This window comes from Streptococcus sanguinis SK1 = NCTC 7863 (assembly GCF_000194945.1).
Taxonomy (GTDB): domain Bacteria; phylum Bacillota; class Bacilli; order Lactobacillales; family Streptococcaceae; genus Streptococcus; species Streptococcus sanguinis.
Genome location: NZ_GL878507.1, coordinates 928,649 through 986,319 on the forward strand (window position 1 = coordinate 928,649; position 57,671 = coordinate 986,319).

Annotated in this window: 43 protein-coding genes, 1 tRNA gene, 1 other RNA gene and 5 pseudogenes (2 of these 50 running past the window's edge); 7 read left to right on the forward strand and 43 right to left on the reverse strand. The window is 45.7% G+C overall.

Translation table 11 applies throughout. The annotated features are described in order from the left end of the window. The 5 genes and pseudogenes from HMPREF9378_RS0110895 to pcrA all read right to left on the reverse strand — a co-directional run. Positions 1-1,389 (reverse strand): annotated as a pseudogene (locus HMPREF9378_RS0110895) (glucosyltransferase domain-containing protein); it reaches 95 nt to the left of the window's first position. Then, positions 1,386-2,312, reverse strand: coding sequence for a glycosyltransferase family 2 protein (locus HMPREF9378_RS06470; RefSeq protein ID WP_002900654.1), 927 nt, complete (start codon positions 2,310-2,312; stop codon positions 1,386-1,388). Before HMPREF9378_RS06470 ends, HMPREF9378_RS0110895 begins: the two are co-directional and overlap by 4 nt. A gap of 161 nt (positions 2,313-2,473) precedes the next feature. After that, positions 2,474-3,754 (reverse strand): O-acetylhomoserine aminocarboxypropyltransferase/cysteine synthase family protein, encoded by a 1,281-nt coding sequence (locus tag HMPREF9378_RS06465; RefSeq protein ID WP_002900655.1) that lies wholly within the window; start codon positions 3,752-3,754, stop codon positions 2,474-2,476. Between the two features lie 98 nt (positions 3,755-3,852). Continuing rightward, positions 3,853-4,251, reverse strand: coding sequence for an NUDIX hydrolase (locus tag HMPREF9378_RS06460; protein WP_002900656.1), 399 nt, complete (start codon positions 4,249-4,251; stop codon positions 3,853-3,855). Further along, on the reverse strand, positions 4,248-6,536 hold the full coding sequence (gene pcrA, locus HMPREF9378_RS06455; RefSeq protein ID WP_002900657.1) for a DNA helicase PcrA: 2,289 nt from the start codon (positions 6,534-6,536) through the stop codon (positions 4,248-4,250). The genes HMPREF9378_RS06460 and pcrA overlap by 4 nt, the downstream gene beginning before the upstream one ends. Before the next feature lie 258 nt (positions 6,537-6,794). On the opposite strand from pcrA, the gene HMPREF9378_RS06450 reads away from it, so the two are divergent. Continuing rightward, positions 6,795-7,991, forward strand: a complete 1,197-nt coding sequence (locus HMPREF9378_RS06450; protein WP_002900658.1) for a cation diffusion facilitator family transporter — start codon at positions 6,795-6,797, stop codon at positions 7,989-7,991. Positions 7,992-8,023: 32 nt separating this feature from the next. On the opposite strand, the gene HMPREF9378_RS06445 is transcribed toward HMPREF9378_RS06450, so the two are convergent. The 5 genes from HMPREF9378_RS06445 to HMPREF9378_RS06425 all read right to left on the reverse strand — a co-directional run bounded on the left by HMPREF9378_RS06445 (position 8,024) and on the right by HMPREF9378_RS06425 (position 15,409). After that, complete coding sequence (locus HMPREF9378_RS06445) at positions 8,024-8,761, reverse strand: hypothetical protein (protein ID WP_002900660.1); 738 nt, start codon at positions 8,759-8,761, stop codon at positions 8,024-8,026. Between the two features lie 140 nt (positions 8,762-8,901). Further along, the gene (gene lepB / locus HMPREF9378_RS06440; RefSeq protein WP_002900661.1) at positions 8,902-9,459 is read right to left on the reverse strand and encodes a signal peptidase I; all 558 of its coding nucleotides are present in this window, start codon (positions 9,457-9,459) and stop codon (positions 8,902-8,904) included. 182 nt (positions 9,460-9,641) lie between these two features. Beyond that, positions 9,642-11,147 carry a pyruvate kinase gene (gene pyk, locus HMPREF9378_RS06435; protein WP_002897851.1) on the reverse strand — a complete coding sequence of 502 codons (1,506 nt, stop codon included), beginning with the start codon at positions 11,145-11,147 and terminating at the stop codon, positions 9,642-9,644. A 56-nt stretch (positions 11,148-11,203) separates the two neighbouring features. Beyond that, positions 11,204-12,214 (reverse strand): 6-phosphofructokinase, encoded by a 1,011-nt coding sequence (pfkA, locus tag HMPREF9378_RS06430; protein WP_002895919.1) that lies wholly within the window; start codon positions 12,212-12,214, stop codon positions 11,204-11,206. A gap of 84 nt (positions 12,215-12,298) precedes the next feature. Further along, positions 12,299-15,409: a DNA polymerase III subunit alpha gene (locus HMPREF9378_RS06425; protein ID WP_032910445.1), complete on the reverse strand. Its 3,111-nt coding sequence runs from the start codon at positions 15,407-15,409 to the stop codon at positions 12,299-12,301. 180 nt (positions 15,410-15,589) lie between these two features. On the opposite strand from HMPREF9378_RS06425, the gene HMPREF9378_RS06420 reads away from it, so the two are divergent. Continuing rightward, positions 15,590-16,297: an ABC transporter ATP-binding protein gene (locus tag HMPREF9378_RS06420; RefSeq protein WP_002913696.1), complete on the forward strand. Its 708-nt coding sequence runs from the start codon at positions 15,590-15,592 to the stop codon at positions 16,295-16,297. A gap of 14 nt (positions 16,298-16,311) precedes the next feature. Next, positions 16,312-17,145, forward strand: a complete 834-nt coding sequence (locus tag HMPREF9378_RS06415; protein WP_002913697.1) for a hypothetical protein — start codon at positions 16,312-16,314, stop codon at positions 17,143-17,145. Between the two features lie 42 nt (positions 17,146-17,187). On the opposite strand, the gene HMPREF9378_RS06410 is transcribed toward HMPREF9378_RS06415, so the two are convergent. The 16 genes and pseudogenes from HMPREF9378_RS06410 to HMPREF9378_RS11870 all read right to left on the reverse strand — a co-directional run. Continuing rightward, positions 17,188-17,883, reverse strand: coding sequence for an LrgB family protein (locus HMPREF9378_RS06410; protein ID WP_002897855.1), 696 nt, complete (start codon positions 17,881-17,883; stop codon positions 17,188-17,190). Further along, on the reverse strand, positions 17,876-18,256 hold the full coding sequence (locus HMPREF9378_RS06405; RefSeq protein ID WP_002895927.1) for a CidA/LrgA family protein: 381 nt from the start codon (positions 18,254-18,256) through the stop codon (positions 17,876-17,878). Before HMPREF9378_RS06405 ends, HMPREF9378_RS06410 begins: the two co-directional genes overlap by 8 nt. Before the next feature lie 173 nt (positions 18,257-18,429). Next, the gene (gene asp5, locus HMPREF9378_RS06400; protein WP_002913698.1) at positions 18,430-18,651 is read right to left on the reverse strand and encodes an accessory Sec system protein Asp5; all 222 of its coding nucleotides are present in this window, start codon (positions 18,649-18,651) and stop codon (positions 18,430-18,432) included. 1 nt (position 18,652) lies between these two features. Then, on the reverse strand, positions 18,653-18,835 hold the full coding sequence (asp4, locus tag HMPREF9378_RS06395) for an accessory Sec system protein Asp4 (RefSeq protein ID WP_002913699.1): 183 nt from the start codon (positions 18,833-18,835) through the stop codon (positions 18,653-18,655). Continuing rightward, on the reverse strand, positions 18,828-20,180 hold the full coding sequence (gtfB, locus tag HMPREF9378_RS06390) for an accessory Sec system glycosylation chaperone GtfB (protein ID WP_002913700.1): 1,353 nt from the start codon (positions 20,178-20,180) through the stop codon (positions 18,828-18,830). The genes asp4 and gtfB overlap by 8 nt, the downstream gene beginning before the upstream one ends. Next, positions 20,164-21,684, reverse strand: a complete 1,521-nt coding sequence (gtfA, locus tag HMPREF9378_RS06385; RefSeq protein WP_002913701.1) for an accessory Sec system glycosyltransferase GtfA — start codon at positions 21,682-21,684, stop codon at positions 20,164-20,166. The genes gtfB and gtfA overlap by 17 nt, the downstream gene beginning before the upstream one ends. 12 nt (positions 21,685-21,696) lie before the next feature. Then, the gene (gene secA2 / locus HMPREF9378_RS06380) at positions 21,697-24,078 is read right to left on the reverse strand and encodes an accessory Sec system translocase SecA2 (protein ID WP_002913702.1); all 2,382 of its coding nucleotides are present in this window, start codon (positions 24,076-24,078) and stop codon (positions 21,697-21,699) included. Further along, positions 24,071-24,550 carry an accessory Sec system protein Asp3 gene (gene asp3, locus HMPREF9378_RS06375; RefSeq protein WP_002900677.1) on the reverse strand — a complete coding sequence of 160 codons (480 nt, stop codon included), beginning with the start codon at positions 24,548-24,550 and terminating at the stop codon, positions 24,071-24,073. Before asp3 ends, secA2 begins: the two co-directional genes overlap by 8 nt. Continuing rightward, positions 24,547-26,076 (reverse strand): accessory Sec system protein Asp2, encoded by a 1,530-nt coding sequence (gene asp2 / locus HMPREF9378_RS06370; protein ID WP_002900679.1) that lies wholly within the window; start codon positions 26,074-26,076, stop codon positions 24,547-24,549. The genes asp3 and asp2 overlap by 4 nt, the downstream gene beginning before the upstream one ends. Next, positions 26,066-27,646, reverse strand: a complete 1,581-nt coding sequence (asp1, locus tag HMPREF9378_RS06365; protein ID WP_002900682.1) for an accessory Sec system protein Asp1 — start codon at positions 27,644-27,646, stop codon at positions 26,066-26,068. The genes asp2 and asp1 overlap by 11 nt, the downstream gene beginning before the upstream one ends. Positions 27,647-27,654: 8 nt before the next feature. Further along, on the reverse strand, positions 27,655-28,878 hold the full coding sequence (secY2, locus tag HMPREF9378_RS06360) for an accessory Sec system protein translocase subunit SecY2 (protein ID WP_002913703.1): 1,224 nt from the start codon (positions 28,876-28,878) through the stop codon (positions 27,655-27,657). Between the two features lie 32 nt (positions 28,879-28,910). Beyond that, positions 28,911-29,915 (reverse strand): sugar transferase, encoded by a 1,005-nt coding sequence (locus HMPREF9378_RS06355; protein ID WP_002913704.1) that lies wholly within the window; start codon positions 29,913-29,915, stop codon positions 28,911-28,913. 16 nt (positions 29,916-29,931) lie between these two features. Then, a complete protein-coding gene (locus HMPREF9378_RS06350) occupies positions 29,932-33,156 on the reverse strand; it encodes an SP_1767 family glycosyltransferase (RefSeq protein ID WP_002913706.1) in 3,225 nt (1,074 codons plus the stop codon). Between the two features lie 343 nt (positions 33,157-33,499). Next, positions 33,500-37,867 carry an LPXTG cell wall anchor domain-containing protein gene (locus HMPREF9378_RS11865; RefSeq protein ID WP_459561809.1) on the reverse strand — a complete coding sequence of 1,456 codons (4,368 nt, stop codon included), beginning with the start codon at positions 37,865-37,867 and terminating at the stop codon, positions 33,500-33,502. Between the two features lie 663 nt (positions 37,868-38,530). Further along, positions 38,531-39,796, reverse strand: a pseudogene (locus tag HMPREF9378_RS11910) (hypothetical protein); the annotation flags it as partial. Between the two features lie 225 nt (positions 39,797-40,021). After that, positions 40,022-41,434 (reverse strand): annotated as a pseudogene (locus tag HMPREF9378_RS11870) (sialoglycan-binding domain-containing protein); the annotation flags it as partial. Here HMPREF9378_RS11870 and HMPREF9378_RS11875 point away from each other — a divergent pair. Next, the gene (locus tag HMPREF9378_RS11875) at positions 41,397-41,642 is read left to right on the forward strand and encodes a hypothetical protein (protein WP_032911167.1); all 246 of its coding nucleotides are present in this window, start codon (positions 41,397-41,399) and stop codon (positions 41,640-41,642) included. The pseudogene HMPREF9378_RS11870 and the gene HMPREF9378_RS11875 sit on opposite strands and share 38 nt — an antisense overlap. Before the next feature lie 41 nt (positions 41,643-41,683). Here the strand turns inward: HMPREF9378_RS11875 and HMPREF9378_RS11880 are convergent. The 7 genes and pseudogenes from HMPREF9378_RS11880 to dnaG all read right to left on the reverse strand — a co-directional run. Beyond that, positions 41,684-41,923: pseudogene (locus HMPREF9378_RS11880) on the reverse strand (accessory Sec-dependent serine-rich glycoprotein adhesin); the annotation flags it as partial. Between the two features lie 209 nt (positions 41,924-42,132). Further along, positions 42,133-42,220, reverse strand: a tRNA-Ser gene (locus HMPREF9378_RS06345). A 38-nt stretch (positions 42,221-42,258) separates the two neighbouring features. After that, positions 42,259-43,104 (reverse strand): DUF695 domain-containing protein, encoded by an 846-nt coding sequence (locus tag HMPREF9378_RS06340; protein WP_002913708.1) that lies wholly within the window; start codon positions 43,102-43,104, stop codon positions 42,259-42,261. A gap of 166 nt (positions 43,105-43,270) precedes the next feature. Further along, positions 43,271-43,619, reverse strand: a transfer-messenger RNA (tmRNA) gene (gene ssrA / locus HMPREF9378_RS11175). Between the two features lie 81 nt (positions 43,620-43,700). Further along, complete coding sequence (locus HMPREF9378_RS06335) at positions 43,701-44,039, reverse strand: metal-sulfur cluster assembly factor (RefSeq protein ID WP_002897870.1); 339 nt, start codon at positions 44,037-44,039, stop codon at positions 43,701-43,703. Positions 44,040-44,165: 126 nt separating this feature from the next. Further along, positions 44,166-45,278: an RNA polymerase sigma factor RpoD gene (gene rpoD / locus HMPREF9378_RS06330; RefSeq protein WP_002897871.1), complete on the reverse strand. Its 1,113-nt coding sequence runs from the start codon at positions 45,276-45,278 to the stop codon at positions 44,166-44,168. A 2-nt stretch (positions 45,279-45,280) separates the two neighbouring features. Beyond that, positions 45,281-47,065, reverse strand: a complete 1,785-nt coding sequence (gene dnaG / locus HMPREF9378_RS06325; RefSeq protein ID WP_279347084.1) for a DNA primase — start codon at positions 47,063-47,065, stop codon at positions 45,281-45,283. Between the two features lie 154 nt (positions 47,066-47,219). Between dnaG and mscL the strand changes: the two genes are divergently transcribed. Next, complete coding sequence (gene mscL, locus HMPREF9378_RS06320; protein ID WP_002913711.1) at positions 47,220-47,603, forward strand: large conductance mechanosensitive channel protein MscL; 384 nt, start codon at positions 47,220-47,222, stop codon at positions 47,601-47,603. Between the two features lie 113 nt (positions 47,604-47,716). On the opposite strand, the gene rpsU is transcribed toward mscL, so the two are convergent. From rpsU to HMPREF9378_RS06295, 6 genes and pseudogenes are all read right to left on the reverse strand, one after another. Continuing rightward, on the reverse strand, positions 47,717-47,893 hold the full coding sequence (gene rpsU / locus HMPREF9378_RS06315; protein ID WP_000048054.1) for a 30S ribosomal protein S21: 177 nt from the start codon (positions 47,891-47,893) through the stop codon (positions 47,717-47,719). Between the two features lie 147 nt (positions 47,894-48,040). Further along, positions 48,041-48,724 (reverse strand): DUF4956 domain-containing protein, encoded by a 684-nt coding sequence (locus HMPREF9378_RS06310; RefSeq protein ID WP_002895949.1) that lies wholly within the window; start codon positions 48,722-48,724, stop codon positions 48,041-48,043. 11 nt (positions 48,725-48,735) lie between these two features. Then, positions 48,736-49,467, reverse strand: coding sequence for a polyphosphate polymerase domain-containing protein (locus HMPREF9378_RS06305; RefSeq protein ID WP_002897873.1), 732 nt, complete (start codon positions 49,465-49,467; stop codon positions 48,736-48,738). Between the two features lie 377 nt (positions 49,468-49,844). Continuing rightward, positions 49,845-51,302, reverse strand: coding sequence for a M56 family metallopeptidase (locus HMPREF9378_RS06300; RefSeq protein ID WP_002900697.1), 1,458 nt, complete (start codon positions 51,300-51,302; stop codon positions 49,845-49,847). Between the two features lie 15 nt (positions 51,303-51,317). Next, positions 51,318-51,697, reverse strand: a pseudogene (locus tag HMPREF9378_RS0110915) (BlaI/MecI/CopY family transcriptional regulator). Between the two features lie 114 nt (positions 51,698-51,811). Next, a complete protein-coding gene (locus HMPREF9378_RS06295; RefSeq protein ID WP_002913717.1) occupies positions 51,812-52,168 on the reverse strand; it encodes a DUF1304 domain-containing protein in 357 nt (118 codons plus the stop codon). A 189-nt stretch (positions 52,169-52,357) separates the two neighbouring features. Between HMPREF9378_RS06295 and HMPREF9378_RS06290 the strand changes: the two genes are divergently transcribed. Next, positions 52,358-53,674, forward strand: coding sequence for an FAD-containing oxidoreductase (locus tag HMPREF9378_RS06290; RefSeq protein ID WP_002913718.1), 1,317 nt, complete (start codon positions 52,358-52,360; stop codon positions 53,672-53,674). Between the two features lie 111 nt (positions 53,675-53,785). Next, complete coding sequence (locus tag HMPREF9378_RS06285) at positions 53,786-54,754, forward strand: NAD(P)/FAD-dependent oxidoreductase (protein WP_002902737.1); 969 nt, start codon at positions 53,786-53,788, stop codon at positions 54,752-54,754. 31 nt (positions 54,755-54,785) lie between these two features. On the opposite strand, the gene whiA is transcribed toward HMPREF9378_RS06285, so the two are convergent. The 4 genes in view from whiA to HMPREF9378_RS06265 are tightly spaced (at most 55 nt apart) and all read right to left on the reverse strand, a layout consistent with a single transcriptional unit that may run on beyond the window. Continuing rightward, a complete protein-coding gene (gene whiA, locus HMPREF9378_RS06280) occupies positions 54,786-55,697 on the reverse strand; it encodes a DNA-binding protein WhiA (RefSeq protein WP_002902736.1) in 912 nt (303 codons plus the stop codon). Next, a complete protein-coding gene (locus tag HMPREF9378_RS06275) occupies positions 55,694-56,671 on the reverse strand; it encodes a YvcK family protein (protein ID WP_002913720.1) in 978 nt (325 codons plus the stop codon). Before HMPREF9378_RS06275 ends, whiA begins: the two co-directional genes overlap by 4 nt. Beyond that, positions 56,668-57,558, reverse strand: coding sequence for an RNase adapter RapZ (rapZ, locus tag HMPREF9378_RS06270; RefSeq protein ID WP_002913721.1), 891 nt, complete (start codon positions 57,556-57,558; stop codon positions 56,668-56,670). Before rapZ ends, HMPREF9378_RS06275 begins: the two co-directional genes overlap by 4 nt. 55 nt (positions 57,559-57,613) lie before the next feature. Then, a protein-coding gene (locus tag HMPREF9378_RS06265) for a RidA family protein (RefSeq protein ID WP_002895964.1) crosses the window boundary here: on the reverse strand, positions 57,614-57,671 show its final stretch. 323 nt of this gene lie beyond the right edge of the window; 58 of the gene's 381 nt are visible here — the last part of the coding sequence; the start codon falls outside the window, past its right edge; its stop codon occupies positions 57,614-57,616.

A 57,671-nucleotide genomic window follows, 5' to 3' on the forward strand; every position in this document is an offset into this window, starting at 1 on the left:
TATTAGCAATATCGATTAATTTGAAATCGACGTTTAAGTTCGTTATGCTATTAAATCTCAATGTCATATCCCAAGAAACATTTGTATTTGGCATAATCAAACTTTTTAACATTGGATAAACAGAAGCTGTATTGTTAAACACTGGCGAATCAGAAAGAAAGCGATTCACATTAATAACTGTTTTTTCGGGTGTAATGTACTTGTTTAGAGAGGAAGCTAGCAATATGCTCTGCGCTTTGAACATTTCATTTTGTTGTTTTAAACTGCTCACATAAGTAAAAGAGAAAGATAAGAAATAAAAAACTAATAATCCCGAGACGAAGGACTTCCCTCTACGTAGAATTTTACTCTTTTCAACGCACTCTAAGCTAACAATTAAGATAATCGCTAAAAAAATTCCGAAACCATATTCATATCTTGGTCTCATAAGATAATAAGGATTAGACAAAATCAAATAGGTTCCATAGCTAAATACACTTCCTAAACTTAGCCAAATCAGCATGTAAACAAAGTTTAAAAGGAATTTAGTACTGGATAAGCGAATCACACTGATAGTTAAGAGAAATATAGCAATTATCGTTAATAAAACCCAGATAGTTGAACTTTGAAAAAATATATTGTTCAAATATCCTGTAGCATTCACCCCAATTATTTTAATCATCTCTAATCCCTTTGGAATATCAGCTTGATCAGCAAAAATCGGTGGCTTTATAAAAATTTGTATACGATATAAAAGCAAACCAATTACATATGACAACATTGAGATGAAAATTTTAGGAATTTTTTCTTTAAAATAACTTCCTTGCAATAATTCTAAAAATACTAGCGTCATGGTTACAATAATGTACACTCCTGAAGAAGCTTGGTATGAATTGCACATTAAGAATATACCAAGAACTGACATAACTCCAAATATTTTTTATTATCCCAAAAAATAAATGGAATGATAGAAACTAATATACTTAAAGTCATAAAAGGATTGTCAAATCTAAAACTTAATGGCTCTAAAAACCACGGATTAATCCCTATAATAGTTGAAACAGATGCTGTTATGAAAGAAATCTTTTTATTGGAATATAAGACAAACAATAAAATTAAGCTCGCTAAAGTTAAAAAACAAGCTGACAGAATATTTGAAGTCAAGCCTAGTTCTGTCAGATGATCCCCACCTTGTATTAATCGAGCGGAATACTCACTTAAATATCTTGAATAATGTTCAGAGAATTTTGAATAGCCTTGTAATTGTCTTCCAATATCATCAATATAGGGATACTCAGCTAAACCGATATTAATATTGACTACTGAATAAATAATAAAAATAACTAGGGCAGACGATTTATTTAAAAGAAGATAGTTTTTAAAATCAGAAAAACGTTTATGGAAAATCATTTACTCTTCTCCTTAATCACATAAATCGGCCGATGCTTGGTTTCCATAAAGATTTTGCCAATGTATTTGCCTAGGATACCGATGGTCAGCAGCTGGAAGCCACCGATGAGTAAAATGACGGTCATAAGGGATGGCCAGCCAGATGTCGGATCACCAAAAACCAAGGTACGAATAATAATCACTGCCATCAGGATAAAGGCTAAAATCCAAGACAGGATACCTCCTAAAAAGGCGATGTTGAGCGGCGCATCAGAGAAATTGACGATGCCTTCCAAAGAGTAGTTGAAAAGAGACCAGAAATTCCAAGAGGTCTTACCAGCTACTCGTTCAACATTTTTGTATTCTAAATACTCGGTATTGAAGCCAACCCAGGCAAAAATTCCCTTGGAGAAGCGATTGTACTCTGAAACTTCCAGAATTGCTTCTACCATCTGGCGGCGCATCAGTCGAAAGTCACGCGCACCATCTACCATCTCTACCTGACTAATCTTGTTAATCAGCTTATAGAACAAATTGGCAAAAAAGCTTCGGATAGGCGGCTCTCCCTCGCGAGTAGTGCGACGGGTACCCACACAGTCCAACTCAGGATTCGAGTCCAGCAAAGCCTTCATCTCAATCAGGATCTCTGGCGGATCCTGCAAGTCCACATCCATGACCGTCACAAAATCCCCACTCGCCTCTTGCAAACCAGCATAGAGGGCTGCTTCTTTTCCGAAATTACGAGAAAAGGACAGATAGTGCACGTCTGGACAGCGACTGCTGAGCTCACGCAAAACAGGCAAAGTCTGATCCGTCGATCCGTCATTGACAAAAATATATTCAAACTGGTCACGGATTTGATATTTGACCGCTTCCATAGCTTCATGAAACAAAGGAATAGATTCTTCTTCATTGAAACACGGAACAATCACCGAAATTGTCATTTTAATCTCCTACTATTTTATATATTTCATCCTATTATAACAAAAAACTAGGCGAAATGCACTGCACCCTAAAAGTTAGACACAAAAAATCTAGCTTTTGGGGTGTAGCTTATTTCCAACCTAGTTTTATTCTTATTTGCTCTGTCTAGAGGCATTGAAAATTAGATAGATTCCAAGGCTAGCTTGAGATCCTCTATCAAGTCATCTACATTTTCCAAGCCGATAGAGAGACGGATTTGATTTGGTGTAATGCCTGCTGCCAGCTGAGCCTCTGGCGACATCTGTCCGTGAGTCGTTGTAGCTGGATGGACGACCAGAGACTTGGCGTCTGCTACATTGGCCAAGTCAGAGAAAATCTCTAGGCCATCAATAACCTTACGAGCTTCTTTTTCTCCGCCATTGACATTAAAGGTGAAGATAGAGCCCACTCCTTTAGGGAAATATTTTTCTGCCAAAGCATGGTAAGGACTCTCAGCAAGCTTGGGATAATTGACCTGCTCAACCTTAGGATGCCCTGCTAAGAATTCCACAATCTTCTCGGCATTGGACACATGGCGCTCTACACGCAAAGAGAGTGTTTCCAACCCCTGCAGGAAGAGAAAAGCATTGAAGGGAGACATGGCTGCACCCGTATCGCGCAAGAGCTGAGTCCGGACAGCAGTAACAAAGGCTGCCGCTCCGACATCGCGCGTATAACTGATATCGTGATAGCTCGGGTCCGGATCAACAAACTGCGGAAACTTGCCAGAAGCTTCCCAGTCAAAACTACCGCTGTCTACAATCACACCACCGATGCTGGTTCCGTGACCACCGATAAACTTGGTCGCAGAATGCACCGCGATGTCCACTCCATGAGAAAAGACATTGATAAGATAAGGAGTGGCAAAGGTATTGTCGGAAATCAGCGGAATTTTATGAGCATGAACCAGCTCTGCCAAAGCATCAAAGTCAGGAATATTAATCAAAGGATTGCCCAAGCTTTCAATCAGAACCAGCTTGGTATTGTCCTGAATAGCTGCTTCTACTTCAGCCAAGTTTTCGATATCCACAAAAGTCGTGGTAATGCCATAGCGAGGCAGGGTTTCCTTGAGCAGATTAAAGGTACCGCCGTAGATGGTGGAAGCTGCTACTACATGATCGCCAGCATGCGCCAAAGCTAAAATGGTATAGGTAAGGGCCGCCATACCAGAAGCTGTCGCTAGAGCTCCGACTCCACCCTCCAAAGCCGCAATCCGTTCCTCAAAAGCAGACAGGGTCGGATTGGTAATCCGAGTGTAGATATTGCCCGGCTTACGTAGGGCAAAAAGATCTTCTCCCTCCTGAGTATCGTCAAACACATAGGAAGTTGTCTGGTAAATAGGCAGAGCTCGCGACTTGGTTGTCGGATCAACTGTCTGTCCGGCATGAAGCTGCAGAGTTTCAAATTTAAATTCACGTGTCATAAGGTCACCTCACTATAGTTATGTGATAAGTCTACCACTAAACGCCCCGCTTGACTAATAGAATTTCCTTATCAAAAGAAATAAAGAGAAGCTATATCTTATAGCTTCTCAGATATAATCTCAAAAGTCGCCTGATTGCTGGGCCAGTACAACTGCGACGAAACTTTGTCTAAAGCTACCCACTGAGCTCCCACATGCTCATCAGAAATCCGGATTTCTTTCTGCTCTGTCAGAACTAGAAAGAGATTTTTGTGGATGGTCAGATTTTCATCAATCTTTACCGTAAAATCTCCAAGACTAGTCAGATTTGAACAAGCTAAGAGCAAGCCAGTCTCTTCTTTTATTTCACGAAGGCAGGCCTCTTCTGGACTCTCGCCGCTCTCAATCCCACCAGTAATAGGCTGCCAAAAGGAAACTTTCTCAGCTTCCACTTTCAAGAGCAAGATTTCTCGATCCTCTGGATGATAGATCCAGGCTTCAATCGACTGCCTCATCATGATTTTTTCTCAATCGGTGCTATGCTGGCCAGCACTTTCTTCAGACCGACTTCTGGGAAATTAATCTTGAGCTCTTGGCTATTGCCGTTGCCAGAGACTGCTAGAACTGTCCCATCGCCCCATTTCTTATGGTGGGCAATATCTCCAATAGCCCAAGCAACTTCTGGCTTAGATGGCTGGCTCTGACCGCTCTTTCCAAAAGGCAGACTGCCTGTAGAAATGGAACTTAGTGCTGCCTGACGCTTCCGTTCTTGCAGGGCCTGGGCCAGACTCATGCCTTGACCGAATTGACTGGTATCACTATTGGTATAACTAACCTTAAAGGAGCTATTTGACGGTCGAGCCAGTCCCTGATAGTCTAGCAAGTCTGAGCTGATTTCTCTCAAAAAGCGTGTAGGATGATTATAGTTGGTTTTACCATAAAGCATACGGGAATTGGCATTGGTCAGATAGAGAATCTTCTCTGCTCGGGTGATACCGACATAGGCCAGACGCCGCTCCTCTTCCAACTCATCTTCATCTTCAGATGCCCGGCTAAGAGGAAAGACATTTTCCTCCATTCCAACCAGAAAGACGACCGGAAATTCCAATCCCTTGGCTGCGTGGAGGGTCATCAAAGTCACTTCAGAACTCTCCGTATCTCCGTCATCTGTGTCTGCAATCAAGGCTAAGTCATTGAGAAAACGGCTGAGCTTATCAAGACCAGACTCATCAGTAGGATTGTCTGGACTTTCGTCAAAATTCTTGGTTACAGACAGGAATTCTTCGATATTTTCAATCCGTGCTTTGCTTTCCAAGGTTGCCTGCGCAGCCAAAGCTGCAGCATAGCCTGTCTTTTCTAAAACGGCTTCTACCAGATCCGTCACTGTATAATCATCCAAGCACTCCCGCAAATCCAGAAGCATATTGGCAAAATCATAAACCGCCTGAGCCGCCTTGCCCTTGACTGGCGACAGCAGGATATTGGCCGACGCATCTAGCAAGGAGATTTCCTGACTGGCTGCAAAATCCCGAATTTTCTCCACCGTTCCTGGTCCAACACCACGCTTTGGCTCATTGACCACGCGCTCATAGCTGATATTATCGCTAGGATTGGCGATGAGATTGAGATAAGAAATAACATCGCGGATTTCCTTACGGCTGTAGAACTTGGTACCACCGACCATGGTATAGGGAATATTGGATTTGAGCAGGGCTTCCTCCACCGTCCGTGACTGGGCATTGGTCCGGTAAAGAACTGCAAAATCCTTATGACTGTATCCTTCTCGGCTCAGCTGATCAATAGTTCTGGCGACAAAAAGAGCCTCATCCTGCTCGTCATTAGCCCGATAGTAGACAATTTCCTCACCGTCTTCGTTTTGAGTCCAGAGATTTTTAGGACGGCGGTTGCGGTTGTTTCGGATGACTTCATTAGCTGCCTGAAGAATGGTCTTGGTGGAACGATAGTTTTCCTCTAGCAGAACTACCTTAGCTTCTGGATAATCCTTTTCAAAGTCCAGGATATTCTGCATATCGGCTCCCCGCCAGCCATAGATAGACTGGTCAGCATCTCCGACTACGCAAATATTCTTAAAGCGGGAAGCCAAGAGCTTGACCAGCTGATACTGAGCATGGTTGGTATCCTGATACTCATCCACATGGATATACTGGTAACGTTGCTGGTAGTAGGTCAGAACATCAGGATTTTGATCAAAAAGCCGCAGGGTCAGCATAATCAAATCGTCAAAGTCCATAGCCTCAGACTGGCGCAATTCCTTTTGATAGGCTGTGTAGCACTTGGCCACAATTTCTGTATACATATCATCAGCTAGATTTGCATAGGCCACCTCATCAATCAGGTCGTTCTTAGCATTGGAAATAGTCCCAAGAATGGCGCGCTCATTCCACTTTTTAGGATCCAGATTGAGATTTTTGAGAATCCGTTTCATCAGAGTCCGCTGCTCACCTGGATCAACGATAGTAAAGTTGCGGTTGTAGCCAATATGATCTGCTTCTCGCCGCAGAATGCGTACACACATGGAGTGGAAGGTAGCGATTAAGCAATCTTGAGCTTCCGTTTTAAGTTTTTCAGCCCGTTCTCTCATCTCCCGCGCCGCCTTATTGGTAAAGGTAATGGCAAGGATATTCCAAGGATTGACCATTTTTTCATCAATCAAATAGGCAATGCGGTGGGTCAGGACACGGGTCTTACCCGATCCAGCTCCCGCCATAATCAGCAAAGGCCCTTCTGTTGTTTGAACCGCCTCAGCCTGACGGTCATTCATACCGTTTAATAAAGGATGCATTTTTCTTCCTCTTTCAAAGTCAATGCTACTATTATAACAAAAATCCTGATGAAGCTAAACCAGAAAGAAGAGGAATTCCTGATTTTAGATTAGATTTTCGACAAAGTCATCTAAGGCACCCTAAGCCCGACGCAAATTGAAAATCAGGCCTATTTTTGCTATAATATGCCCATATGAGACTTAGAGCAACTGTTCAGAGATGACTTTTTCGCAAGTCTCTTTTCCATTCTACTGCCCCGCATAAAAAGAAAGGCTGTCATGAAAAATCCTAGTAACAATCTGAAGCTAGCGGAGAGAGGAGCCATCCTTTCCATCGCTACCTATCTGATTCTCTCCGCGTTCAAGATTATCGCAGGCTCGACCCTCCAGTCCTCCAGTCTGACGGCCGATGGCTTCAACAACGTCTCTGATATCGTGGCTAATATCGCCGTTTTAATTGGCCTGCGTATGGCTAGAAAACCAGCCGACCGTGACCATCGCTTTGGCCACTGGAAGATAGAAGATCTGGCCAGTCTCATCACATCTTTCATCATGTTTTTCGTTGGATTTGATGTCTTGATTGAGACCATTCAGAAGATCATCTCCAATCAAGAAACCAAGCTTGACCCTGTTGGTGCCGTGGTCGGGATTATCTCGTCAATCATTATGTTGGGTGTTTATTTTTACAATAAAACGCTAGCTAAAAAAGCTCACTCCAAGGCTCTGGATGCCGCAGCCAAGGATAACCTATCAGACGCTGTCACTTCTATTGGCACTTCAGTTGCTATCATTGCCAGTGCCTTCAATTTCCCAATCGTTGATAAGCTAGCAGCCATTATCATTACCTTCTTCATTCTCAAGACTGCCTATGATATCTTTATGGAATCTTCCTTCAGCCTGTCCGACGGATTTGATGAAAGCTTGCTGCAGGACTATAAGCAAGCTATACTGGAAATTCCTAAAATCACTCAGGTCAAGTCGCAGCGTGGCCGGACCTATGGCAGTAATATCTATCTGGATATTATCTTGGAAATGAATCCGGATTTGTCTGTTTTTGAAAGCCATGAGATTGCGGACCAGGTTGAGGATATGTTGATGGAGCGCTTCGGAGTCTTTGATATTGACATTCATATTGAGCCTGCTCCCATCCCCGAGGATGAGAGATTGGAAAATCTTTACCCAAACCTACTCATTCGTGAGCAACTCGTAGAGCAAGGCAGCCAACTGGATACACTTCTGTCCGCCGAATTTCTCTACATTTCCCAAGATGGCCGACAACTGAACAAAGCTGAGTTTCAGGCAGAAAGAGCCTCAAAAACACCTATCAAAAACTTTGAACTGCTCTCTGTCAGCCAGAAAACCAAGCTCATCCGCTATGAAATGGACGGTGTTATCCATACCAGCCTCTGGCGCCGCCACGAAGTATGGCAAAACATCTTTCACCAAGAGACACGAAAAAACCAGTTCGATGATTAAGTCAGTCTGGCTTTTTCATTGCAACACATCCTTCATTTCCCTGTATAATAAATAACAGTAATACTATCTAGACTTTGCAAATTTGTTGGTTTCTCTTTAGCTTTCAGGCCGTCTTTTTCAGGATTGTCAGACAAATAATAGTTGTCATAGCTATCATCTAGGTCGGTATAAATCTTTATCTTATCATTAACAAGTAAAGCAGCATATCTTGCCTGTCCAAAAGGCTTTCTTGAAATCTTTGTAAATTCAATTTTTTCAACATTTTCATAGTGATTCAGTAAAAATAGAGCCATCCCCTCTTCCTGGTTGCGTAACTTTACTTTTTCCTCAGTCGTCAGCCAAGCATTTTCTCCAGAGTAAATAACATCTGTCTCACCCGTATCATTAAAATTTGTGACCTTCTCTTTCTTTTTCAGACGAAAAGTCAATTCTGTAGAATCAGTGCGAGAACTATCATTTATATTATAGTTTTTATCCTTTGAGTCCAAAGAAATGTGTGGTATATAGCTGGTGTCATTTACAATCACACTAACAGAACCTGCTTCCCAGAACTTTTTCTTGGAAAATTCATCAAATTCAATTTTTTGAACATCTTCATAATGATTAATGATATAAAGTGCAAGCTTTTTCTCTTTCTTATGAAGCTCAGTCATTTCTGTTTCTGACATCCATATTTTTTCACCATCTCTATTTACTATGCTGCTACATGCAGTCAGAAAACTCAGTGCAAGTATAGCCAAAAATAATAATTTTTTCTTTCTTGACTTCAAGAGCAGTCTCCTTTATCGGTCTTTTGATATTAGTATACCACATTAAGACAAGTATCTTTATGTTTACTTGTAACTTGAAAGTTGATTTTCAAAGAAAAAAACCAAGGCTTGCCCTGCCTTGGTTGAAAATAGACTTCAATTTATTTATTCTTAATAAAACCAAATTCATTAAGCGGTGAAAGTCGGAACTCCACCACTCCCTTGATTTGACTGGCTTTGATGAGCCCAAATTCTCGGCTATCCTTCGTATTTTCACGTCGGTCATTAAGAATCAGATAAGAATCTTTAGTAATTTTATCAGACTTTGAGTCTTTTAAATCCATAATAGAGAAATCATGAGTGTAGTAACCCGAACTTCCTGCTGAAGCCAAATATTTCTCGCGCATTTTCTCGATATATTCTTCCGACATGACCTGACCGTTCAGGTAAAGAAGATCATCCATATAGGTTACCTGATCCTTTTCCTGGGCAATGACCCGGCCGACATAGTCTTTGCCGTCCACTTCATAGAGGACAAAATCCCCACGCTTGATGTCTTGCTTTCTCGTCGCCAAGACCAAGTCATTCTTTGCCAAGTAAGCATTGCCGTCTTGCTCAGTCACCCGATAAGGCGTATAAATAAAAACTCTCAGTCCTATAATAATAGCTGCCAGTACTGAAAAAATAATGATATTTCTTAATAAATCTCTCTTTAACATTCGTCTCTCCCATCTCTTTTATACCATTATATCATTTTTAGATAAAATAGACAAAGGGACAATCTTATTTCAAAAATCAAAACGCTTATGTGTCCTTCTTCCCACATAAGATAATGGTCGTCACTTCGACAAGAGAAAAAACCGATGATTTTTCAATCAACGGTTCTTCTTATTATCTTAGATTAACGTACTGTACGGATGCGCATTGTGTTGGTACGAACTGCTTCACCAAGCGGCACACCAGCAACGATAACGATATCATCACCAGATTCAACCAAGCCTTGCTCAACTGCAATCTTTTCAGCGATTTCAAACATATCATCTGTATTAGATGGAGTTTCAGTAGTCACTGGAATAACACCCCAGTTCAGCATAAGACCGCGTTGAGTCAATTCGTCAAAAGTGATAGCCAAGATATCAGCGTTTGGACGGTATTTAGAAATCAGGCGAGCTGTGTGACCTGTCTTAGTAAGGGTAACTACTAATTTGATATCCATTGAGTTTGTAGCATCTTTAACTGCTGAAGCCATAACTTCAGTCTTAGAGTTGCGCTCAAAGTTATCAGTTGTCAAACGGCCATATTCGTTAAGAAGGGTTTGAGCATTCTTATCGATAGTAGCCATTGTTGTTACTGACTCAAGTGGGTATTTACCATTTGCAGACTCACCTGAAAGCATAGTTGCGTCAGTTCCGTCGATAACAGCGTTAAACACGTCTGATACTTCTGAACGAGTTGCACGTGGTTTTTCTGTCATGGTTTCAAGCATGTTAGTTGCTGTGATAACCACTTTACCAGCTGCATTTACCTTAGTGATAATCATCTTTTGGTAAACTGGAACCATTTCGAATGGCACTTCGATACCCATGTCACCACGGGCAATCATGATACCGTCAGCAGCTTCAATGATTTCGTCCAAGTTATCGATACCTTGTTGGTTTTCGATTTTCGCGAACAGTTGAACGTGTCCATTACCAGTTTCTTCACAGATTGCACGAACTTCGTTGACGTCTTTTGCAGTACGTACAAATGAAATCGCGATGAAGTTGATTCCTTGCTCAAGACCAAAGCGGATATCGTCATTGTCACGCTCAGCAAGTGCTGGGAAAGGAATCTTAGTGTTAGGGATGTTCACACCTTTTTGCTTAGCAATGATACCGTCATTTTCAACTTCTACTTCAAATTCACGAGTAGCATCGTCTTTTGCGACAACACGAAGACCAAGTTTACCATCGTCAACCAATACTTGACGGCCAACTTCAACATCATCATAGATGTCCAATCCACCAGCAACGTTCAAAGCAATTACTTCACGAGTAGATTTGATACCTTGCTTAGTAGCAACACGGATTTTTTCACCAGTTTTGTATGAATACTCTTTTGCATCGCCTTCGAACAATTCTGTACGAATTTCTGGTCCTTTTGTATCAAGAAGGAAACCAACTTTTTGACCAGCAATTTCTTCTGCACGCTTAACAGTTGCCATGCGCTCTCCTTGCTCAGCATGGTCACCGTGTGAGAAGTTGAAACGGAATGTGTTTGCGCCAGCTTCAATCAGCTTAGCAATGTTTTGAGCTGATGCTTCAACATCCAGCTTTTCTCCCCAATATCCGTCATCACCGAATTTTTTTCCACCGCGGATTTCTACCGCAGGACCTAATGTTGCAACGATTTTTACACGTTTATTCATGATTGTATGAAACTCCTTCTTCTATTTGGCCTCTTGGCCTGAATAACAAATAATAATTAAATATTGATGCTGCGGTTCAAATCAGCCAAGTCCAGATCAGCCTTGTGCGGATTATTGACAACAATCTTGCCTTCAGCAGTCAAGCTAAAGAGTGCTCCTTCTTCAGCAGTTCCCAGAATTGGGCTTTCAACCATCTGCTCATTGCGGATTCCAACAGCAACTCCGCCGATACCTTCTTTAAGCAGTTTAACAGCATGTGCTCCCATACGAGATGCAAGAACACGGTCACGCGCAGTCGGTGAGCCCCCACGCTGGATATGTCCGAGCTCTGTGACACGTAAGTCGCTCATATCACCAGCTTCTTTTAGCTTCTCAGCGAATTCATCCGCTGACATGACACCCTCAGCCAAGACGATGATGTTGTGCTTCTTACCCTTGGCATAGCCATTCTTAATGCTTTCAACAACTTCTTCGATCTTGAAACCTTCTTCAGGAACGATGATTTCGTCCGCACCAGATGCAATACCTGCCCAAAGAGCAATATCACCAGCATTACGACCCATTACTTCGATAACGAAAGTACGGCGGTGACTGGATGAGGTATCCCGAATCTTGTCAATCGCATCCATAGCTGTAGTAACAGCAGTATCAAAACCGATAGTGAAGTCTGTTCCGACGATATCATTGTCAATGGTTCCTGGAACACCGACAGCTGGGAAGCCATGCTCTGTCAAGCGCATCGCACCGTGGTAAGATCCATCTCCACCGATAACAACGACACCTTCGATTCCATGTTTTTTAAGCTGCTCAATCCCTTTCAGCTGCCCTTCAACTTGGGCAAACTCAGGGTAACGAGCAGAGTGAAGGAAAGTTCCACCGCGAGAAATAATGTCACCAACTGATGTTGCATCAAGTGGGTAAATCTCGCCAGCTACCATTCCAGCGTAACCATCATAAATACCGTAAACTTCCATTCCTTCGGAAATTGCTTTACGAACAACCGCACGGATGGCAGCATTCATACCAGGGGCATCACCACCACTAGTCAAAACAGCAATACGTTTCATTTCGCTTTTTGCTCCTTTTTCTTTTTAACATTCTTATAGATTATACCACAATCATCATGAAAATTCTCTTATTTTCCATATTTTTTAACGAAAAATCGTTTTCATAGTATAATTCTTTAATTCCTCTTGCAGCTGCTCCGATTTCTCCACTCGAAAATGCGGTGCATACATGGTTCGCTTCTCATCTTCATAACGCAGGACAACCGGAATATTACCGGGGTATTTCTGCAAAATCTGAGATATTTCCCGATCATGTTCATGGCCCGCAAGCTTTATCCAGAAGCGTTCTGTAGTGGTTTCTTCGATATCTGACAAGACCAACTGTAATCGTCCATCCCGTTCCTGCACCTTGCCAGTCAAGTAGTAAATCCCCTTCTCCTTAATACGTTCGGCCAACTGACGATAGGTATCAGGAAAGAGGGTAACATCCAGTTTTTTCTTCGTATCTGAAACCTGCAAGAAGGCCATATTCTCACCCTTTTTAGTCCGGATAGTCTTGATAGTCTGGACTTGAGCTAAAATCTTAGCTCTGCTATTTTCCGTCAGCTCACTAATCCAGCTAAAGGGCTGGTCCGCTTCTTTGGCCAGTTTAACCAAGGGGTGATCGCTAAGCCCCACACCGATAATGCTCTGTTCCAGCTCAAACTTTTCAGCATCGCTAAAATCCTGAGCCTCTGTCCAAGAATAAGTCGTATCCGCAAAGAGACTACCTAGCTCATCCGCAAATACAAATAGATTAGGCAGATTGGCTAAAATTTTTTGGCGATTTTTCTCAAAACTGTCAAAGAGCCCCAGCTGGATTAGAGGAGTCAGCAGTGGAATCTTATGGTAATTCTGAGGTAGGCGCAGAATAAAGTCTTCTACCCCAGTAAAGGCAGCATTTTGTCGCTCTTCGATAATCCAGTATGCCAAATCCCTAGGCAAGCCTTTGATATTTTTCAGACCCAAAAAAATCTTTTTATCCTGAAACTTATCATGGTAGGGAATATTATTGATGCTAAGGGGTGCTGTTTCAAAGTCAAAACTCAGGGCATCGGTGATATAGTCACTGCTAGAATAATTAAGCATGACATCAAAGAAAACATCTGGATAGTGAGCCTTGAAGAAAGCCAACTGAAAGGCCAGAGCTGAGTAGGCATAGGCGTGGCTGCGGTTAAAGCCATAACCAGCAAACTTCTCCATAATAGCAAAGACTTCCTTGGCTTTGGATTCCGAATGCCCTAGCTTGAGAGCACCTGCAACAAAGTCCTCCTGCATGCGATGCATTTCAGCAGCATTTTTCTTACCCATTGCTCTTCGTAAAATATCGGCTTTCCCCAGACTAAAGCCACCAAAACGCTGGGCTACCTGCATAACCTGCTCTTGGTAGAGCATGATACCATAAGTCGGAGCTAAAATATCAGCCAAACTGTCATCAATCAACTCCACCTGCTCCAGTCCATGTTTTCTCTTGACAAAATTGTCAATATAATCACTGGCTCCAGGACGATTGAGAGAGGTTGTGGCCACTACTTCCTCAAAGCAAACTGGCTGAACCCGATTAAGCAGGCTGATTGCACCTGGCTGCTCAAACTGGAAAATCCCCTTGGTCTGGCCAGCCGCAAAGAGTTTCAGAGTTTCTGCATCCTCCAAGTCAATCTCAGCAATCTCAATATCTACCTCATATTTTTTCAGGGTTGCTTCTTTCATCCGCTGGACAAAGGTCAGATTGCGCAAGCCCAGAAAGTCCATCTTGAGAAGACCGTTGCTCTCCACACCGTGGGCATCATATTGGGTGATATACATGTCCTCACCGTATTTGAGCGGTATCTGGTCTGTCAGGTCATTGTCGCTCATCACAACGCCAGCTGCATGGATAGAAGTCTGACGGGGATGACCTTCGATCTTTTTAGCAATATCAAAGGCTTTTTGATATTCCAGCTTACTATTGATAATCTGACGAAAGGCCATATTTTTCTCATAAGCAGTGGTCAGACTATCCCCGAAGCGGATTTTCTTGGTGATATTGGTCAGTTCATACTCTGGCAAACCAAAGCGCTTGAAAACATCGCGAATGGCCTGCTTGGCTCCAAAGGTCGAGTAGGTCACAATCTGAGCTGCATGCATACTGCCATAGCGGTCGCGAACATAGCGGATAAACTCTGGCCGGTAAACATCAGGAATATCAATATCAATATCGGGCATGGTATAGCGCTCTAGATTTAGAAAGCGCTCAAAGAGCAGGTTGTTCTTGACTGGGTCAATCCCAGTAATCTCCAAAGCATAGGCCACCAGACTGCCGACAGCAGATCCTCTACCCATGCCCATATAATAGCCCTGACTGCGACCAAAGCGCAGCAAATCCCAGACGATGAGGAAATAATCATCAAAGCCCATCTGATGAATGACATCCAGCTCCTGGTCCAGCCGTTCCTGATAAAGTTTACCTGTTAAACCGCGTTTTTTTAAGCCAGCTTCGGAGCGCTCCCGCAACTCTTCCACGGCTGGTCGCTCCCGATTAAAGCGGGGCAGTTTCAGCTCCCTATTGATATCATAGTGAACATGACGGACTAGCTTCTCAAGATTAGCCAGACTCTCTGGGAAAGTTTCCTTAAAAGCTCCTGCCAGAGCATCTGGTGCCAGCAAAAACTCATGATTGGGAAGGCTGCCAATCTCCCGCAGGCTGGCATTTTCTCGAATAGCCCGGAGCATCTGCAAGGTTTCCAAATCCCCCGTGTCAAAATATCGGACGGTATGCAGGGGCAGGGTTGGCCAACCGAACTCCTGCTTAGGCGTTGCTGGAAAGACACCAACATAAAAATCCAACCCCAAATCCAGATCTGCTACTCCGTCAAAAGCAGGAACAATCACAGCCAATCCCTTAAAGAGATGCTGGAAATCCTCCCAATTTTTTTGTCCCATCATCTTGAGAGTCGAGACTTTCATCAGATTGCGATAGCCCTGACTGTCCAAGGCCAGCAGACGGAGATGAAGCTCCCGCTCTTCCTTAATCAGACTCAGCTCCAAGCCTAAAAGCGGCTGCAGTCCCGCAGATTCGGCTTCCTCTAAAAAATGATAGGCTCCATAGAGATTGTCCACATCCATCATGCCCAGATGGCTGTATCCTAACTCCTTGGCTTTTTGCACATATTTCTTTATCGGGATCAAGCTATCCATAAAACTGTAAACAGTCTTGGTATCAAGTTGTATCACCACATTTTTCTCCTTGAACATGCTTTGCTTCTTCTTACAACTATTATACCGCAATTCACTGAATGAGGGAAATAGGAGTTTGACTGAACAGAAAGATTCCATTCCCTCTTTCCGGCTTTCTTTGCCATTTTCCTAAGGAAAAGGTATAATAATTGTAAATTGAAGAAAATAAAGGAGATATGTATGAATCAGTATCCTCTGGTCTATCTTGACCATGTCCATAAAAATTATGGCGACGCACCCGCCCTGTATGATGTGAGCTTAAACATCCAACCTGGCAGAATTATCGGACTTCTAGGTCCTAATGGAAGCGGCAAGACAACTATTATCAAGCTTATCAATGGTCTCTTGCAGCCGACCTCTGGTCATATTTATCTCAAAGGCGTCAAACCTTCTCCTGATACCAAAAGAATCGTTTCCTATCTGCCAGATACGACTTATCTGAGCGACAGCTCCAAAGTAATCGAAGCTGTAAAATATTTTCAAGATTTTTATGATAATTTTGACAGCACGAAAGCCATGCAGCTTCTAAAGGATCTTCATATCGATCCTCAAGCACGCATCGGAAGCCTTTCAAAAGGAAATAAAGAAAAAATGCAGCTCATTCTGGTCATGAGCCGCCATGCGGAACTGTATATCCTAGACGAGCCTATCGGTGGTGTTGATCCGGCTGCTCGCGACTATATCCTGCAAACCATCATTCAAAACCGCACACCTCAGTCTTCTGTCATCATTTCCACCCACTTGATCGCAGATATCGAGCCAATCTTGGATGAAGTAATCCTGATTAACCAAGGTCAGATCTTTTTGCATGAAAATGCTAATCAGCTGCGTCAACAGTACAATCAATCCATTGATAATCTCTTCCGCAGCCAGTTTCGCTTTTATTAGGAGGTCTTCATTATATGTTTGGAAAACTGTTTAAATACGACTTTAAGTCTAATTACAAATGGTATTGTATCACCTTTGCCATTCTTCTCACTCTATCAGTCTTTATGGGAATCATAGCTGGCAGCATCCTAAGACCTGAGGCAATGAATCGCTATAGTGAACATCCATTGTCTATTAGTGGTGTTATTATCACTTTCTATCTACTATTTCTCTTGCTGTTTTCTGCATCTTGCGCAGTCTTTCTATCCAATACCATCATTATTATCCGCCGATTTTATAAAAATGTCTTTGGGAGAGAAGGCTACCTGACTTGGACCTTGCCGGTCACCCCGCATCAGATTCTTCTGTCCAAGCTTCTTTCCGCATTTGTTTGGACCCTCTTGTGTATGCTGACCATGTTTATTAGTGGTTTAGTCATCTTTGGCATTGCTCTTCCCCTTGTAGGCTATTCATTCGATGAGATTTTTAAATTTATAGACGGAATACAAAATTTCTGGCTATGGATTGTCAAATACGGCTTCCTTAATCTCCTTCAAATCCTTTCTGGTATCCTCTTCTTTTACCTAGCAATCTCAGTCGGACAGCTTTTCAAGAAGAATCGGATTATGATGGCTGTGCTCTTCGGATTTTTGATTTGGACTGTTCTAGCAGTCTTGTCACTCTTCTTACCTAGTTCTTTTGATTCATATGGACTACTTAGTTTATATGATTACAGTTACTCCTCTTCGGACTTTGAACAGATGCTAGATGGCTTCATTATTATCCGAATCGTCTTTGAACTCGTCAAAATTTTCGGTTTCTATTTTACAATCTATGCCATCGTAAAAAACAAACTAAATCTGCAATAAGCAAAACAAGGTTGAAACAAAACGTTTCAACCTTGTTTATTTTTACTTCAGAATAATCGCTGCCACGATGGGGCTGACCAGAACGTACATGAGGCCCGTCACGCCAATCGCAAGTCCTGCCATAGCTCCTGCGACCTGACCGTATTTAAAGGCGGTCCCCGTTCCTACCGCATGGCCTGTTCCCCCTAAAGCTAGACCAATAGCTACCGGGTCTGTGATTTTTAAGAGCTTAAGAAGCGTTGGTCCTAAGACACTGGTCAGAATGCCCGTCGCAACCACCACCACTAATGTCACTGTAGCAAGACCTTGCAGCTTGTCTGTGATACCGACAGCCATGGCCGTTGTGACAGATTTCGGAAAAAGAGAAACAGCCAGAAAGAAATCCATGCCGAAAAACTTAGCCAGCAGAGCCGTAAAGCTGGTATTGACTACAACCGCCGCAAAGGTCCCAATCAAAATACTGCGCGCATGGTGCTTCATCAAATGAAAAGTCTTGTAAAGCGGAATCCCCAAAGCAACCGTAGATGGCACAATTAGGTTGTTTAAATAGGAGCCGCCGACATAGTAATCCTTGTAGGAAATACCGGTTAATTTCAAAAAAGCAATAACCAAAACTGCTGCAATCAGCAAAGGAGTTGTCAAGGGATGAGGAAATCTCCGAAAAATCAATAGGCCGAACAGATAGGCCAAGATAGACAAGGCAAGGCCAAAGAGAGGGTTGCTCCATAAATCAGACATTGCTGGCGTCTCCTTCCTCATAATCTCCTTCGAAACGAGTCTTAATCAGCTGCACCACAACTGCAATCACGCAGACATTAAGCACAATTGCTCCTAAAACAATCAAAATAATCGGCAGCAGATAAGGTGCAATGACCTGAAATTTATCCATGATACCAACTGCTGGAGGCAGAAAAAGAATGGTCATATTTGCCAAAAGAAAATTGCCAACCATGCTGATATGACGCAGGCGCAGAAGCTTGAACTGCAGAGCCAAAAATAGCAAGACTAAACCAATGATACTGCCCGGAACAGGCAGTTGGAAAACACTTGAAATCCCTTCTCCAACGAGGGAAATCATAAAAATAATCATCAACTGAACGTATAATTTCATACCAAACCTCCATCACTTGTATATCCAGTTTACTCCTTTTCAGAAAAATATCAAGGTGCTTTCAGAAATTAAAACCTTTACATCTAAAATTTGCTTATAAAAATTCCCTCCATTGTCTGCAATAGAGGGTCTTTCTTATTTAGCAGTCGTCTGAGTAACTTCCTAAACAGATGCTAGAGGGATTGAATCATAAAGAAAATCATGAGAATAATCAAGGCAAGGCTTGCCAAAAGAACTAGGATTTTCTTTGCGAGATAGGTTTCCCAGTAGCCTGACTTGCCGATTGATGTATTGGTGTCTCTGTAAAATTGCTGGCTCTCTCTGGGAAGAAGACTAACCAGTAAAATCAAGACAAAGGTTGCTACAATGGTAAGTGTAATCAATATTGTTTGCATTTTATTTCCTCAAGGCTCCAATCAATGTAAAAATCAAGCCAATCAAGATCATCAAGCCCAAGGCGATGACAAAGGTCTTGTTGAGATTTTCTCCCAAGCTAGCCTTTTCTTTCTTGGGCTTGCCATGCTTAAGCTCATCTAACCGTCCCTCAATATCCTTATGAAATAAATCTTTTTTAGCCATGCTGACCTCCTAACAAACTTTGGAGAGTCTCCTGATAAAGAATGACGGGTACATCGTTGGCATGCCGGCCTTGAGCTTGCAAGGCTGATCGCATCTGCTCAACACCAGATAAGGCTTCTTCCAGAGTCGACGCCAGTTGATCTGGCTGGCTGCTGTCGAAAATATGCTGCTGGGCAATGTAGTGCCTGTCATGCAGGGTCTGCTCAAAGCCAAGGATCAAGAGATTATTCTCAAAAGCCTTACGTACTGCCTGCAGGACCTGACCGCCGTGATTGATATCCAGATAAATGTCCGATTCCAAGTAGAGCTGCTCGATCTGCTTGAGACTGGCATTTTGATAAAGGACAACATTCTTATAGGACAGCATAGATAAGAGTTTAGGTGACATTTCCGTGAGGGCAGCAATGCGAAAGACTAGCTGCGGCAGGGACTGAACCAAGGTCTCTAAGCCTTCAATCTGATCCGAATGGGTCAGGATTAAGGCATCTTTTCGTAGGTAGTTGTCCCGCTTGAAGTCATAATGATAGCCCATATGCAGGAACTTATGCTGCTGGTCAGCTGCAGCTAGACTCATGGCCTTTTCATAAGTCGCCAAGTCTGGAATGACAATGGTCTGCGCCCGCAGCTGGCTATTTTCCAGAATCAGCTGCATATTGCCCGGAAGCTCGTCATACAGAGGTTCCTGCCAAAAAAGAATATCCTGGCCAGCTCGACCTGTCAAGCTGTGGGAAACCAGGAAAGAATAAGCCAGCGAATTAAAGAGAATGTGATCCAAGTCAAAGTCTAGCCGCTCTAAAAAGAAACGGATAAAATCCACTCGGCTTTTAAAAATCCGCAAGGGCTCTTGGTCCAGGGTCAGGATGATGTCACCGGTGGCGTGATTTTCCACGATACGCTCCTGACCATCAGTGCTGTAGTAGGTTGTGTTGAAAGCCTCCTGGCCTGATTTATAGGCTGTTTTGGCAAAGCAGCGGCCTTGCTTATTATAGCGCTCACTCAGTCGCAGCTGGCCTTTTTTATCCAGCCAATCTACCTGTTTGACCAGCCGGCCCTTGGCCTGACTTGCATAGTGAATCCGTGCCCTTTCTTCTCCCATGTCACTGACACGCGCCGCCTGATGGTCGCCTGTGATTTCCCAGAAAGGTGGCACTGGCACTTGATTGAAAAAGAGCGGGTGGTCTACTCCCTCTTCATCCCCTAAAAAATAAGTATAGGGGGAAATCATATCGTCCGGGAGAAAGCCATTGGCCTCAATGACAATGGTCGGACAGTCATAGCCAGCTGCAAGGAGGGAATCATGCAGATCCTGAGTTTCCTGATTGTAATAATCAAAGAGCTGAATCATCTCTGACCTCCTTTAAAAGCTGGGACCAAGCCGCTTCAACCCGGCTGGTCAAATAATTCTCGGCCACTTGATAAGAGTGTTGGCTCATCTCCTGCTTTCGTCCTTGGCTAAAGAGAGCTACTATTTTCTCCACAAAAGCAGCAATAATCTGATCCTCGACCTGATTGGAACTGACCGGCAGCAGATAACCATTTTTACCATCATCGATAAAAGTCTGATTGCCATAGCGGACATCAAAGCCGATGAGAGGCAGACCCGATCCAACTGCTTCCATGAGCGTTAGACCAAAGCCTTCACTGGTTGAAGCCGTCAGATAAAGCTCATAACCTACATAAATCTGGCTCAAATCTGCATGCCCCTTGAGCCGAATGTAGTCCTGAGCTCCTGCTTCCTCAATCCTGCGGCGCAGCTTCTCCTCTTCGCCCCCCTTACCGTAAATGTCAAGAGTCAGCTCAGGCAGCTGGGCATGGGCTTGGACAGTCGCTGCCACTAGCCAATCGATATGCTTTTCCGTAGCGAGACGCGAAGCCGTAATCATAGAGAAAGGCTTGCGAGGCTCTTTGGGATAAGTCAACTGGTCGAGACTCCCCACCGGTATGGTGACAATCTTGGGCTGCTTGTCCGAGTAATGCTGGAACTGCTGCTCTAGAATCCTTTTCTGAGCCTCTGTGGCCACAATGAAGAAGTCCACCTTGTCAGCATTGGTAAACTGGTAGTCATAAAAATTGTTCCAGAGAATGTAGTCGTCACTGCTGGCATTTTCACTAAAATGCTCCGCATGGACCACCACTCCCAGCTTAGCCTTCTGACTCTCCTCAAAGACAACCTGACCAATCCCTGTCTCTCTATCTAAGATGACCACATCATCTGCCTGCAGCTGCAAACACTGAAGAAAATAACGAACCAGCTCAGCCTTGGAATAGAAAATCCGATCTGGAAAGCGATAGAGCTCTTCCTGACCATCTTCTATCAGCATGTCATAGGCAACACTGCCGTCTTCGTTGTAGAAACGGCGCTGGTAGAGGGTTGCGGCGTCATTGTGGGGGGCGAAGTACTCGCTGGCATAGCGGACATAGGAGAAATAATCCTTGCGAATCAATCTCCCCCGCGAGACATACTCCACATGCTCCACAAAGTCCTGATCTTCCTGCCGCAGATAGCAAGTGATAAACTGATCATCCTGCGGATAGAAATAACGGACAATCTTGCCCTCTCTCTCCGAGCGCTCCGGCTGACCTGCGACTTGAGCCAGCACCTGATCCAGCGTCACCGTCGTCGGTGCAATCTTGATATCGGTAAAGTAATTATAAAGCCAGATAACTTCCTCATCCAGAAAACCAATATTTTCCGTCAGATGCTGGATATTATCCGCTAAAATCATATCCATAAAGATAAACTTAGCCGGCTGCTGGATTCTTCGCAGAAGCTGGGCCCGATAAGCTTGGGCGTATTCTACACCGCTGCTGGCCCAGCCGATGCCTAAGTTGATGTTATATACTGTCATATTCTCCTCGTCTTACGGGAAGTACATGATGACTTCTCCTTTAGGGTTGAGTGCCAATTCACTCATCAAAAGATTCTTGACAATCTGCTGTTTCATGCGCTCCTTCATATATTCAAAGCCATCGTAAGCCTCTTGATAATATTCTACCAGAGGATTTTTCATAGAGAAATGCTGACCGTTCAAGGCTGTCTTGAGCTGCTGCAGATAGTCCACCTGCTCGACCCAGTTCTCATCAATAGCCTTGAGAACGGACACCCGCTGAAAATGGGTAAAGAGCTTGTCAGACTTGAGATAGGCTTTCTTTGCCTGCAATTCCTGCTCGGCAATATCCTGCAAGAGCTCTGCAATTTTGTCCGACGAATAAATATCGAAATCATAAGGAATACGCTCAGCATGATAGCTAAAATGGTCTAAGATAAAGCGATAGAGGTCAGCCCGCGTCCCATAGGACTGCTCATAGGCTGCCTGATGAATGACCTGACTGAGGACACGGCTGATTTCTTCATCAATCCGCTCTTCAGCTTGAATCAAGCGATTGCGCTCAGCATAGGTAATCTCCCGCTGAATCTTCATACACTGGGCATATTCCAGCGTCATTCGACGGGACATCTTGGCACTGCTTTCGCTGGCTCTCTGAGCATTAGCCACTAAGCGTCTAAAGCGGCGCTGTCCCAGCTGGACTGGATGCTGCTGAACTTCTTCAGTTGAGTAGTCCTTGTAGAACTTCTTGAGCCAATCTGGCCCCCACTTCCTGAGCAGATCATCCTCTAGCGAGATGAAAAACTTACTAATCCCCGGATCACCTTGGCGGCCTGAACGGCCACGAATCTGTAGGTCAATCCGCTGGTTCTCCATCCGCTCAGTACCAATCACCACGAGACCACCCAAATCAGCGACACCCGGTCCCAGCTTTATATCCGTACCGCGGCCGGCCATGGATGTAGCCACCGTCACCGCACCTTTCTGTCCAGACTCAGCGATGATCTGCGCCTCACGCGCCGCATTGTTGGCATTGAGCAGATTGTGGGCGATTCCTTCTCTCAGCAGTAGGGATGAGTAAATCTCTGACATCTCCACTGAGCCGGTGAAAATCAAGAGCGGATTGCCTTGGGCATGGTAGTGCTTGACCTCGTCCAATGAAGCAAAGACTTTTTCTGGCAGGGTCTGATAAAGCTGGTCTGGCAAATCCTGTCGAATCACTGGCTGGTTGGTCGGGATCTTGATGACAGACATGGAGTAAGTCTCCATAAACTCGCTCTCCACCACCTTGCCGGTTCCGGTCATACCAGAGATTTTCCGAAATAGCCGGAAAAGATTCTGATAGGTAATAGAAGCCATGGCCCGCGTTTCCTCCGTCAGCTTGACATGCTCCTTGGCCTCAATGGCCTGGTGCTGCCCTCCCTGAAGCCGGGTCATTTCCAGCAGACGGCCGGTCGAGCGGTCCAAAAGTACAACTTCAGCTTCTTTGTCACCCTGGCGGACAACATAGTCCTTGTCCTTCTTATAGAGTTTATGAGCCCGCAAGGCTAGATTGAGATGGCGGACCAACTCTTGATTTTCCTTGGAGAAAAGATGCTCCAAATCAAGAAAAGACTCCGCCGCTAAAATACCTTTCGACGTCAGCCAGACTTCATTCTTCTCATCATCGTAGTGATAATCCTCGTCTTCTTTCAAAGTCGTAATGAAGGTATCCATGATACTATAGAAGTTTGACTGAACCCGAGGAGCACCAGAGATAACCAAAGGCACCTGAGCGCTATCCAAGAGAATGGAGTCAATCTCGTCTATGATGACATAGTTGAAAGGGCTAAGGTATTGGCTATCCTTATTCTCTGCTAGATTTTCAATCAGATAGTCAAAGCCCAAGGCACTATTGGTCGTATAGACAATATCCGCCTGGTAAATCAGCCGCTTCTGCTTGGGCGTCAAATTTCCAGACCCATCAGCTACCACCGCTGCCTCAATAGTCAACCCAAGAAAACGATAGACCTGCCCCATTTCCTGAGCATCCCGCAGAGCCAGATAGGTATTGGTGGTCACCAGCATAGCTCCTTGTCCAGACAGGGCATTGAGATAGAGCGGCATGGTAGCCGTCAGAGTCTTGCCCTCTCCCGTAGCCATCTCAGCGACATTTCCTTCATGGAGAACAATCGCCCCCATGACCTGCACATCGTAGGGGAACATGCCCAGCACCCGCTTGTCCGCTTCCCGCACCACAGCATAAGCCTCCGGCAGCAGGTCGTCTAAAGTCTCACCTGCGGTCAGTCTCTCCTTAAATTCCTGTGTTTTCTTTCGCAGATCAGCGTCTGACAAGCCAGCCATTTCTGACTCAAAGCTCTTGACTTTGGCTAAGATTTTCTTTAAGCGCTGAATTTGAAAATGATTTTTAATCATCAGACTCCTCTATGATTCGGTCAATGTCTAGGCAATGAAACTCTAAGGACTCAACTCCTGCACTCAGCAGCTGAACCTTATAACTATAGGCTTCGTTGGGATAGGTGAAGATCATACTCTCCGAGCGCTCCACTTGATTGCTGATTTCTTTCTCATAGCGGTCAAAGAAGATGATTTTCAGAAAGACGCTGGATTCAGGATAGGTGGTCATATCTCTAGACAGGCAATAGCGAGCTCCCTTTTTGAGCAAGGGGAGAGCAGGCACCTGCCGGTCTCGCTGATAATTCCATTGGGAAGACCATTCATGGATGGTCTGTCCGGAGGCCATCAGTTTATTTTCAAAAAATATATGTGAAGGGGAATGAATAATAAGGGTAGTTCCATAGAGATAGGTAAAGTCAGTCATTTTACCAGCTGCCGAAACCCCTCTCAGCTCTCCCCAGTAAATGCCCTTTCTTTTTTGAATGTTCATTTCTTTCTCCCAAATTCCTTTTCCAATATCATTCGATAATAATTCATAAACCAAGACACAGACACAGCTAAGTCGTCATTATGCCGTCCTGGGACACCTCTGCTAATCAGCTTAGCCTCAGTCAGATGAAGAGCCGCTACCAGGTCCTCATAGGCCGTCGGATCATAGTCTTCTTCCTTCATATAGGCGATACCAAAGGTCGTCCGACTGAAATCAGCCTTCTCAAACTTACGCCAGTAGCGTTGATTCAGCTCCTCTACATGCTCCTTATCTTTGCCACCCGTGTGACGGTGAAGGACATCTAGAGCCGTCGGAAAGACCTCGGGCAGGCGTAAACGGCCACGTTGGGCAATAGTGCCTAGATTTCCCAAGGGCTTGGACAAAACGATAGCCCGCGGACGAAACTCCGATCCGTAATAAACAGCACCGTAGGTCCCCATTGACATCCCCGACAGGATTAGGTCCCGCTCGGTAAAGCCCAGAAAGTCCAAATGCTCTTGGATAATCTTATGAATACTGCTCTCCAGCTCCTGACTGCCCAGATAGAACATACCGCCATCCACGCGCGGATCTGAAAACAAGAGAAAAGGACAGCCCAGACTCCGCATCATTCCGAAGCCCTCGAAGCCTTCCGCCCGACGGTAACCAGAGAAATAAACAGCCAAAGGTGGCTTCAAATCTCCTGGATAAAAGAAGTAATTAAGCTCTTGTCGATGGCTATCGCGGAGAATCTTTCCACCCAGGACGTACTTGCCAAACTCATAGCGGGTTAAGCGCTGATGCAGAGCCCCGACCTGAATCCGTCCCTCGCCTCTAGCCTCCAGACTGACGCCCAGATAGGAAGTAAAGTCATTGTCCAGAACCATGGATTCCCGCATATCCTCTTCTGCGAAAATAGTCTCGCGAGCAATGTCCGCAGTCGAGCCTTCCTGGATATTATAGAGGCGCAGCCGCAGCTCACAGCTGCCTGACTTTTCATATTCAAGCCAGAGTTCAACTGGATTGAACTTGTTGGCAATAATATTGTATTTCCATGACAGGATTGGCTGAAAGTCCTGACCGAAGTCCCCTTCCAGCTCTAGATTTTCATAGCCATTGTAGCAAATCTTGCCCCGAAATCCGGGGCTAACCACCATATCAAGCGGAGTCATCTTGTCCCCATACTGGCCGGAAAAGAGAGCCTTGGACAGCTTGCGGATCAGGTCAGCTCGATCGCTCATATCCGTTGGCTGAGCGCAGTGACGCTTGAGAAAGTACTCAATATCCGCTTCCTGGGTTTCCTGTTCCTGATCATAGAAGACCGTATAAGGGATAATCTTGGATTCAATCATAAACAAATCTGGAATCCGACGCAGGTCGTCCACCAGAATCGCATCAAACTTGACAATCTTATCCATTTCCATGACCTTTTTGATGGCTAGATTGGAGTTAGGAAAGAAATAATACCAGGCCATATTGTCTGGAATGGCAAGCTCCTTGCTCCAGTCGCTTGAGCCAATCTGTAAGATTTTCAGCTTATTTTGCATTCTCAGCCTCCTTGAGCCACTGCTCCCACCGGCCAATCAGCTCCAGACCAGTATTATGATGGATTTTTTCAATGGAATAAATCAAGGCCTGGTTCCAATTTTTCAAACCTTCCAAGTAATAGTCTGCAGCAGTTGGTAGATCAGAGATAGAGTCCAAGATGTAGCCATTTTGCAGATGGGTCACATAGTCCGAGCCCACCAGATTGATCTGCGGAATCCCGGCAGAAATCCCAGCAATCTGCGTATAGAGATTGGGCTGCTCACTCAGGTCGATGATTAACCGCGTATCATCCAGCTCCTGAATCAAGCTGAGCTCGTCTGTGATATTTTTAATGGTGAAACGGAGGTCCTGCTCCTGATTTTCCAGCAGGGCATTCTCAGCCTGCTCACTGCGCCGGTAGTTCTTGACAAATTCATATTGATTCAGATACTCATCAATAACCTCCTGCACCTTGGTCTCCACCTTTTGGATTCCTTCCTGCCAAGCATTGTAAACACCGATAGTCAGCTCCGTATCCGGATGCTTGGCCACATAGTGGAGAACCTTGAAGATGGCATAGTCATTAAGCCCTTCTTCCAGATTAATCTGATAAAAAATCTTGGATTCACGGCGGCGCTGACTCTTGCCCAACTGCAGACGAGTATCAAAAGGCGACAGGTAATGCACCTTCTGAGCCTGCCCAGGCAGGTAGCGCTGAATAGCCTTCTTGAAGTCCATACGATCAGTCAAGACTAAATCTGCCTGCTTCAAATCTGCTTCTAGAGCTGACCAATCCACTGTATGATTGCGCTCGTGGAAAAAGCTGAGAATGACTTGAACCTGCTGGGGCAATAAGCGCAAAATGGCTTGAGTGTATAAGGGATGCGTTGCTAGGACAAACCGGCTGTCAGCTCTTGCATTACGCTCGATATAGTGGCCCAATTTCTCCAAGATCAAGTCCGGCATCCGCTCATACTCCAGCTTATCAAAGTCCAGTAAGTAAGCAGGATTGACCTCTACCCGGCAGTCGTCAGGCTTGAGATGCTCACGAATCCGCCAGTCACCATCCGGCTGCAGGTAGTCCTGATACAGAGGCTGACCTTCTTCATAATAGGTGATACTGGAGACAAAGCCCCGATCATCAAAGATATAAAACTTCTCCAGCTGGTCATCCTTGAAAAACTTGATGAAGCTGATAAAGCCTTCTACTCCAAACTCGACATGGGCATAGAGCTGCCCCTGCCTGCGGACCATGACTAGAAACGGTGTATAGACAAATTCACAGTCTGGCTCCCAGTCCAGATCCTTGATTTGCAAGACCTGCATTTCTTTAGACTGGATTCCCTGAATCTCATCAAAGACCGAGTAATAGTCCGTCTCAAAAATATCCTGCCGATGCAAGAGGTAGCGGGCATGCGGCATATAGGCTGGCAAAAGCAGCTGGACTGGCAGATTTTCACTTTGAAAAATCCGAATCTGATGAATCGAGTCATCAAACTCCAGTCGTTGCATGGAGCGGTACCAAGGGACAATATCCCGGTGCCAAACCCGATCCCCACTGCCACTCCATGAAGGAATAAAGTAATACATAGTTTCTCCTACAACAATGAACGATAACGGTCATTAAGCGTCAAGGCATCCACCTCGTCCTTAATAGAAAAGACCATTCCGATAAAAATCATAAAAATCCCCGGAATCATACTGAGCCGCAGATAGCGAATGTCCAGAAGCACCACCATCATAGGCAGACCAGAAATCAGGATAAGATAGAAAGCCCCCACTAGTGCAAAATAGGTCACCAAACCATTGATATAGCGGCGGGTTGCTCCTCCCGGATAAACATTTTCAATATACTCTCCACTCTTTTGCATCCGCTCAGCAATCTGGTCGCCACTTATATTGATAAAGGCGAAGGCCAGCGCCAGGATGAAAATGGTCAGCAGATAAAGGATAAACCAAGCAGGACTTCCCATAGACAGCGCTTCTATCCACTGCTCAATTAGCTGATTGTCTGGTTGGAGAAAGTGGATAATCAAAAGGAAATACTGGGGAATGCTGACCAAGGTCATAGCGTACATAATCGGCATACCACCAGCAGGATTAAGACGAATATCCAGATAAGAGTATTTCTTAAAACGGTTATGGATATTGATCTTATTGACTGGAATTCGGTACTTAGACCGCTCAACTGTAACAGCCAGATAGAGAAAAACTAGGCTGAAAACCAGCATCAAGGCTAGCCACAGAGAAGAAATCTTTAGCTCCTGAATGGAGTTCCAAATATCCTGTGGAATGTAGGCAATCATGCTGGCCATGACAATCATGATGGAGCCGCCAAGTCCCATGGCAGCATTCAAATCCGTCAGCCAGATGAGAAAGTAGGTCCCAGCCATCAAGACCAAGGTATCTAAGACCATAATCGTAGTCATATCCGCCCCAGCTGCTTCTTGCAGTGGCAGATTTAGGACCAGTGCCACAGACTGTATCAAGGCAATAACCAAAGTCAGCAGCATCCGCCGCCTTTCCTGTACTTCCAGAGGGAGCTTACTCAAGCCTAGGCGCTTGGACACAGCAAACATCTGCCAGATCAGCATAGAGGACATCCAAGGAGACAGGCCGACAGAAAAGAGCGACATACTGCGCAGATTTCCCCCCATCAGGGCTGTCGCATAGTTCAAGGTCGTAGAGGTTCCGTCCATGGCAACTGCCTTACTCATATCGACGAAGGGCAGGGTCAGCTTGGTTCCCAAGACATAGATAAATAAGAAAAATAAGGTCCACAGAAATTTCTTGATAACGATCGCTTTAAAAAATGACTTCACACTGACTCCTCATGACGATGGCTGGAAAAGCTCTAAGATAAAACTTCCATCACCGCATCTACTAAGACTTTTTTGCTAAAATAACCTTCCTTGAGCAAGAAAGAGAACTTTCTAACCCGCTCGACCATAGCCTGATACTCCTCAGCAGTCAGATTTTCAACAATCCGACTGGCCTCTTCCAGACTGTCTACGACAAAGCCCAGACCGCGATCGCGAATCAACTCTGCATTGGACAGGTAAGAAGGGACGATGACCGGAATACCTGCCGCCAGATAGGTAGCTGACTTATGAGAGATATTGAGACCATAGTATTCCGGCTCGTCTGCTGGATTTTCCTCAACCCCCCAGACCAGACCTAGACCGCCCTTGGACAGATCCAAGAGCAACTCTGGCCGGCTGACCCAGCCACGATAGCTGACATTGGCCTCTGGATTTGACTCTTCCTCAGGCGAAAAAATCTCCAGCGGCGTAGCATAAGACCAATTGATCAGATGTGGAAAACGTTCCACACTTCCGGCAAAATAGAGCTTGCGGGCAAACTGAGGCTGGTGCAGGGGCAAATCATAGGGATGATCCCACATGCGCTGGACCAAAATCTTGTCCACAGTCAGACCCTCTGCCAGAAGCTTATCCCGCATCTGCTCAGAAGGGACGATAACCACATCGGACTGATTATACATGTCGATATATTCCGGCATCAGATAGTAGTTTGACGGGAACATCAGCGGCGGTACATCATGGATAAAGGTCACCAGCTTGGCCTGCAAAATCTTCAGCTTGCTGATAAAGGCCTGGTCAAACTCCCGGCCGTTCCAAGTCGGCGACTGATAGATAACCACATCGCCGTAGCCCACACTAGCCATGATGCCGTCCAGACGCCGACTGAGCTCCGACTGGCTGTCGCTGTAAATATCGTAAAAGTAAAAACTCAGTTCATTAAAGCCCAGCTGCTTGGCTAACTTGGTCACATCATTCTGGGCAATCAAGGCCGTACTCTGGCCAGACATACCGTATAGATTGGTAATATTAACTTTCATATTCTTTTTCTAATCTTCATTCCTGAGCCAGATTGGCAACAATCTGACTGTCATAAGCTTGGTCGTCTCTAAACTCAATATCCTGATCAAAGTTGTGCTCAGCCGTATGCTTGTGCGACAGCTTGACCTTGTGCCTAGCCCCCATCTGGAACCACTCATACTCTGAGTCAATATGCCCAATATCCAGCGCTCGATAACCTTCCTGAACCAGATCGTAGACCAAGACCTTGGCCGTCGGACCCAGCATGGTCAAAATCAGACGATTATCCGCATGCTTACGAACTGCTTGCTTGATGGCCTCCAGTTTGCTGTAGGCATTGTGCGAAGGACAGATAATCCGCTTGATGGATTTAGCCCCGTCAAAGAGGTCATTGCCCACACCAGAGCGAGAAGTCAAGCCCTCTACGATCAAGAGGTCTTTGTCCTGCCAAAGCTGCTTAAGCTTTGCAAAATAGCCCGCAGACGGCGTCTTATCTTCCAAGTCAATATAAGGACGGGAAATAAAAGTCGAGCCGTACCAAGGTGCTTGGCAAATATTTTTATATTTCTCAAGGAAATGTGGCAAATGATTTAGACTCCAAAAATTCTGGGCATCAATGGAATAGCGCTCTAGCCCTGTAAAAACATCGGGCAGACAGATCATCAAATGCTCATCGCTCTCCATAGACATAATCTCTCTCAAGCGCGCTGACAGTTCTGGATCAAAATCCTGATAGACGATACTACGGCCCGCAATCAAATCCATCTCCCCATCTCCAAAGCGAACCACTGAAGCACCTTTCTCTAAGAGATAATCCAGTGATTGGTCGATAGAGAGTACAGAAATCTGCCGCTCCTCAGGCTCGGCCAAGGCTAGTTTCTCAATAGCCTGCACCATGGCTTCAGGATTATCAGCTGGAAAGACTTCCTGCCCCTGCTGGCCATGGGCTGTGCTGTCAAAGGCAAAGACTGACTTGCCAGCAGACTTAAAGCGAGCAATAATATCCCCCACCTCATCACCGGCATTGATATCCAACAGCAGCTGAGACTTGGCTTCCAGCGACTCCAAGAGAGCCGGAATGCCCGCAATATCTGAACTGACGCTGACATTAGGATACTGGAGCAGACGCGTGATTGGCTCTGCTACCACTACCGGTGCCGCGATGTAGAAATGACAGGCAGGCAGGGCTTGAATCAGATAGTTGATATGCATCAGGTCACAAGAATAGGTGTAGACTAGGCAGGACAGGCTTGAGCCCTCTTCCCCTTCCACCATCTTTTGAGTCAGGGCTCCGACTGGCTCCTCCATATCCGACCAATCCAGTCCCTGATAGAACCACCAGACCTCACGATAAATGGACTGGGTGTACTCTTTCCAAGGCTTGCGCTCGGTCAGATAGTGGATAACCGGCGGATAGAGACCTTTTTCAGGCTCATAGTCCGAAAAGGTCGTGTGCAGCGTAATGCAGTTATAAGCAAAAGGCAGCTCCATCCAGCGATTTTCAAAAAGCATATTGAGAATGCTTTGGTCATCCTGAGTAACTTTATCATGTAAGTTATCAGTCATCTCAATCAATTGACCCGCAATATCGTTTTCTCTCCAGTAGTTCACATTAATTAGTAAAACACCTGAATTAAAAATCTGCTCGCCAAAGTATACTTCTCCACCCAGATCTCTTACCGCGCCAAGCGGATAGGAACCTAAATCAACTGCAAAAATTTCTGATAAGTCACGTGTAACTACAATATCGCAATCCAAATAAAGAGCTTGATCTTCCTCTACAAAAGTAGCCGTAAAATATCTCAAAAAAACTGAATAATGGATATTTGTCTTATATTGACTAATATGACTGCCATCCACCCGAGCATTGACGATCTGGCAGTCCAGCTTGGCCAGTTTTTTTTGCATGCTGACAAACCACTCTGTCGGAAAGTCACTATTGATGACATAAAACTTGATAAAGCGATTGTGGCAGACGATGGACTTAATGGTGGTTAAGACCTGCTCACTATAGGCAGCATTAGCCGCCAGCACCACAGCCCGAAAGGCTTGCGGCTTCTCTTTTTTCATCAGACTGCGCAGCTTTCTCACCATCTCCTGAGGGTGCTCATGGGGATAGACCAGTTCTTCGTTTTCATTTTTCTTAGTATTGTCAAAAGCCAGAACTGGCTTGCCAAGTGCCTTGAAACGACTGCTCAGCTGATAGTGCTCACTTCCATGGTGAATATCCAAATAGACCTGGCACTTATCAATGAGCTCATCCAGCACTGCATGAATAACCTGCGGATAGAGATGGATATTTTCATAGCGATCCAAAGAGCGCAGATAATCTCCCATATCTGTGTAACAGGCTATATAAAAATGAACGCTAGGCAGGGACTGAGCTAAAAACTCAATCTGCTCTAACTCTTGCACATCTGTCAGGAGCATGCAGTTCAGAGCTGCCTTCTCCCAACGGTCTTGCATCTCAAACTCTCCCCGATGATGGGCTGAAATCTCCGCCAAGCTCAAGGCCTGAAAGTCCCACCAAAGCTGACGGTAGCGATAGCTAACTTCCGAGTTCCAAGGCTTGCGGAAGGTGGTATAGTGGATAATCAGAGGTTCCTGATCCAGCTCAAAATGACCATTCCAGCCGCTGTAAAAGGCCACTAAGTCATGGCCTACCTGCAGATTGTAAATCTTATCCAAGGGCAGCCAATCCTGAGCCAGCACATAATTTAAAACCGTCTGATCGCCGTTAAAATCCTCCATCTGGCCAGACTGGACCAAGCCCATGATGCGGTCCGTTTCCTTGATAAAGGTCTCCTGCAGCTGCCTTTCTTTCCATGCTCGATTATCAATTAGCAGAACTCCAGAGTTAAATCCATAACCGCCGGCATCTCCAACCGCTGCCACAAGCTTGCCTTCCAGAGGAATATCAAATAAAGGTTGCAAATCTCTATTGACCACCAGATCACTATCCAGATAAAGGACACGCTCCTCTGCTACAAACTGCGGAATGAAATAGCGAGCATAGGCTGCTGAGCTGATATGGTCCTGAGTCAGCCACTCTGAACTGATAGTCACTTGGTCCAAGCTAACATTGACCAATTCACTGTCCAGCTGCTCGGCCAGCTCATTAAAATCACGGAACCATTCGTCACTCAATCCCTGATTGAAAACATAGATTTTTACATTTTTATTGTAATATAAAATCGACTTAATCGTAGTCGAAACTTGCTCCTGATAGGCCTGATCACCAACCAAAACAATCGTTTTCATCTCCACCCTTACTCTTTCATTTCATAAACTCTAAAACATCATTTCTATACTTGATATTATATAAAATATTGTTCAAAAAATCTATATTCTCAGGGACTTTCCTGCAGAATAAAGGACACTTTTTTCTACTAAATTGTCAAAAAAACAGGAAGTTGTCAAAACTTCCTGTTTCTATTGCCTCTCGGTTTCTTTTTACTAATTCCTAGTCTAGGATTTTAGGAAGCAAGCACCAGAAATAACCAAGTTATTTCCTTATAGCTTGCTTTGTCCATCACTTCCACAGCTCACTAGCTGAGTGAAATTTCGACGGACTAAAAGATAAACTGATCGGCTCTACTTACTGCTACTCCTCAGAGTCGCTTTTCTTTTTACGTCTCTTGAAGGCCAAGCCCAATGCTCCTAAGCCCAGAGCCAGGATGGAAGCCTTGCTCTCCGTTTCCCCTGTCTGTGGCAGACGACCTCTGGAAATCAGATCCAGCTCAGACTGTCTTGCTGAAGCGGACAGGCTTTCAGATGTGCTCTGACTAGCTGACAGGCTCGTAGACAGGCTTTCCGATACAGACTGACTGACACGAGCAAGCTCGCTGAGACTGACTGCTGCTGACAGTGACTCGCTTGTAGAAAGGCTGAGTGAGTAGAATTCCTTCTCATGAACCAGGTCCAGCTGACTATGCAAGACTGAGGTGCTGGTGCTTACTGAGGTTGACTCACATATTGACTGAGAATCGCTAATCGAAGCACTTTCTGAACCAGATAGACTAGCCGAAGTGCTGGCAGATTCTGAGGCACTTACTGAAGCGGATATACTTGCCAACGCTAAAGCAGATGCACTTACTGAAGCGGATTCGCTCGCAGATACGGATGAACTAGTTGAAGCTGACTCACTTGCACTCACTGACGCACTTGTCGACGCTGATTCACTTGCTTTCGCAGATGAGCTAGTTGAAGCCGATTCACTTGCACTCACTGAAGCGCTCGTAGATGCCGATGTGCTTGCTGAAACTGATGCACTCGTTGATGCAGATTCACTCGCTTTTGCAGATGAGCTAGTTGAAGCTGATTCACTTGCACTCACTGACGCGCTCGTGGAGGCCGATGTGCTTGCACTCACTGACACACTCGTTGAAGCTGACGTACTTGCGCTTACGGATGCGCTCGTCGACGCGGACGTACTTGCGCTTACGGATGCACTGGTCGATGCGGACGTGCTTGCTGAAACGAACGCACTCGTCGATGCGGACGTGCTTGCACTTACTGATGCACTCGTTGAGGCGGACGTGCTTGCCGATACTGATGCACTGGTAGATGCAGATTCACTCGCTTTCGCAGATGAGCTAGTTGAAGCTGATTCACTTGCGCTTACCGACGCACTCGTCGACGCGGACATACTTGCACTTACTGAGGCACTGGTTGAGGCTGAGGTACTTGCGCTCACTGACGCACTCGTTGATGCAGACGTACTTGCGGATACAGATGCACTCGTCGATGCGGACGTACTTGCAGAGACAGACGCGCTTGTCGACGCGGACGTACTTGCTGATACAGAGGCGCTCGTGGACGCTGAGGTACTTGCGCTGACTGATGCGCTCGTCGATGCGGACGTACTTGCACTTACTGATGCACTCGTCGACGCGGAAGTACTTGCGGATACAGATGCGCTCGTTGATGCAGATGTGCTTGCACTTACTGACGCACTCGTGGAAGCAGATTCACTCGCTTTCGCAGATGAGCTAGTTGAAGCTGATTCACTTGCACTCACTGACGCGCTCGTGGAGGCCGATGTGCTTGCACTCACTGACACACTCGTTGATGCTGACGTACTTGCAGATACAGATGCACTCATTGACGCTGACGTACTTGCACTTACAGACGCACTTGTCGAAGCGGACGTACTTGCGCTTACAGACGCACTCGTTGAAGCCGAGGTGCTGGCACTTACAGATGCACTGGTTGATGCGGATGTGCTTGCTGATACAGATGCACTCATTGAAGCAGACGTACTTGCGCTTACTGAGGCACTCGTTGAAGCGGACGTACTTGCACTTACAGACGCACTTGTCGAAGCGGACGTACTTGCACTTACTGACGCACTTGTCGATGCTGAGGTACTTGCGCTCACTGACGCGCTTGTTGAGGCCGATGTGCTGGCGCTCACTGAGGCACTTGTCGATGCTGAAGTACTTGCACTTACTGAGGCACTCGTTGATGCGGACATACTTGCTGAAACTGACGCACTCGTGGACGCAGACATACTTGCGCTTACTGATGCACTTGTGGACGCTGAAGTGCTTGCACTTACTGACGCGCTCGTTGATGCGGACGTACTTGCACTTACTGACGCACTCATTGACGCTGACGTACTTGCGCTCACTGACGCGCTTGTTGAGGCCGATGTGCTGGCACTTACCGATGCACTCGTCGATGCGGACGTACTTGCACTTACTGAGGCACTCGTTGAGGCTGACGTACTTGCACTTACCGAGGCACTCGTCGACGCTGAAGTACTTGCACTTACCGAGGCGCTAGTTGAAGCGGACGTACTTGCGCTCACTGACGCACTCGTGGACGCAGACATACTTGCGCTTACTGATGCACTTGTGGACGCTGAAGTGCTTGCACTCACTGACGCGCTCGTCGATGCAGACGTACTTGCTGAAACTGATGCACTGGTTGATGCTGACGTACTTGCTGATACAGATGCGCTAGTTGACGCAGACGTGCTAGCGCTGACTGACGCACTTGTGGACGCGGACGTACTTGCTGAAACTGAAGCACTTGTGGACGCAGATGTGCTTGCACTTACTGACGCACTCGTTGAAGCCGACGTACTTGCACTTACTGATGCACTCGTCGATGCCGAGGTACTTGCGCTTACTGAGGCGCTCGTCGATGCAGACGTACTTGCACTTACTGATGCACTCGTCGATGCCGAGGTACTTGCGCTTACGGACGCACTCGTCGACGCGGACGTACTTGCACTTACTGAGGCACTTGTGGACGCGGACGTGCTTGCTGACACAGATGCGCTAGTTGACGCTGAGGTACTTGCAGATACTGACGCACTCGTCGACGCTGAAGTACTTGCACTTACTGAGGCACTCGTCGACGCTGAAGTACTTGCACTTACTGAGGCACTCGTTGAAGCGGACGTACTTGCACTTACCGATGCGCTCGTTGAAGCGGACGTACTTGCGCTCACTGACGCTGACGTGCTTGCAGATACAGATGCACTCGTCGACGCTGAAGCACTTGCACTTACTGAGGCACTCGTTGATGCGGACGTACTTGCACTTACTGAGGCACTCGTGGAGGCAGACGTACTTGCTGAAACGGACGCACTTGTTGACGCGGACGTGCTGGCACTCACGGATGCGCTAGTTGAAGCAGACGTACTTGCTGATACAGAGGCACTCGTTGAGGCTGACGTACTTGCACTCACTGACGCACTCGTTGAGGCTGATGTACTTGCGGATACAGATGCACTCGTTGAAGCAGACGTACTTGCACTTACTGATGCACTCGTCGAGGCTGATGTACTTGCTGAAACGGACGCACTTGTTGATGCAGACGTACTTGCGCTTACTGATGCGCTCGTTGAGGCCGAAGTGCTTGCACTTACGGATGCGCTCATGGATGCTGAGGTGCTTGCACTTACTGATGCGCTCGTTGACGCAGACGTACTTGCACTTACGGAGGCGCTGGTGGACGCTGACGTACTTGCACTTACTGACGCACTTGTTGACGCGGACGTGCTTGCACTTACCGACGCACTCGTTGACGCGGACGTACTGGCAGATACTGATGCGCTAGTTGACGCTGAGGTGCTGGCAGATACTGACGCACTCGTGGAAGCTGACGTACTTGCGCTCACTGACGCTGACGTGCTGGCAGATACTGATGCGCTAGTTGACGCTGAGGTACTTGCACTTACTGATGCACTCGTCGACGCTGAAGCACTTGTACTTACTGACGCGCTCGTTGATGCAGACGTACTTGCACTTACTGAGGCACTCGTTGACGCTGACGTACTTGCGCTCACTGACGCGCTAGTTGAGGCCGATGTGCTGGCACTCACAGACGCACTTGTCGATGCGGACGTGCTGGCACTTACCGATGCACTCGTCGATGCGGACGTACTTGCACTTACTGAGGCACTCGTTGATGCGGACGTACTTGCACTTACAGATGCACTCGTCGATGCGGAGGTACTTGCACTTACCGACGCGCTAGTAGACGCGGACGTACTTGCGCTTACTGACGCACTCGTAGACGCTGAGGTGCTTGCGCTTACGGATGCGCTTGTTGACGCGGACGTGCTGGCAGATACTGATGCGCTAGTTGACGCTGAGGTGCTTGCAGATACTGACGCACTCGTGGAAGCTGACGTACTTGCGCTCACTGACGCTGACGTGCTTGCAGATACAGATGCACTCGTCGACGCTGAAGCACTTGCACTTACTGACGCGCTCGTTGATGCTGAGGTACTTGCACTTACTGACGCACTCGTTGATGCGGACGTGCTTGCACTTACTGAGGCACTCGTTGAAGCGGACGTGCTTGCTGAAACTGATGCGCTTGTTGAAGCCGAGGTGCTTGCTGATACAGAGGCGCTCGTCGATGCGGACGTACTTGCGCTCACGGATGCACTTGTGGACGCTGAGGTACTTGCACTTACTGATGCGCTCGTGGACGCTGAGGTGCTGGCACTCACGGACGCACTCGTTGAAGCAGATGTGCTTGCTGATACGGACGCACTCGTTGAAGCTGAGGTACTTGCTGATACAGATGCACTTGTTGAAGCAGACGTACTTGCTGATACGGACGCACTTGTCGATGCAGATGTGCTGGCAGATACGGACGCGCTCGTGGACGCGGACGTACTTGCACTTACGGATGCGCTTGTTGATGCAGATGTACTTGCAGATACAGACGCACTCGTCGAGGCTGACGTGCTGGCTGAAACTGATGCGCTCGTGGAAGCTGACGTACTTGCACTTACCGATGCACTCGTTGACGCTGAGGTACTTGCACTCACTGACGCACTCGTAGACGCGGACGTGCTTGCACTTACTGATGCACTCGTTGACGCTGACGTGCTTGCAGATACGGATGCACTTGTCGACGCTGACGTACTTGCGCTTACTGATGCACTCGTCGAGGCTGACGTGCTTGCACTTACTGATGCACTCGTCGAGGCTGACGTGCTTGCAGATACAGACGCACTCGTCGAGGCTGACGTGCTGGCTGAAACTGATGCGCTCGTGGAAGCTGACGTACTTGCACTTACGGATGCACTGGTTGAGGCGGACGTACTTGCACTTACTGATGCACTCGTGGAGGCTGAGGTACTTGCGCTCACGGACGCACTCGTAGACGCGGACGTACTTGCACTTACAGACGCACTCGTGGAGGCTGAGGTACTTGCGGAAACTGAGGCGCTCGTGGACGCTGAGGTACTTGCGGAAACTGAGGCGCTGGTTGACGCAGATGTGCTTGCTGAAACTGAGGCACTCGTCGACGCAGATGTGCTTGCACTTACTGACGCACTCGTCGATGCGGACGTACTTGCGCTCACTGACGCGCTCGTTGAAGCAGACGTACTTGCGCTTACGGATGCACTTGTCGATGCTGACGTGCTGGCACTCACTGACGCGCTGGTTGATGCAGATGTGCTGGCACTCACTGACGCGCTGGTTGACGCTGACGTACTTGCACTTACTGATGCACTCGTTGAAGCCGAGGTGCTTGCTGATACAGAGGCGCTCGTCGATGCGGACGTACTTGCGCTTACGGATGCACTCGTGGAAGCTGAGGTACTTGCGGAAACTGAGGCGCTCGTGGACGCTGAGGTACTTGCGCTCACTGAAGCACTCGTTGAAGCAGACGTACTTGCACTTACGGATGCACTCGTGGAAGCTGAGGTACTTGCGGAAACTGAGGCGCTCGTGGACGCTGAGGTACTTGCGGATACTGAGGCACTCGTTGAGGCCGACGTACTTGCTGACACGGATGCACTTGTTGAGGCGGACGTGCTGGCACTTACTGATGCACTTGTGGATGCCGATGTGCTGGCACTCATAGACGCGCTAGTAGACGCGGACGTACTTGCGGATACGGATGCGCTGGTTGACGCGGACGTACTTGCACTTACTGACGCACTCGTGGAAGCCGATGTACTTGCGCTTACTGATGCACTCGTCGACGCAGATGTGCTTGCACTCACTGACGCGCTAGTTGATGCGGACGTACTTGCGCTTACTGACGCACTCGTGGAAGCAGACGTGCTTGCACTTACTGATGCACTTGTTGACGCGGACGTGCTGGCTGAAACTGATGTGCTCGTGGAAGCTGACGTACTTGCACTTACCGATGCACTCGTTGAAGCAGACGTACTTGCTGATACGGATGCACTCGTTGAGGCTGAGGTACTTGCACTCACAGATGCACTGGTAGACGCTGACGTACTTGCGGATACTGAGGCACTGGTGGATGCAGATGTACTTGCGCTTGTAGACGCGCTAGTCGATGCTGACGTACTTGCGCTCACTGACGCACTCGTTGAAGCCGATGTGCTGGCACTTACGGACGCACTCGTCGATGCTGACGTGCTTGCGGAAACTGACGCACTAGTGGAAGCCGACGTACTTGCACTCACCGATGCACTCGTTGAGGCGGACGTACTTGCTGATACAGATTTCTGTGCTGAAGTTGATGCACTAATGGAAGCCGATTTACTAGCCGCCGTAGATTGGCTCGCAGACGTAGAAGCGCTTACTGACGCACTCGCTGATAAACTAGGACGTAAATCTTGAACAGTCCTATCAGCTGTTATTGTATCTCTTGAACGGCTAGCAGGAGTATCATCTGGATAAATAACCGTCACAGAACCATCATTGTTAACAACATATTGGACATTGTTAGGCAGATTCCCTGTATTAGCCGCCCTAACTTTTTCTTCAATAGCTGTTTTTTCACTTGTTGATAGTTGCTGGGGATTCAGAACCCCAGTTAAACTTCCAGGATTGTTTGGTGTATATTTATCTGTCTGGTTAGCAAAAACAATTCTGAAAATTTTTGCTTCACTAGTTAAACCACTAGCATCTGTCGCTCTAACCTTGAAAGTGTATTTACCACCAGGTCCTGCTGGTAGACTTTTCGGTATCGTCCCTCTAATAGTTGTCACAAGAGGATTTTGTTCCGTAGCATTATTAGGATTGTTTATATTCGGTGTATTAAATGTAAAACCTAAGCCTAGCAAAGTGTTATAAGTGCTACTAGCAGCAAGATCTCCTGCAAAATTTACATTGGTAATCTTACCACTATTATCATAAAAGTGGAGTTCAGCAGTACCTTCTTCTCCACGATAGAAGATATAGTCTCTACCCTCATCAACAAAGACTGGGGCTACCCTATCTGTATCAACTGTCTGTGCAGCAGCAATAGTGTCTGTTGAACCATCCGGATAGGTAATTGTTACGGTACCATTTTCTGAAACCGAGTAAGTTGAGGTGGCAGGAAGATTTGGATTAGCACTTTTGACTGCAGCAATGACAGCATCTTTGTCTGTTTGGGTCAGACTATTCGCATTCTGAACATAGGTTAAAGTTGGAACTTGAGGAGTATATTTTTCTGTCTGAGGTCTTATAACTAATACAAAACGCTCACTTTGTTTGTCTACTAATGCAGTGATATTCCCTGCAGCATCTTCTGCTCGGACATATTTAGTATAGCGATCCCCAGGTCCAACACCATGATTAATTGGCACAATACCGTAGACACGAGTCCTTAGAGGATTAGCAGGCGTTGCATTACCTGGAACACTCAAGTTATCAGTAGAATATCTTATCCAATTTGGATCTAAGTAAGTAGAGTTATCTGCTCCTTCAATATTTCGAACAATGACTCGATTAACTCGACCACTATCATCAGTTGTTTCGACAAAAAACTCAAACTCTTCTCCTCGATAGGCTATTACCTCTTGAGGGAGAGTGATTGTAGGAGGGGTTGTATCTGTAGCCCGACGCGTTCTTCTACGCCCAGTCTGACTAGAGGATTCTGTAGACTGCTGGCTGCTTGTAGAGTTGCCGGTTTCTGATGCAGACGATGCAGAGGTCTGACTGGCAGAAACTGATTGAGAAGAACTGGTTGGCTGACTAGTACTAGCACTCACTGAAGCCGATGCACTTGAAGACACCGAAAGAGACTCAGATACACTTAAGGAATCTGAGACTGACTGAGATGTGCTGGCACTGATAGAGGCAGAGCTAAACTGTGACATTGACTCTGAAGCTGAGATGCTGGCTGAGATAGATGCACTGACAGAAGCACTGGCACTGGCTGAAGATGTATCTGATACAGACTCTGACTCAGTATGTGAGCTTGCCGTTGCGGTTGCTGCTTCAGCAGCACTGCTTTCTTCTCCTAAAACTGTTTCACCACGTGTCGCTAAAACGTCTGTCGTATCAATGACCTTTTCCAGAGCCTGACCTTCTTCTGCATGGACAGTTGTGCTTGTCACAACAGCTCCGCCCAGCACGGCTCCCGTGGCGACAATGCCCCTCAAAAAGTCTATGCCGCTCTTCTTATCGGTAACTTGTTCTTCCGTTACCTTGAGCTCGATTGATGAAAGGCCTCCCCCCTTCATTGATCTAAAAAGGCCGAACTGTGATGTCGCAGCACGCAGCCAATGCTTACCCGATTTAATCAGCTTAAAACGAGTCACACGCTCTACTTCGTGGTACTTACCTTTTTGACGTTTAAAAAACATAATTCTCCCTTTAATTTATATCCTTTTAAAACTCTATTACTCTCATTTTACCACACTATTATATAAAATGAACAATAAATTACTTATTTTTTTTGCTGAAATTGTTTTCAAGCATTTCCAAAAAAATCATTTTCAAAAAGAATCACCTTACTTTCATGCCTCTTTTACAAATAGAAAAAACGCCAAACAGCGTTTCTTGCATCTTATGACGGAAGACATGGGATTCGAACCCACGCACGCTTTTACACGCCTACTGCGTTTCCAACACAGCCTCTTAAGCCTCTTGAGTAATCTTCCACAAAAGAGAAAGTCCAGCTTTCTCAAAACTTTAACCATTATACCACATTACAACACCAACCGCCATAGTTTCCGTTAAATTTTTTCACAAATTCAACCAAAGTCCAAACATTCTGGTTCAAATCAAAGATTTCCGTCGTATCCATACGAATCACATGCAGCTGATATGGTTTGTCCGCATCTTCTATCTTTTCAGCGGATACGAGGCTATAGCCCAGTTCTTCGACTTCCTTTAGGAAACCATCCCGTTCTTCCTCCGAATCAAAATAGGCCCAATGGTCAATCTCACGCTCCTGACTATGATCATCGCCGTCCTGCTCCAGCTGATACCAGACCCGCTGGTTGAGAATGGTCTGATACTCGTATTCATTGGGATAGAGAAAGTCAAAGTACTGATTCCATTCCTCGTCTTCTAGGGTTGCTGAGTCATAGCGGCGGTCTGGAAAGTCGCGCATCACGTTTGCAATTGGCTCCAGATGGCTTTTCTTGTCTTGCAGATAGTAGTAAAACTCAATATTTCCATCTGTCGTAATCACACCGACATGAATGCCACCGACTTGCCCTAAAGCCTCAGAAAGCCGGTCCTCAATCACATTCAGCTCTTTAAACTCATCACTAGATGGAAAACCTGTCTCCCCATCGTACTGGAGGAGCGTTACCTTGAGCCTCATAGCATAGTCATAGAGAGGATAGGGTGCCTCGTCAAAAAGAGCTAGATTCAGACGGATACTAGCCAACTTGTCATCTATATAGGTTGAGAAAGATCCCCACTCACTCGGAAAAGGATCTTCAGAAGGCACATCGAGCACTGCTTCTTCCACCTTTTCTACTTTCTCTTCCTCTTGCTCTTGTTTCTTACCAAACAGATTCTTAAAAAAACTCATATCCAACTTCCCTTAATACTTATGAAATCAACCCAATAGAAATACAAATATTTCCTTTGCCATCACTAACATCATTGTATTACTTTTTCAGACAGAAATCAAGATTTCCTGAACATCGTAAAAGCAAAAAACGCTGATTTCTCAACGTTTTAGAAGGACTTTAAAATAATGGAGCCGGTGGGAGTCGAACCCACGTCCAAACACCTGCTAACACATTTGTCTACAACCATAGGCTATGTATTGATTTAACTTCACCTTGACACATAGCTCAAGCCCAAGTCAAGCGAGTCTATCAATCTCTTGCAAAATCCCTAGACCAGACTTTGCCGTAGCTTGCTCATAATAAGACCTGTCATCAGACACAAGCAATCCGAATCGGGTCACGCTGGCTGGTTTTTAGGCAGCTAAAGCGTAAGAATTGTTATTTTTTGCAGTTATATTTAACTGGCGTTTTACATCCGCTAGATGGGTTGCAAAATGTGCCGCATAATGCCTGTCGAATCCGTAACGACCCCAAGACAATAGGAATATTATAACAGAATCCACTAAAAAAAGCAAAAGCCTGCATACAGCAGGCCAGCACTTACTATCTGTTCTTAACGAATTCCCAAAGCAATCCGAGCATAGCGGCTCATCTTTTCCACCGTCCAAGCTGGGTACCAAACCAACTTAACATCCGTCTTGGTAACCTCTGGAACATCTGACATGGCATCATAGATCTGGTCAGTCAGAAGATCCGCCAGAGGGCATCCCATGGTTGTCAAGGTCATATCGATTTCCGTCTCCCCATTGGTCTCGTCAAAACGGATTTCATAGATTAAGCCTAGATTGACAATATCAATCCCCAGTTCTGGGTCGATGACCTGCTCCAAGCTCTCTAAAATACGTGTTTTAATCTTTTCAACTTCTTCAGGGCTGTATTTTTGTTCTGACATGCAATATCCTCCTTATAGATATAGCAGAAATTTCAAGTTAGCTTGAGGGGGCTTTTGCTTTCAGTTAGGATTGCCTACTTGACGCTTTCTACTGAAGGCTTTCCGCCCCTCCTTGCTCTTCATTTCTTAATCTTCAATAAAGTCTCTGAGTGGTTTGCTGCGGCTTGGATGGCGAAGTTTACGCAGGGCTTTGGCTTCAATCTGGCGAATCCGCTCGCGGGTGACATTGAAGACCTTGCCGACATCTTCCAGCGTCCGCATTTTTCCATCGTCCAGACCAAAGCGCAGACGCAAGACGTTTTCCTCACGGTCTGTCAGCGTATCTAGGACTTCATCCAACTGCTCACGAAGAACGACACGAGTTGTATAGTCGACTGGATTTTCAATCACTTCATCTTCGATAAAGTCTCCCAGATGACTGTCATCTTCCTCACCGATAGGCGTCTCCAGCGACACTGGCTCTTGAGCAATCTTGAGAATTTCACGAACCTTGTCAGGTGTCATATCCATCCGCTCAGCGATTTGCTCAGGCGTAGGATCTTGACCTAATTCCTGCAATAGATTACGTTGCTCGCGGACTAGCTTGTTAATGGTTTCCACCATATGGACCGGAATCCGAATGGTCCGAGCTTGGTCAGCAATCGCACGGGTAATGGCCTGACGAATCCACCAAGTCGCATAAGTTGAAAACTTAAATCCTTTGGTGTAGTCAAACTTATCAACGGCCTTCATCAGCCCCATGTTTCCTTCTTGAATCAAGTCAAGGAACTGCATACCACGGCCGACATAGCGCTTGGCAATGGAAACAACCAGACGAAGGTTGGCCTCAGCCAGACGCTGCTTGGCTTCCAAGTCTCCCTGCTCTACCAAGATAGCCAGCTCCTGCTCTTCTTCATTGCTGAGAAGGGGCACAACCCCGATTTCTTTCAGATACATGCGGACTGGGTCATTGACCTTGGCTGAATTGCTGCCTAGGAGTTCTTCATCCGTCAGTTCTGCTTCTTCCTCTTCGTTATTTAAGACGCGTGCGCTGGGATTTCCTTCCTTATCTGTAATTGAGATGCCAGCATCCTGGATGCGCTGCAGCAAATCCTCAATTCCATCAGCATCCAAAGTGAAAGGGATGACCAGCTGGTCATTGATTTCATCATCTGTCGCAACCCCTGTCTGCTTGTGGTTACGGATAAATTCTGCAATTTGAACGTCTAATGTTGTTACTTCTTTTTGTTTTGTAGCCATTCCTACTCCATTCTTCTTTTTTTCTCAATCAAGCGCTCCAGCTCGGACAGGGCTGTATCCGTATCTCCGCTGTGAGAGGCTTCTCGAATCTTCTTACTAATAAACTGATTATGCTTGCGCAAAATCTCCCGCTCTCTGGTTTCTTCCACTTCTTTCAACTCATCTTCCAAAACCTCATCCGGCAAGTCTTCTTCTAAAACGCGGTACCAAGCCTGCTGAACATGATCTGGCAGCTGGGACAAATCCTGCGGTGTCACCTCACCATTTGCCAGCAAAATCTCATACAAGGTCTGCAATTCTTCCGAGTCAAAGACAAAATCTTCTCTCAGCCGATATTGGTTCAATATCAAAGGATGATGTATCATGCGGTGGAAGATATGATTTTCCGCCCTCATGAGACGACTCAGCCGGTTCGAAGGCGAAAACTGCATGACGACTGGTTGAGACTGCTGAGTGGGCGCCTCCTGACTGCGACTAGAGCGCTCAGCCAGCCGGCTGTTATTCACCGTCTGCTCCACCTGCTGATAGTCAAAGTCCGGCAGCAACTCAGCCAGCATGTAAATATAGGAGTTCTGCGCTGTGATGGACTTGGTCTTCGCAATAATCGGTGCCATCTTCTCTACAAACTCAATCTGAGCCTGTAGATTTTCAATATTATCTGGTTTCAGATGATGCAGCAGAAACTCCACATTACTTATTCGCGTTTTGCTCAGTAAATGCTGCAAATCTTCCTCAGAATTTTTAGCGAGAAACTCATCCGGATCCAAATTATCCGGAATCCGAACAATTTCCACCGTCATATCTTTCAGCTCATCCAAAGCCTTTGCAGTCGCTGCCTGCCCTGCCCTATCTCCATCATAGGATAGGATAATCTTCTTGCAATACTTGCTCAGATGCTGGACATGCTCAGGCGTCAGAGCTGTTCCCATCGAGGCAACCGCATTTTCAATCCCGGCCCGATAAGCCGCAATCACATCCATGAAACCTTCCATCAGATAGACCTCATGGCTCTTCTTGATAACCGGCTTGGCCTTATCCAGATGATAGAGCTCGTAGCTTTTATTGAAAATAGCGGTGCTGCGACTGTTTTTGTACTTGGCCTGATGGCCGTCTGAAGCCGCCGCTTGCCAAATCCGTCCGGAAAAGGCCACAACCTGCCCGCTGTCATTGGTCAGGGGAAACATAATCCGGTTCTGAAAAGCATCATAGACCAGATTATTCTCCGCCAGATTGAAGAGGCCCGAGTTCATGATGGTATTCTCATCAAACTTTCCAGCCATACTCTTATGAAGATAATTGCCTTCATTTGGAGCCAGGCCGATTTGAAAATGCTTAAGAACATCATCTGTCAGACCCCGCTGGTAGAGATAAGCCCGCGCTTCCTCTCCCATCTTGGTCGTCATCAGAACCGCATGATAAAATTTCGCTGCCTCGGTATGGATATCGTAGAGAGCCTGGTGCGGATGGCTTTGTCTCAGTCGGTCATTGCCCGCTGTCTCTACAGCCAAGGGAATCCCTGCCCGATCTGCTACAATCTGCACAGCATCCATAAAGGAAACGCCTCGATAATCCTCAATGAATTTGAAGACATCGCCCGACTTGCCGCAGCCAAAACAGTGATAAAACTGCTTGTCCTCTACAACGTTAAAAGAGGGCGTCTTTTCGCCATGAAAGGGACAGAGTCCCAGGAAATTCCGCCCAGCCTTGGTCAAGGCCACCGTTTCTCCTATGACATCGACGATATTGACGCTGTTTTTAATTTCAGAAATGATTTCTTTATCAATCAAGAGACAATACCTCCAATTTATCATAGAATATCATTCTATATTTTATACTAAAATGAAGCAAATGTAAAATATTTGACAAACAAATATCTTGTAGATGTCATATAAATAAGCTATAATATAATCTCATTAATAAATTCTTGAAAGGAAAGAAAGAATGTTAAAGGATCTTAAAGAATTCTTGCTGCGCGGGAACGTGATTGATTTGGCAGTCGGTGTGATCATCGCCAACGCTTTTGGAGCAATCGTCACTTCATTGATTACTGACGTAATCACTCCTCTCTTCCTCAAACCAATTTTGGATGCTGCACACTTGAATCAAATTGCTGATCTGAAATGGAACGGGATTGCCTATGGTAACTTCTTGAGCGCTGTAATTAACTTCTTGGTAATCGGTACTGTTCTCTTCTTCATCGTTAAGTCTGCTGAAAAAGCACAAAGCCTTGCTAAGAAGAAGGAAGAAGCTGAAGAAGCGCCAGCTGGACCAACTGAATTGGAAGTCCTGCAAGAAATCAAAGCTTTGTTGGCTGAGAAAAAATAAAGAGAATTCACTGATGAAAATCAGTGTTTTTTTCTTGCCTATTGCTCACAATCATCCCCTTCTCTCCAAAGAGTGAAAACAAAAAACAGACCGGAGTCTGCTTTTTTGTTCAATTAGAATTTTTTACGTTTACGAGCTGCTTCTGATTTGCGTTTGCGTTTTACAGAAGGTTTTTCATAGAATTCACGTTTGCGTGTTTCTTGAAGAGTACCAGCTTTAGTAACCGCACGTTTGAAACGACGAAGTGCATCATCAAGTGATTCATTCTTGCGTACTACTGTTTTTGACATTTTTTTCACTCCCTTCAAGTCCAAAATCTATATAATCATACCACATATAGAAAAGAGTGTCAAGTATTTTCTGTAAGTATGATGTATCCCCTTTTTATGATACAAACAAGAAGACCAACTGCTCTGCTGCAGCTGGTCTTCTTTTGCTTAGAGGGTTTTACGCTTCTTAGCAGCTTTGGAAAGGGAAATGTCCTGCACCTTATCATAGAACAGGAACTGCTGAATGAGCTCTCTGTCGCTCATGTCAGGATTCAAGTCAACAACATAGTCCAGCTTGATAGACTTCTTTTCAGCCGACTTGAGAGATGTCAGTTCGGCTGATTTACAAGTCGTTTCAAAGATAGCATCAAAGAGTACTTCGTAGTCAAAATCAGCTGGAACCTGAACCTGGACATAACGTCTGGTCGGACTGACTGAAGTAAAGCTCATCTTTTCAAAGAGCATCCAGATGCCTGAAATAGCTAGAGTAAAGACAATTCCCAATGCTACAAAGCCCATCCCCGTTGTAATCCCGATAGCTGTCGCCATAAAGATGGCTAGAAGCTCCTTGGAGCCACCTGCGGCCGACCGGAAGCGAATCAAGCTGAAAGTCCCTGCTACGGCGACACTGGTACCCAGATTTCCATTAACCAAGAAGATGATAATGGAAATAATGGCTGGCAAAAGGGAGAGGGTGACGACAAATTCCTTGGTATAAATGGTTTGGCGCTTATAGACCTTGGCCAAGATAATTCCTAAAACCACACTAGTTGCTAGTGAAAAAATCAATGCTAAAGGATTTATCTTGACTTCCGTAGAGGAGTAGATACTGTTAAATAACTGATTGAGCATAAACTACCTCCTTAGGCCTTGACTGTTTGAGTCAGCCTTTCTTTAGTTTTCAGGTAGGCATTGCCGTATTTTGAAAAGGACTGGTCTTCAAGACCGTATTTATTCAGAATATCAGCCAGCCACTGAGGATATTGACCAGGAACCTTGATTTCCATAATCACCTTGTCGTCTTCCAGCAAGGGCAGTCCATAGCGGCCTAAAGCCAAGTCTACATCATAATCTCGGTAGCGGATGTTGGAATCAACTGTCACACGTACCTTTTTATCTTCCAATCCTCTCATAGAGTAGCGGTCATAGCTAATCACCATTTTTGGCTTCAAATCTATATAGCGCTCCTGCAACTGCTCCACTTCTGCCTTGACCCGATCATCAAAAATAGTATGGTCTGCCACACCGTTCACAATATAGTTGGTCACAGAGAGAGGATTCGAAACCAAACGGTATTTGAAACCTACTTCATCGCGTTTCTTCTTGATTTCCAAGAAAACTTGACTATCATCATTCGGCTGCTCAGCATAAGTCCGCATCCGCATCTTTTCACGACCGCCTTTTCTGGCAATGGAATCTTGAATCATCTGGAACTCATCATTATCAAAATACACATTAGAAATGGTGGATGTCGCATAATCATCTGCGGTGAGGTAAGGTCTCATATCAGCTTCAAGACGAGCTAGCATTGCTCGGTCAAGAATATACTTCGTTTCGATTCGTTGGAAGTTTGTTTGGATTTGCTTTTGTTTCATTTGAATTCTCCTTTGATTCTACAAATGTAGTTTGTGCTTTTAAAAGAAATAGAGCTTCCGCTCTGCATCCTACAAGCGTATGGATAAGCTTTGCTTTCTTCTCCTTTCCAAGCAGTATTTTTCAAAAACATTCTACAAATGTAGTTTATAAACACATTCTACAATTGTCGTTTGTGAATGGCAAGAAAAAAGATAAATAATCTTTCAGTTTTTTTAGCATTAGGAAACGAAGTACAAACTGTAAGCAAAATCGACCTAAAATAAAGATAAACTGATGACAAACTGCTCTTGGAGGATTGTCAAATCCCCCTTTGAGAAGATAATAAAATTCTACCAGTCTAAGCTTTTAAGAAACTTAAACTGGCAGAATCCTCTATTTAATCGTCATCATGGTCATCATCATCGTCCGGATCATCAGTGTCTGTCGTATGAGAGGAACTGTTCTGAGACGGAGTTTGAACTGTCGCTGTATTAGCCCCTGTAGAGCCCGCTGCTCCCGTATTTCCTGTACCTGCAGTAGAGCTGTTATCAGCTGGAGTTGATGCAGCAGACGAGGATGGATTGACTTCTTTTTCAACCGTTACCGTCTTTTCGACAATGGTATGCTGCTTGGATTGGATCAGTTTTCCATCCTTAGCATTGACAATGGTTTCATGAGCTGTTTGCCCGTGCGAGAAGCGAATGTTATAGCTGTCTTTCTCACGCGAAATTTGTAAATCTTTAATATCTTTTTCAGAAAGAGACAGCTCTTTTAAGACGGACGCTAGAGCCTGATGCTGACTGAGCCCTTGAGACTGTTTTTGCCCTGCAACAGGTCTGCTTTGTTGAGCAGCTGGACTTTCTAGAGCAAAGACCGAGCTAGTCAAGAGCAAAAGTAGAGGAACGGCCACTACAAAAGCAGCAGACAGAAACCTCTTAGGCAGGCGGTTATCCATAATACCAACAATCCGCCGCTTGAGATTAAACTTGTCAGAGTAAAAGCAGGTCGTCAGAGCAATTGGGGTCTTCTTACTGCGGTCTATCATGGTCAAAATCGTTTCACCGTAGAAAGTCCGATACTCTGTATCTCTACTGCTCAGAACATCGTAGTCACAGTACATTTCTCCTGCTTCCTGGGTTTCACGGCAGGCAAAGCGGACAACCGGGTTAAACCAGTGCAGACTCTTGGCAAAAATTCCCAAAAGATTAACTAAAACATCGCGGTGCTTATAGTGAGTCAGCTCATGCTTGAAAATCAGCTGCAGCTCTTCTTCTGTGTAGTCCAACTCTGGCAGCACGATTAAAATATCTCTGAAACCTAGCAGCATAGGACTTTGGGACATAGGATAGTGGAGCAGACGAATCCGGCCCTTAACTCCCATCTCCTGCTGAACAGCCCGCAGCTGAGCCATCGCTTCTTCGTCCTGAAACTCCGTGCCCCAGCGCTTCAGCATCTTTCTGAAGCGAATATAAGAATAAGCGTATCTTCCTATGCTAAAGACAAAGCCAATCAGCCAGATGGTAAAGAGAATTTCAAACCAAGGCAGGTTTAGAAAAGCCTCCCACAGATTTGTCTGGGCAGCCTTTTCAACAGTTTGAGAGGCGCCCTGCGTTCCACCTGTCTGGGTGGCAGTCACTGCTGTCTGAACTACCGATCCTGTATTCAGCCGAATCAGGCCTGAGCCAAATTGGGGACGGAACGGAAACAGAAAACTCAGCAATATCAGAAACCAAATAAAATACTTCACTCTGACCGAAATCTTAGTCTTAAAGGCCATAAAAAGCAGACTAAGCAAAAGCACCAAAATGGAAGTTGACAAACTGGTCAGCAGAAAAGAAAGAAGGAACTGTTTCATGCTTATCCCTCCATCCTACTTTCCTTGGTTGAGCAAACTGCGCAGCTCATCCAATTCATTTTCCGAAAAGGAGTTAGAAGAAAAGAGTGTTTTTACAAAACCGCCCATTGAACGGCCGCTGTGACGCTTCAAGAAATCCGAAGCCTCAACTTCCAGATACTCATCTTCTGAGATCAAGGCTGTATATACTGCCTTTCACGCCCCTTACGGACACTTTCTAAAAAGCCCTTTTCAGTCAAGCGAGCCAAGACTGTCAGCAAAGTTTGGGGCTTCCAGTGATTGTCTGGTCCCAGCTTTTCCATGATACGGGCAGAGGTCGTCGGGGTAGGCAGCTGCCAAATTACCTTTAAAATAGTAAATTCCCCGTCCGGCAAACGTTTAATAGATCTTTTCATCGTTTCCACGCGCTTTCTAAATTAATGCTATTTCTATTTTTATTCTACACTTGTCTAACATAAAAGTCAATCATTATATAAAAAAGAGTGGGAAATCAATTTCCCTCACTCTATTTAGAAAAATAAACTAAGCAGGGTCAGCATCGCCAGCCCTCCCTGCTTGAACAGGATTCTCGGGTCACTGGTCACTGCACCGTATGCTGCCACTAAGATGATATAAACCATAAAAATTCCCAGCCAAAACGGACTAGACTGTACAAAGGCCGCAATCAAGACCAAAACAGCTATCAGACCGTTGTAAACTCCTTGGTTTTTGAAAAGAGTATTGACTGACTGCTGCTCCAACTCCTCTTGTGACATACCGAAAACCCGAGCTGTCGCTGCAGAAGTCGTCGCGACGGTCTCCAAGTACAAGATATAGAAAAATTCCAAGGCAACCAAGCTTGCCAAAATAAGTGTAACAATAGACATTTTGACCTCCTAAAATAAATAACGAAACTTAGTATAACACAGACTGACTGGAACTGCGAAAACATTGCTCAAAAATGGACATTCTGTATAAAAATAAACACTAAAAATACTGAAGAAAAAAAGCGTAGCAGAAATCAGCAATTTCTGACTAGATGTGATACAATCTTTTTTGAAAAATGGAGGTAAATTATGTTAACCTATGATTTAATTGTCATCGGCTTTGGGAAAGCCGGTAAAACATTGGCAGCCAAAATGGCGGCTCAAGGAAAAAAAGTTGCTTTGATTGAGCGAAGCAAGGCTATGTACGGGGGAACCTGTATCAATATCGCCTGCATCCCAACCAAGACCCTGCTTGTCGCAGCTGAAAAAGGCCTGGCTTTCGACCAAGTCATGGCTGAAAAGAATGCTGTAACCAGCCGTCTCAACGGGAAGAACTACGCAGCAATCAGTGGTGCTGGTGTTGACATCATTGATGCGGAAGCTCATTTCCTTTCCAATAAAGTCATTGAAATCACAGCTGGCGATGAGAAAGAGGAACTGACTGCTGAAACTATTGTCATCAATACTGGCGCTGTTTCCAATGTCCTGCCAATTCCTGGATTGACTGATACTAAAAATGTTTACGATTCAACAGGTATCCAAAACCTGAAAGAACTTCCTAAACGCTTGGGAGTTCTGGGTGGCGGTAACATCGGCCTAGAATTCGCTGGACTCTACAACAAATTGGGCAGTCAGGTGACTGTGCTGGATGCTGCTCCTGCCTTTCTCCCTCGAGTTGAGCCTTCTATCGCTGCTCTAGCTAAGCAATACATGAAAGAAGACGGAATCCAACTCTTACAAAATGTACGTACTACACAGATCAAAAATGATGGTGACGAAGTTGTAGTTGTGACAGAATCTGGAGAATTCCGCTTCGATGCCCTTCTCTATGCTACCGGCCGTAAGCCCAATATTGAACCACTACAGCTGGAAAATACAGATATCGAGCTGACAGAGCGCGGAGCGATTAAGGTCGATAAGCACTTGGAAACATCTGTACCTGGTGTATTTGCAGCGGGCGATGTCAATGGCGGTCTGCAGTTTACTTATATCTCATTGGATGACTTCCGTATCCTTTATAGCTATCTAGCTGGCGATGGCAGCTACACACTGGAAGACCGTAAAAACGTCCCTACCAGCATGTTCATCACACCGCCTTTAGCTCAAATCGGATTGACAGAAAAGGAAGCCCAAGAGCAAGGATTGCCGATTGCAGTGAAGGAGATTCCTGTCGCAGCAATGCCTCGTGGACATGTCAATGCTGACTTACGCGGTGCCTTCAAGGCTGTTGTCAACACTGAAACCAAGGAAATCGTTGGAGCAACTATCTTCTCAGCGGGAGCTCAGGAAATTATCAATATCCTGACTGTAGCCATGGATAATAAGATTCCTTACACCTACTTGAGCAAGCAAATCTTCACCCACCCAACGTTGGCTGAAAACCTCAATGATTTATTTGCTATCTAATTTTAAGCCCCTAGTGGGGCTTTTAAGATGTCTTTAAAACATTTGCTTACATTTCAACCCCTTTTTGTGGTACAATAATGCTAGTTTATTTTAAAAAGATTGAGGAAGATTATGTCTGAACTGTATGATATTACGATTGTCGGCGGCGGTCCAGTTGGCCTATTCGCAGCTTTTTACGCCCATCTGCGCCAAGCCAAGGTTAAAATCATTGATTCTCTGCCTCAGCTGGGTGGTCAGCCAGCCATTCTCTATCCAGAGAAGAAGATTCTGGATGTACCGGGCTTTACCAATCTAAGTGGCGAAGAACTGACACAGCGTCTGATTGAGCAGCTGGAAACTTTCCAGACTGAGATTTGCCTCAATGAAACAGTGCTGGATATCGCCAAATCTGATGATGGCTTCACCATCACGACTTCTCAAGCTCAGCATCAGACCAAAACCATTATCATCGCCATGGGAGGCGGTGCCTTCAAACCAAGGGCTTTGGAGCTAGATGATGCTGAAAGCTACAGCAACCTTCACTATCACGTTTCAAACATCAGCCAGTACGCAGGCAAAAAGGTTGTTGTTCTGGGCGGCGGTGACTCGGCTGTTGACTGGGCGCTAGCTTTTGAAAAGATTGCAGAAACCAGTCTGGTTCATCGTCGGGACAACTTCCGAGCTTTAGAGCATAGTGTGGAAGAACTCAAGGCTTCTAGTGTTGAGATTAAGACACCATTTATACCGAGCCGATTGGTTGGTGAAAATGGCAAGATAACCCACTTGGAAATCAGCCGAGTCAAGGGGGAGGAAAGTCAGCTTCTGCCTCTGGATCACCTCTTTGTCAACTACGGTTTTAAATCCTCTGTCGGCAATCTCAAAGATTGGGGCTTGGAACTCAACCGTCACAAGATTTTGGTCAATAGCAAGCAAGAAACTTCCGTGCCAGGTATCTATGCAGCTGGAGACTGCTGTAGCTACGAGGGGAAGATTGATCTGATTGCAACTGGGCTGGGTGAGGCACCTACTGCTGTCAACAATGCCATTAACCATATCTATCCTGAGCAAAAAGTCCAACCTAAACATTCTACAAGCCTATAAAAACAGCTGCCGAGCTCAAGCTCAGCAGCTTTTATAATTCATCTGCGATTTTATTGATTTTTCTCAAGCGATGATTGACGCCGCTCTTAGTCAGTGGCCGGCTTAGACTATCAGCCAACTGCTGGATGGAGTAGTCCGGATGCTGGATACGAAGCTGGGCTACCTCCTGCAAGTCTACAGGTAAACTCTCAATGCCAATATTGTCGCTGATTTTGGCAATATTGTTGATGGTTTTCATACTAGCTGTGACTGTACGAGCGATGTTCGCTGTCTCCGCATTATTAGCTCGGTTGAGGTCATTGCGCGCTTCCCGCATGAGCTTAAGAGACTCAAACTCAGCCATGGCTTCCATAGCACCGATAACAATGAGAAAATCCATGATGTCCTCAGCCCGCTGCAGATAAGTAACAGCCCCCTTCTTGCGCTCAATGGTCTTGGCATCCAGCAGAAAACGCCGCATCAAGGCAGCCAAATCCTCAGCATGATCCAGATAAACAGATAGGATTTCCAGCTGGTACTTACCTGAATCTGGCTCCCTCATGCTGCCATTTGAGAGGAAGGCTCCCCGGAGGTAGGCTCGGCTAGCTTCGTCATCTGACAAAATAGCCTGGTCAATCCCTGCCTCGATACCAAAAAAGGAGTCAGCCAAGTGCAGATCAGATAGGATTTCTTCTACTTTCTGATCCAGGAATACTGTGTATACACGGTTCTTGCGCAGATTGGTCTTCTGATGGTGGCGGATTTCTGACTTGACCTGATAAAGGTCCGATAGCAACTCATAGAGATGGCGGGCAATCTTGGCATTTTCTGTTGTGACAGATAGTGTCAAACCACTACTGGCCAAGCCCAGACTGCCAGACATCTTGATCATGGCTGACAGCTCATTTTTATTTCTGTTTGCCAGACTCAGCAGTTCTTCTTTTACTTTTACTGTAAAGCTCATTTGCGTACCTGTATAATCTGCATCAATTCATCAACGACCAACTCACCGTCATGGAAAGCTCCGCCATTTTCCAAACGAAGAAAGTTCGAAGAAATAACGCGCGGAACCTGCTCTTGTAACCCCTGAAAATCATGCTCCACCTGTATCAGATATTCGTCAAACTGATTACTGTCCATGTACTCGTGAGGGACATGTTCGATATTAACCAAGACTGTATCTACAAACTTCCTGCCTAGATGGCGATGCAGTACTTGGACGTGGTCGCTGTCTGAAAAATGCTCTGTTTCACCTCGCTGGGTCATGATATTGCAAACATAGGCCACTTCTGCTTTGGTATCCAAAAGAGCCTGGCCGATTTCCTCGATAACGAGATTAGGCAAGATTGAGGTAAATAGCGAACCTGGTCCCAGAACCACCATATCGCTTTCCAGGATACTTTCAACCACCTTTTTGCTAGCAGCAGGCTTCTTGTCATCATAGGTATTGGTCACATAGACCCACTCAATCATTCCGCTCTTACTGGTCAGATTGCTTTCACCGACAACTTCCGTCCCATCTGCAAACACAGCATGCAGAGTTAGGGGAGTGTCGCTAGAAGGGTAAATTTTTCCTGTCGTATGGAAAAACTTGGTCAAAAGCTGCATGGCATTATAGGTTGAGCCCTGCATTTCGGAAATACCGGCAATAATCAGATTGCCCAAAGGATGCCCCGCTAGAACGCCATCTCCTTCCGCAAAGCGATACTGGAAGACCTTCTCATAGAATTTTGGCATGTCAGACATGGCTACCAGAACATTTCGCAAGTCACCTGGCGGAGTCAGCTGCTGGATGTTTTTCCGCAGCTCACCAGAACTGCCTCCATCATCTGCTACTGTGACAATGGCTGTAATCTCTACATCCTTTTTACGCAGGCTGTCTAAAATAACTGAAATTCCTGTTCCACCGCCGATGACTGTAATTCTTGGCTTTCTCATGAGCGGTTCACCGTTTCTTTCCGACGGTTTTTGTCGCGGTGACTGGCATTGACCGGCCAATTTTTAGCCAAATCATCTGCTAAGCGCTGAGCAAAGGCTACACTGCGGTGCTGACCACCCGTACAGCCCACAGCAATAGTCAGGATAGACTTACCTTCCTTCTGATAGCCTGGCAAGATCGGCTCTATCAAGCCCAGCAGATGCTGATAAAATTCTTCTGACTCGGCATGGTTCATGACATAGTCAAAGACATCCTTGTCCAAGCCTGTCTGATTGCGTAGCTCAGGTTTATAGTAGGGATTGGGCAGAAAGCGCACATCAAAGACCAAGTCTGCATCCAAAGGCAGACCGTATTTGAAACCAAAACTCATGACCTCAATACGGAAACTATGCATGTCAGCCTGATTTGAAAATTGTTCAGAGATGGTCTTTCTGAGCTCCCTTGGCGTCAAATCTGTTGTGTCCACAACATTCTGGCTGAGATTCTTCAGTGGGGCTAAGAGTTCGCGCTCCAGCTTAATCCCATCTAAAATTCGCCCATCAGCTGCCAGCGGATGGCTGCGACGCGTTTCCTTGTAACGAGCCACTAACTCCTTATCAGCCGCATCTAGGAAAAGAATCTTGAAATCAATGTTCTCATTCTGCTCTAATTCATCCAAAACATTCTGAATTTGCAAAAAGAAGGAACGGCTGCGCATATCGACAACCAGAGCCAATTTATCATTGTCAGTAGTCCCTTCGACCAGCTGCAAGAACGTCGGCACCAGAGTTGGCGGCATGTTATCAATGGTAAAATAACCTAAGTCTTCAAAGGACTGGATGGCTACGGTTTTCCCCGCCCCGCTCATTCCAGTCACAATGACAAGCTGAATTTTCTTCTCAGACATAATAATCCTTTCATCAGATAGAATCCGTCAAAAAGCTGTTTTCTCCAGCCCTTTTTTAGAGAATCTCGGCAATAACCTCGATTTCAATCTTCACATCTTTAGGCAGGCGAGCC

Coding starts and splice junctions, on each gene's coding strand:
- asp2 (WP_002900679.1), bottom strand. CDS start 26,076: ATGCAAAATAAGCTGAAAATCTTACAGATTGGCTCAAGCGACTGGAGC.
- HMPREF9378_RS06275 (WP_002913720.1), bottom strand. CDS start 56,671: ATGAGAAAGCCAAGAATTACAGTCATCGGCGGTGGAACAGGAATTTCA.
- secA2 (WP_002913702.1), bottom strand. CDS start 24,078: ATGATTAAAAATCATTTTCAAATTCAGCGCTTAAAGAAAATCTTAGCC.
- lepB (WP_002900661.1), bottom strand. CDS start 9,459: ATGTTAAAGAGAGATTTATTAAGAAATATCATTATTTTTTCAGTACTG.
- HMPREF9378_RS06300 (WP_002900697.1), bottom strand. CDS start 51,302: ATGAAACAGTTCCTTCTTTCTTTTCTGCTGACCAGTTTGTCAACTTCC.
- HMPREF9378_RS06405 (WP_002895927.1), bottom strand. CDS start 18,256: ATGAAATTATACGTTCAGTTGATGATTATTTTTATGATTTCCCTCGTT.
- mscL (WP_002913711.1), top strand. CDS start 47,220: ATGTTAAAGGATCTTAAAGAATTCTTGCTGCGCGGGAACGTGATTGAT.
- HMPREF9378_RS06350 (WP_002913706.1), bottom strand. CDS start 33,156: ATGAAAACGATTGTTTTGGTTGGTGATCAGGCCTATCAGGAGCAAGTT.
- asp4 (WP_002913699.1), bottom strand. CDS start 18,835: ATGGCTAAAAAAGATTTATTTCATAAGGATATTGAGGGACGGTTAGAT.
- HMPREF9378_RS06465 (WP_002900655.1), bottom strand. CDS start 3,754: ATGACACGTGAATTTAAATTTGAAACTCTGCAGCTTCATGCCGGACAG.
- pyk (WP_002897851.1), bottom strand. CDS start 11,147: ATGAATAAACGTGTAAAAATCGTTGCAACATTAGGTCCTGCGGTAGAA.
- HMPREF9378_RS06420 (WP_002913696.1), top strand. CDS start 15,590: ATGAATCAGTATCCTCTGGTCTATCTTGACCATGTCCATAAAAATTAT.
- asp1 (WP_002900682.1), bottom strand. CDS start 27,646: ATGTATTACTTTATTCCTTCATGGAGTGGCAGTGGGGATCGGGTTTGG.
- whiA (WP_002902736.1), bottom strand. CDS start 55,697: ATGAGCTTTACAGTAAAAGTAAAAGAAGAACTGCTGAGTCTGGCAAAC.
- HMPREF9378_RS06310 (WP_002895949.1), bottom strand. CDS start 48,724: ATGCTCAATCAGTTATTTAACAGTATCTACTCCTCTACGGAAGTCAAG.
- HMPREF9378_RS06295 (WP_002913717.1), bottom strand. CDS start 52,168: ATGTCTATTGTTACACTTATTTTGGCAAGCTTGGTTGCCTTGGAATTT.
- pfkA (WP_002895919.1), bottom strand. CDS start 12,214: ATGAAACGTATTGCTGTTTTGACTAGTGGTGGTGATGCCCCTGGTATG.
- HMPREF9378_RS06335 (WP_002897870.1), bottom strand. CDS start 44,039: ATGTCAGAACAAAAATACAGCCCTGAAGAAGTTGAAAAGATTAAAACA.
- pcrA (WP_002900657.1), bottom strand. CDS start 6,536: ATGCATCCTTTATTAAACGGTATGAATGACCGTCAGGCTGAGGCGGTT.
- rpsU (WP_000048054.1), bottom strand. CDS start 47,893: ATGTCAAAAACAGTAGTACGCAAGAATGAATCACTTGATGATGCACTT.
- HMPREF9378_RS06460 (WP_002900656.1), bottom strand. CDS start 4,251: ATGATGAGGCAGTCGATTGAAGCCTGGATCTATCATCCAGAGGATCGA.
- gtfA (WP_002913701.1), bottom strand. CDS start 21,684: ATGACAGTATATAACATCAACTTAGGCATCGGCTGGGCCAGCAGCGGT.
- HMPREF9378_RS06410 (WP_002897855.1), bottom strand. CDS start 17,883: ATGTCTGATTTATGGAGCAACCCTCTCTTTGGCCTTGCCTTGTCTATC.
- rpoD (WP_002897871.1), bottom strand. CDS start 45,278: ATGGCTACAAAACAAAAAGAAGTAACAACATTAGACGTTCAAATTGCA.
- HMPREF9378_RS06305 (WP_002897873.1), bottom strand. CDS start 49,467: ATGAAACAAAAGCAAATCCAAACAAACTTCCAACGAATCGAAACGAAG.
- HMPREF9378_RS06415 (WP_002913697.1), top strand. CDS start 16,312: ATGTTTGGAAAACTGTTTAAATACGACTTTAAGTCTAATTACAAATGG.
- HMPREF9378_RS06470 (WP_002900654.1), bottom strand. CDS start 2,312: ATGACAATTTCGGTGATTGTTCCGTGTTTCAATGAAGAAGAATCTATT.
- asp5 (WP_002913698.1), bottom strand. CDS start 18,651: ATGCAAACAATATTGATTACACTTACCATTGTAGCAACCTTTGTCTTG.
- HMPREF9378_RS06450 (WP_002900658.1), top strand. CDS start 6,795: ATGAAAAATCCTAGTAACAATCTGAAGCTAGCGGAGAGAGGAGCCATC.
- HMPREF9378_RS06340 (WP_002913708.1), bottom strand. CDS start 43,104: ATGAGTTTTTTTAAGAATCTGTTTGGTAAGAAACAAGAGCAAGAGGAA.
- rapZ (WP_002913721.1), bottom strand. CDS start 57,558: ATGTCTGAGAAGAAAATTCAGCTTGTCATTGTGACTGGAATGAGCGGG.
- HMPREF9378_RS06285 (WP_002902737.1), top strand. CDS start 53,786: ATGTCTGAACTGTATGATATTACGATTGTCGGCGGCGGTCCAGTTGGC.
- gtfB (WP_002913700.1), bottom strand. CDS start 20,180: ATGATTCAGCTCTTTGATTATTACAATCAGGAAACTCAGGATCTGCAT.
- HMPREF9378_RS06290 (WP_002913718.1), top strand. CDS start 52,358: ATGTTAACCTATGATTTAATTGTCATCGGCTTTGGGAAAGCCGGTAAA.
- asp3 (WP_002900677.1), bottom strand. CDS start 24,550: ATGAACATTCAAAAAAGAAAGGGCATTTACTGGGGAGAGCTGAGAGGG.
- HMPREF9378_RS06355 (WP_002913704.1), bottom strand. CDS start 29,915: ATGAAAGTTAATATTACCAATCTATACGGTATGTCTGGCCAGAGTACG.